Origin of the sequence: Rhodococcus sp. Q, assembly GCF_005503035.1 — a bacterium.
GTDB lineage: Bacteria > Actinomycetota > Actinomycetes > Mycobacteriales > Mycobacteriaceae > Rhodococcus_G.
The window spans coordinates 57,388-113,310 of sequence record NZ_SCOY01000013.1 but is presented as its reverse complement, the minus strand read 5'-3'; the positions used below and the strand labels follow the sequence as shown (position 1 = coordinate 113,310).

At 68.5% G+C, this 55,923-nt stretch carries 59 protein-coding genes and 2 riboswitches (2 of these 61 cut by a window edge); of the genes, 18 read left to right on the top strand and 41 right to left on the bottom strand.

All coding sequences use genetic code 11. The annotated features are described in order from the left end of the window. The 7 genes in view from FFS72_RS14830 to FFS72_RS27055 are tightly spaced (at most 14 nt apart) and all read right to left on the bottom strand, a layout consistent with a single transcriptional unit that may run on beyond the window. Positions 1–620, bottom strand: partial view of an NtaA/DmoA family FMN-dependent monooxygenase gene (locus tag FFS72_RS14830; RefSeq protein ID WP_137874648.1) — the 5' end (the start) only. Its footprint begins 769 nt before the window's first position; 620 of the gene's 1,389 nt are visible here — the first part of the coding sequence; the start codon lies at positions 618–620; its stop codon lies off the left edge, out of view. Positions 621–634: 14 nt separating this feature from the next. Beyond that, on the bottom strand, positions 635–1,738 hold the full coding sequence (locus FFS72_RS14825; protein WP_137874647.1) for an LLM class flavin-dependent oxidoreductase: 1,104 nt from the start codon (positions 1,736–1,738) through the stop codon (positions 635–637). Continuing rightward, entirely contained in the window at positions 1,728–3,359 is a 1,632-nt protein-coding gene (locus FFS72_RS14820) for a dipeptide ABC transporter ATP-binding protein (RefSeq protein ID WP_137874646.1), read from the bottom strand. The genes FFS72_RS14825 and FFS72_RS14820 overlap by 11 nt, the downstream gene beginning before the upstream one ends. Continuing rightward, a complete protein-coding gene (locus FFS72_RS14815) occupies positions 3,356–4,255 on the bottom strand; it encodes an ABC transporter permease (protein ID WP_137874645.1) in 900 nt (299 codons plus the stop codon). The genes FFS72_RS14820 and FFS72_RS14815 overlap by 4 nt, the downstream gene beginning before the upstream one ends. Continuing rightward, positions 4,248–5,246, bottom strand: a complete 999-nt coding sequence (locus FFS72_RS14810; RefSeq protein ID WP_137874644.1) for an ABC transporter permease — start codon at positions 5,244–5,246, stop codon at positions 4,248–4,250. Before FFS72_RS14810 ends, FFS72_RS14815 begins: the two co-directional genes overlap by 8 nt. 3 nt (positions 5,247–5,249) lie before the next feature. Next, positions 5,250–6,890 (bottom strand): ABC transporter substrate-binding protein, encoded by a 1,641-nt coding sequence (locus FFS72_RS14805; protein ID WP_137874643.1) that lies wholly within the window; start codon positions 6,888–6,890, stop codon positions 5,250–5,252. After that, the gene (locus FFS72_RS27055; protein ID WP_349303995.1) at positions 6,806–7,006 is read right to left on the bottom strand and encodes a putative leader peptide; all 201 of its coding nucleotides are present in this window, start codon (positions 7,004–7,006) and stop codon (positions 6,806–6,808) included. Before FFS72_RS27055 ends, FFS72_RS14805 begins: the two co-directional genes overlap by 85 nt. A gap of 25 nt (positions 7,007–7,031) precedes the next feature. Next, positions 7,032–7,124, bottom strand: a riboswitch (SAM riboswitch). On the opposite strand from FFS72_RS27055, the gene FFS72_RS14800 reads away from it, so the two are divergent. After that, positions 7,118–7,483, top strand: coding sequence for a hypothetical protein (locus tag FFS72_RS14800; protein ID WP_349303994.1), 366 nt, complete (start codon positions 7,118–7,120; stop codon positions 7,481–7,483). (Overlaps the previous riboswitch by 7 nt.) 177 nt (positions 7,484–7,660) lie before the next feature. Here the strand turns inward: FFS72_RS14800 and FFS72_RS14795 are convergent, their stop codons facing one another. Next, a complete protein-coding gene (locus FFS72_RS14795; RefSeq protein ID WP_137874642.1) occupies positions 7,661–8,704 on the bottom strand; it encodes a TY-Chap domain-containing protein in 1,044 nt (347 codons plus the stop codon). Between the two features lie 483 nt (positions 8,705–9,187). Here FFS72_RS14795 and FFS72_RS27125 point away from each other — a divergent pair, with 483 nt between their 5' ends. After that, positions 9,188–9,409 (top strand): transposase, encoded by a 222-nt coding sequence (locus tag FFS72_RS27125; RefSeq protein WP_137874641.1) that lies wholly within the window; start codon positions 9,188–9,190, stop codon positions 9,407–9,409. Here FFS72_RS27125 and FFS72_RS14785 read toward each other — a convergent pair. From FFS72_RS14785 to FFS72_RS14750, 8 genes are read right to left on the bottom strand one after another with little or no spacing between them, the layout of a single operon-like run. Further along, positions 9,406–10,764 (bottom strand): NtaA/DmoA family FMN-dependent monooxygenase, encoded by a 1,359-nt coding sequence (locus tag FFS72_RS14785; RefSeq protein WP_137874640.1) that lies wholly within the window; start codon positions 10,762–10,764, stop codon positions 9,406–9,408. The two genes, FFS72_RS27125 and FFS72_RS14785, sit on opposite strands and share 4 nt — an antisense overlap. Positions 10,765–10,779: 15 nt before the next feature. Continuing rightward, a complete protein-coding gene (locus tag FFS72_RS14780) occupies positions 10,780–11,994 on the bottom strand; it encodes an LLM class flavin-dependent oxidoreductase (RefSeq protein ID WP_137874639.1) in 1,215 nt (404 codons plus the stop codon). Continuing rightward, the gene (locus FFS72_RS14775; protein ID WP_137874638.1) at positions 11,991–13,037 is read right to left on the bottom strand and encodes an LLM class flavin-dependent oxidoreductase; all 1,047 of its coding nucleotides are present in this window, start codon (positions 13,035–13,037) and stop codon (positions 11,991–11,993) included. The genes FFS72_RS14780 and FFS72_RS14775 overlap by 4 nt, the downstream gene beginning before the upstream one ends. After that, positions 13,034–13,543: a GNAT family N-acetyltransferase gene (locus tag FFS72_RS14770; protein ID WP_137874637.1), complete on the bottom strand. Its 510-nt coding sequence runs from the start codon at positions 13,541–13,543 to the stop codon at positions 13,034–13,036. Before FFS72_RS14770 ends, FFS72_RS14775 begins: the two co-directional genes overlap by 4 nt. Then, on the bottom strand, positions 13,540–14,670 hold the full coding sequence (locus FFS72_RS14765; RefSeq protein WP_137874636.1) for an FAD-dependent oxidoreductase: 1,131 nt from the start codon (positions 14,668–14,670) through the stop codon (positions 13,540–13,542). The genes FFS72_RS14770 and FFS72_RS14765 overlap by 4 nt, the downstream gene beginning before the upstream one ends. Before the next feature lie 4 nt (positions 14,671–14,674). Next, positions 14,675–15,643 carry an ABC transporter substrate-binding protein gene (locus FFS72_RS14760; RefSeq protein WP_137874635.1) on the bottom strand — a complete coding sequence of 323 codons (969 nt, stop codon included), beginning with the start codon at positions 15,641–15,643 and terminating at the stop codon, positions 14,675–14,677. A 33-nt stretch (positions 15,644–15,676) separates the two neighbouring features. After that, on the bottom strand, positions 15,677–16,459 hold the full coding sequence (locus FFS72_RS14755; RefSeq protein WP_137874634.1) for an amino acid ABC transporter ATP-binding protein: 783 nt from the start codon (positions 16,457–16,459) through the stop codon (positions 15,677–15,679). Beyond that, positions 16,456–17,424, bottom strand: coding sequence for an amino acid ABC transporter permease (locus FFS72_RS14750; protein ID WP_137874633.1), 969 nt, complete (start codon positions 17,422–17,424; stop codon positions 16,456–16,458). The genes FFS72_RS14755 and FFS72_RS14750 overlap by 4 nt, the downstream gene beginning before the upstream one ends. Positions 17,425–17,497: 73 nt before the next feature. Next, positions 17,498–17,590: riboswitch (SAM riboswitch) on the bottom strand. 111 nt (positions 17,591–17,701) lie between these two features. On the opposite strand from FFS72_RS14750, the gene FFS72_RS14745 reads away from it, so the two are divergent. Then, complete coding sequence (locus tag FFS72_RS14745; protein WP_137874632.1) at positions 17,702–18,508, top strand: HAD-IIA family hydrolase; 807 nt, start codon at positions 17,702–17,704, stop codon at positions 18,506–18,508. Positions 18,509–18,595: 87 nt separating this feature from the next. Here FFS72_RS14745 and FFS72_RS14740 read toward each other — a convergent pair whose 3' ends face one another. The 9 genes from FFS72_RS14740 to FFS72_RS14700 are packed head-to-tail and all read right to left on the bottom strand — an operon-like array spanning position 18,596 to position 27,080. Then, positions 18,596–19,936: a bifunctional adenosylcobinamide kinase/adenosylcobinamide-phosphate guanylyltransferase gene (locus FFS72_RS14740; protein ID WP_137874631.1), complete on the bottom strand. Its 1,341-nt coding sequence runs from the start codon at positions 19,934–19,936 to the stop codon at positions 18,596–18,598. After that, positions 19,936–20,712 carry an ABC transporter ATP-binding protein gene (locus tag FFS72_RS14735; RefSeq protein WP_137874630.1) on the bottom strand — a complete coding sequence of 259 codons (777 nt, stop codon included), beginning with the start codon at positions 20,710–20,712 and terminating at the stop codon, positions 19,936–19,938. Before FFS72_RS14735 ends, FFS72_RS14740 begins: the two co-directional genes overlap by 1 nt. Further along, entirely contained in the window at positions 20,709–21,671 is a 963-nt protein-coding gene (locus FFS72_RS14730) for a FecCD family ABC transporter permease (protein ID WP_249353322.1), read from the bottom strand. The genes FFS72_RS14735 and FFS72_RS14730 overlap by 4 nt, the downstream gene beginning before the upstream one ends. 59 nt (positions 21,672–21,730) lie before the next feature. Continuing rightward, positions 21,731–22,651 carry an ABC transporter substrate-binding protein gene (locus tag FFS72_RS14725; RefSeq protein WP_137874628.1) on the bottom strand — a complete coding sequence of 307 codons (921 nt, stop codon included), beginning with the start codon at positions 22,649–22,651 and terminating at the stop codon, positions 21,731–21,733. Between the two features lie 19 nt (positions 22,652–22,670). Then, positions 22,671–23,894, bottom strand: a complete 1,224-nt coding sequence (locus FFS72_RS14720) for an O-succinylhomoserine sulfhydrylase (RefSeq protein ID WP_171018687.1) — start codon at positions 23,892–23,894, stop codon at positions 22,671–22,673. Beyond that, entirely contained in the window at positions 23,891–24,307 is a 417-nt protein-coding gene (locus FFS72_RS14715) for a rhodanese-like domain-containing protein (RefSeq protein WP_137874627.1), read from the bottom strand. The genes FFS72_RS14720 and FFS72_RS14715 overlap by 4 nt, the downstream gene beginning before the upstream one ends. Before the next feature lie 32 nt (positions 24,308–24,339). Then, positions 24,340–25,113: an ABC transporter ATP-binding protein gene (locus FFS72_RS14710; RefSeq protein ID WP_137874661.1), complete on the bottom strand. Its 774-nt coding sequence runs from the start codon at positions 25,111–25,113 to the stop codon at positions 24,340–24,342. 4 nt (positions 25,114–25,117) lie between these two features. Next, positions 25,118–26,185 carry a taurine ABC transporter substrate-binding protein gene (locus FFS72_RS14705; RefSeq protein WP_137874626.1) on the bottom strand — a complete coding sequence of 356 codons (1,068 nt, stop codon included), beginning with the start codon at positions 26,183–26,185 and terminating at the stop codon, positions 25,118–25,120. Positions 26,186–26,195: 10 nt separating this feature from the next. Continuing rightward, positions 26,196–27,080 carry an ABC transporter permease gene (locus FFS72_RS14700; RefSeq protein WP_137874625.1) on the bottom strand — a complete coding sequence of 295 codons (885 nt, stop codon included), beginning with the start codon at positions 27,078–27,080 and terminating at the stop codon, positions 26,196–26,198. A 291-nt stretch (positions 27,081–27,371) separates the two neighbouring features. Here FFS72_RS14700 and FFS72_RS14695 point away from each other — a divergent pair, with 291 nt between their 5' ends. Together FFS72_RS14695 and FFS72_RS14690 are read left to right on the top strand one after the other, a co-directional pair. Beyond that, the gene (locus tag FFS72_RS14695; protein ID WP_137874624.1) at positions 27,372–28,739 is read left to right on the top strand and encodes an FAD-dependent oxidoreductase; all 1,368 of its coding nucleotides are present in this window, start codon (positions 27,372–27,374) and stop codon (positions 28,737–28,739) included. Between the two features lie 69 nt (positions 28,740–28,808). Then, a complete protein-coding gene (locus FFS72_RS14690) occupies positions 28,809–29,549 on the top strand; it encodes an amidohydrolase family protein (protein ID WP_137874623.1) in 741 nt (246 codons plus the stop codon). 4 nt (positions 29,550–29,553) lie between these two features. Here the strand turns inward: FFS72_RS14690 and FFS72_RS14685 are convergent, their stop codons facing one another. Continuing rightward, on the bottom strand, positions 29,554–30,036 hold the full coding sequence (locus tag FFS72_RS14685; protein ID WP_137874622.1) for a DUF456 domain-containing protein: 483 nt from the start codon (positions 30,034–30,036) through the stop codon (positions 29,554–29,556). Positions 30,037–30,164: 128 nt separating this feature from the next. Next, positions 30,165–30,542, bottom strand: coding sequence for a VOC family protein (locus tag FFS72_RS14680; RefSeq protein WP_137874621.1), 378 nt, complete (start codon positions 30,540–30,542; stop codon positions 30,165–30,167). 147 nt (positions 30,543–30,689) lie between these two features. On the opposite strand from FFS72_RS14680, the gene FFS72_RS14675 reads away from it, so the two are divergent. Both FFS72_RS14675 and FFS72_RS14670 read left to right on the top strand, forming a co-directional pair. Then, on the top strand, positions 30,690–31,793 hold the full coding sequence (locus FFS72_RS14675; protein WP_137874620.1) for a CaiB/BaiF CoA transferase family protein: 1,104 nt from the start codon (positions 30,690–30,692) through the stop codon (positions 31,791–31,793). 273 nt (positions 31,794–32,066) lie between these two features. Further along, positions 32,067–33,692: a flavin-containing monooxygenase gene (locus tag FFS72_RS14670; RefSeq protein ID WP_137874619.1), complete on the top strand. Its 1,626-nt coding sequence runs from the start codon at positions 32,067–32,069 to the stop codon at positions 33,690–33,692. A gap of 115 nt (positions 33,693–33,807) precedes the next feature. Here the strand turns inward: FFS72_RS14670 and FFS72_RS14665 are convergent, their stop codons facing one another. From FFS72_RS14665 to FFS72_RS14655, 3 genes are read right to left on the bottom strand one after another with little or no spacing between them, the layout of a single operon-like run. After that, positions 33,808–34,632, bottom strand: a complete 825-nt coding sequence (locus FFS72_RS14665; protein WP_137874618.1) for an SDR family NAD(P)-dependent oxidoreductase — start codon at positions 34,630–34,632, stop codon at positions 33,808–33,810. 11 nt (positions 34,633–34,643) lie between these two features. Next, positions 34,644–35,477, bottom strand: coding sequence for a mycofactocin-coupled SDR family oxidoreductase (locus tag FFS72_RS14660; protein ID WP_137874617.1), 834 nt, complete (start codon positions 35,475–35,477; stop codon positions 34,644–34,646). Continuing rightward, positions 35,477–36,286, bottom strand: coding sequence for a mycofactocin-coupled SDR family oxidoreductase (locus tag FFS72_RS14655; protein WP_137874616.1), 810 nt, complete (start codon positions 36,284–36,286; stop codon positions 35,477–35,479). The genes FFS72_RS14660 and FFS72_RS14655 overlap by 1 nt, the downstream gene beginning before the upstream one ends. 209 nt (positions 36,287–36,495) lie before the next feature. On the opposite strand from FFS72_RS14655, the gene FFS72_RS14650 reads away from it, so the two are divergent. The 4 genes from FFS72_RS14650 to FFS72_RS14635 all read left to right on the top strand — a co-directional run bounded on the left by FFS72_RS14650 (position 36,496) and on the right by FFS72_RS14635 (position 40,858). Further along, complete coding sequence (locus FFS72_RS14650; protein WP_137874615.1) at positions 36,496–37,671, top strand: 3-ketosteroid-9-alpha-monooxygenase, oxygenase component; 1,176 nt, start codon at positions 36,496–36,498, stop codon at positions 37,669–37,671. A gap of 40 nt (positions 37,672–37,711) precedes the next feature. After that, complete coding sequence (locus FFS72_RS14645; protein WP_137874614.1) at positions 37,712–38,893, top strand: acyl-CoA dehydrogenase family protein; 1,182 nt, start codon at positions 37,712–37,714, stop codon at positions 38,891–38,893. A 45-nt stretch (positions 38,894–38,938) separates the two neighbouring features. After that, positions 38,939–39,871 (top strand): biphenyl-2,3-diol 1,2-dioxygenase, encoded by a 933-nt coding sequence (bphC, locus tag FFS72_RS14640; protein WP_137874613.1) that lies wholly within the window; start codon positions 38,939–38,941, stop codon positions 39,869–39,871. A gap of 195 nt (positions 39,872–40,066) precedes the next feature. After that, on the top strand, positions 40,067–40,858 hold the full coding sequence (locus FFS72_RS14635; RefSeq protein ID WP_137874612.1) for an IclR family transcriptional regulator: 792 nt from the start codon (positions 40,067–40,069) through the stop codon (positions 40,856–40,858). A gap of 30 nt (positions 40,859–40,888) precedes the next feature. On the opposite strand, the gene FFS72_RS14630 is transcribed toward FFS72_RS14635, so the two are convergent. Continuing rightward, positions 40,889–41,797 carry an alpha/beta hydrolase gene (locus FFS72_RS14630; protein ID WP_137874611.1) on the bottom strand — a complete coding sequence of 303 codons (909 nt, stop codon included), beginning with the start codon at positions 41,795–41,797 and terminating at the stop codon, positions 40,889–40,891. Between the two features lie 29 nt (positions 41,798–41,826). Continuing rightward, on the bottom strand, positions 41,827–42,534 hold the full coding sequence (locus FFS72_RS14625; RefSeq protein WP_137874610.1) for a PadR family transcriptional regulator: 708 nt from the start codon (positions 42,532–42,534) through the stop codon (positions 41,827–41,829). 153 nt (positions 42,535–42,687) lie between these two features. On the opposite strand from FFS72_RS14625, the gene FFS72_RS14620 reads away from it, so the two are divergent. Continuing rightward, positions 42,688–42,939 carry a hypothetical protein gene (locus FFS72_RS14620; protein WP_137874609.1) on the top strand — a complete coding sequence of 84 codons (252 nt, stop codon included), beginning with the start codon at positions 42,688–42,690 and terminating at the stop codon, positions 42,937–42,939. 19 nt (positions 42,940–42,958) lie between these two features. Here FFS72_RS14620 and yczR read toward each other — a convergent pair whose 3' ends face one another. Continuing rightward, positions 42,959–44,467 carry a MocR-like transcription factor YczR gene (yczR, locus tag FFS72_RS14615; protein ID WP_137874608.1) on the bottom strand — a complete coding sequence of 503 codons (1,509 nt, stop codon included), beginning with the start codon at positions 44,465–44,467 and terminating at the stop codon, positions 42,959–42,961. Between the two features lie 61 nt (positions 44,468–44,528). Between yczR and FFS72_RS14610 the strand changes: the two genes are divergently transcribed. Further along, the gene (locus tag FFS72_RS14610) at positions 44,529–44,771 is read left to right on the top strand and encodes a hypothetical protein (RefSeq protein WP_137874607.1); all 243 of its coding nucleotides are present in this window, start codon (positions 44,529–44,531) and stop codon (positions 44,769–44,771) included. 63 nt (positions 44,772–44,834) lie between these two features. Beyond that, the gene (locus FFS72_RS14605) at positions 44,835–45,368 is read left to right on the top strand and encodes a methylated-DNA--[protein]-cysteine S-methyltransferase (protein WP_171018688.1); all 534 of its coding nucleotides are present in this window, start codon (positions 44,835–44,837) and stop codon (positions 45,366–45,368) included. Between the two features lie 30 nt (positions 45,369–45,398). Here the strand turns inward: FFS72_RS14605 and FFS72_RS14600 are convergent, their stop codons facing one another. From FFS72_RS14600 to FFS72_RS14575, 6 genes are all read right to left on the bottom strand, one after another. Next, positions 45,399–46,904, bottom strand: coding sequence for an MFS transporter (locus FFS72_RS14600; protein WP_137874660.1), 1,506 nt, complete (start codon positions 46,902–46,904; stop codon positions 45,399–45,401). A 272-nt stretch (positions 46,905–47,176) separates the two neighbouring features. Beyond that, entirely contained in the window at positions 47,177–48,856 is a 1,680-nt protein-coding gene (locus FFS72_RS14595; protein WP_137874605.1) for an FAD-binding protein, read from the bottom strand. Positions 48,857–48,860: 4 nt separating this feature from the next. Then, positions 48,861–49,241, bottom strand: coding sequence for a nuclear transport factor 2 family protein (locus FFS72_RS14590; protein ID WP_137874604.1), 381 nt, complete (start codon positions 49,239–49,241; stop codon positions 48,861–48,863). Positions 49,242–49,514: 273 nt separating this feature from the next. After that, positions 49,515–50,804, bottom strand: a complete 1,290-nt coding sequence (locus tag FFS72_RS14585; protein WP_137874603.1) for an adenylosuccinate synthase — start codon at positions 50,802–50,804, stop codon at positions 49,515–49,517. 128 nt (positions 50,805–50,932) lie between these two features. Beyond that, on the bottom strand, positions 50,933–51,232 hold the full coding sequence (locus tag FFS72_RS14580; protein WP_137874602.1) for a hypothetical protein: 300 nt from the start codon (positions 51,230–51,232) through the stop codon (positions 50,933–50,935). Positions 51,233–51,322: 90 nt separating this feature from the next. Continuing rightward, complete coding sequence (locus FFS72_RS14575; RefSeq protein ID WP_137874601.1) at positions 51,323–51,823, bottom strand: hypothetical protein; 501 nt, start codon at positions 51,821–51,823, stop codon at positions 51,323–51,325. 196 nt (positions 51,824–52,019) lie between these two features. Here FFS72_RS14575 and FFS72_RS14570 point away from each other — a divergent pair, with 196 nt between their 5' ends. Next, the gene (locus tag FFS72_RS14570; RefSeq protein WP_137874600.1) at positions 52,020–52,682 is read left to right on the top strand and encodes a hypothetical protein; all 663 of its coding nucleotides are present in this window, start codon (positions 52,020–52,022) and stop codon (positions 52,680–52,682) included. 36 nt (positions 52,683–52,718) lie between these two features. Then, positions 52,719–53,492, top strand: a complete 774-nt coding sequence (locus FFS72_RS14565) for a site-2 protease family protein (protein ID WP_137874599.1) — start codon at positions 52,719–52,721, stop codon at positions 53,490–53,492. 6 nt (positions 53,493–53,498) lie between these two features. Here FFS72_RS14565 and FFS72_RS14560 read toward each other — a convergent pair whose 3' ends face one another. Together FFS72_RS14560 and FFS72_RS14555 are read right to left on the bottom strand one after the other, a co-directional pair. Next, positions 53,499–54,365 (bottom strand): alpha/beta fold hydrolase, encoded by an 867-nt coding sequence (locus FFS72_RS14560; RefSeq protein ID WP_137874598.1) that lies wholly within the window; start codon positions 54,363–54,365, stop codon positions 53,499–53,501. Between the two features lie 97 nt (positions 54,366–54,462). Beyond that, complete coding sequence (locus FFS72_RS14555) at positions 54,463–55,374, bottom strand: aminotransferase class IV (protein WP_137874597.1); 912 nt, start codon at positions 55,372–55,374, stop codon at positions 54,463–54,465. Positions 55,375–55,515: 141 nt separating this feature from the next. On the opposite strand from FFS72_RS14555, the gene FFS72_RS14550 reads away from it, so the two are divergent. Together FFS72_RS14550 and FFS72_RS14545 are read left to right on the top strand one after the other, a co-directional pair. Next, a complete protein-coding gene (locus FFS72_RS14550) occupies positions 55,516–55,845 on the top strand; it encodes a PadR family transcriptional regulator (RefSeq protein WP_137874596.1) in 330 nt (109 codons plus the stop codon). Positions 55,846–55,847: 2 nt separating this feature from the next. Next, positions 55,848–55,923, top strand: the 5' end (the start) of a protein-coding gene (locus FFS72_RS14545) for a DUF1048 domain-containing protein (RefSeq protein WP_137874595.1). Its footprint extends 287 nt past the window's final position; only the first 76 of its 363 coding nucleotides appear in the window; its start codon is at positions 55,848–55,850; its stop codon lies beyond the right edge, outside the window.

Below are 55,923 nucleotides of genomic sequence, written 5' to 3'. Positions count from 1 at the left end.
TCGAAGCGTCCACGGATGTCGAACTGGGTGGTGTGGATGTCGAACGGGGTGATGTCGCCGTCGGCTGCGAAGACGCCGTTCGCACGGTCGACGACGGGGGCGCCGGGACGCCAACTGTCCCACAACCGCCGGGTGGCGTCGATCAGCTCGTTCGCGCGCACGTACCGCTGCGAGTGGTCGAGATAGCCTCCGCGGCGGAAGTTCTCGCCGGTGAACGCGTCCGACGACGTCACCATGTTCCACGCCGCACGACCGCCGGACAGGTGGTCGAGGGTCGCGAATTGCTTGGCCAGTTCGTACGGCTCGTTGAACGTCGTGTTGATGGTGCCCGCCAGACCCAGGTGCGTGGTCGCACCCGCGAGTGCCTCGAGCACGGTCAGCGTGTCGGGCCTGCCGACGACGTCGAGGTCGTGGATGCGTCCCCGGTGTTCGCGCAGGCGCAGACCCTCGGCGAGGAAGAAGAAGTCGAACAGTCCCCGTTCCGCGGTGCGGGCCAGGTGCAGGAACGAGTCGAAGTCGACCTGGCTCTTCGATTCCGGGTCGGCCCACACGGTCGTGTTGTTGACTCCGGGGAAGTGGGCCGCGAGGTGCACCTGCTTGCGGGCAGTGGTGCGTGGCATCGTGATCGATCCCTTCAGTGGCTGGTGGCGTAGCGGCTGCGCGGACGCGTCAGCCCGAGCAGGTCGCGAACGGTGGTGGCGGGACGCGGGCCGGGCCGAAGCGCGGGGATCACTCGGGCGGTGAGCAGCTCCAGCGTCGACGCGAGCGCGAGGGGCCGAAGCACGACGCCGTCGATGCCGCGGAGTTCTGTCAGGAGATTCACCAGGCTTTCCGGGTCACCGTGGTGCAGCACCGAATTCGACCGGTACTCGGACCCCGACCACTCATCCAGCCGAGCCAGGTCCACCGCCGCGACGGCGTTCTCGGACGCGAGGAGCACGTCGACGTCGAGCAGTACCGCCGGTCGCCGGTCGCCCGCCCTGGTTCGCACCTCGTCGGCGAGGGCCGTCGCGGCGCGCACGTCCGGGGCGGAGATCCGCACGACGTCCGCGCGGGCCGCCGCGAAGGCGAGCGACCGCTCACCGTCCACCGACACCGCGATCGGGGGCCTGCCCTGCGGGGACCGCGGAGTGATGGACGGTCCCTTGACGGAGAAGTGCTCGCCGGCGAAGTCGATGTAGTGCAACTTGTCCCGGTCGATGAACCGGCCCGTCGCGACGTCGCGGATCTCCGCATCGTCCTCCCAGCTGTCCCACAACCGCAGGGCCACCTCGGTGGCCTCGTCGGCCTCGGACCACAGCGACGACTCGTCCTGGGCGGCCTTGCGACCGAACAACTCTTCCTGTTCCGGCCCACCGGACACCGCCACCTGCCATCCCGCCCGGCCGCGGGTGGTGTGGTCGAGGGATTGGATCGCCTTGGCCACGTGGAACGGCTCGGTGTGCGTGACGGTCGCCGTGGGGATCAATCCGATCCGCGAGGTGACAGCGGACAGTCGGGCCGCGACGCCGACCGCTTCGAGCCTGCCGCGGACGGCGCCCTGCGCGGCAGTCACGCCGAAGGTGTCGGGCAGGAAGGCCAGGTCTGCACCCGCTCGGTCCGCGGCGCCGACGAGGTCGGCCCAGTATCCGCCGGTGAAGATCTCCTCGGCGCGGGAGTCGTCGCGCCGCCACGAAGCAGGGTGCGCGCCGGCGCCTGCGAATTCGATGCCGACCAGGAGTTCGGGGCTATCGGACATGTGTTGCCTTTCCCGGGATCGCGTCGAGCAGCGACCTCGTGTACTCGTGCTGGGGGTGATCGAAAATGTCTGTGGTGGTGCCGAATTCGACGATCTCACCGGAACGCATCACGGCGACGTCGTCGCTGACCTGCCGAACCACCGCCAGGTCGTGGGAGATGAACAGGTAGCCGAGGCCCAGGTCGGTCTGCAGGTTCCCGAGCAGGTTCAGAATCTGCGCCTGCACGGACACGTCGAGCGCGGAGACCGGTTCGTCGAGGACCAGCAGTTCGGGCTGCAGAGCCAGCGCCCGCGCGATCGCGACCCGCTGCCGTTGGCCACCGGACAGCTCGGCGGGTTTACGGTCGAGGTGCGTCGCGGACAGCGCGACGTGATCGAGGAGTTCCTCGACCCGCCTCGCCCGTTCGCTCCGCGTGCCGACATGGAACGCCGCGAGCGGCTCGGCGACGATCTCGCGGACCGGCAGCTTGGGATTCAGCGACGCGTACGGGTTCTGGTGCACGATCTGCGCCCGACGCCGCAGCGCCCGCAGTTCCCCACCGCGCAGCCCGGTGATGTCCCGTCCGTCGAACAGCACCGTGCCCGACGTCGCGTTCTCCAGCCGAATCGCGATCCGTGCGGTCGTCGACTTCCCCGACCCCGACTCGCCCACCAGCGAGAGTGTCCGCCCCCTCGACACCTCGAAGGACACTCCACGCACTGCGTCGAGGGAGGTGCGGCGGTCGATTCGGAACGTCTTCGACACGTTCGACACCGTGAGGAGCGGCTCGGCGTCGGCGCGGCGGTCGGGTCGGACGGGAGCGTCCGCCAGGCTGGGCGCCGCCGCGAGCAGTGCCCGCGTGTACTCGTGCCGCGGATCACCCAGAACCTGTCCGGTGGGACCGGTTTCGACGACCCGCCCGTTCTGCATGACGACGATGCGGTCGGAGCGGTCCGCGGCCACCCCGAGGTCGTGAGTGATGAACAGGACGGCGGTGCCGGTCTCGGCGATCCGCGCCTGCAGATGGTCGAGGATGCGCCGCTGCACGGTGACGTCGAGTGCGCTGGTCGGTTCGTCCGCGATGACCAGATCCGGATTGCACGCCAGCGCGATCCCGATGAGCACCCGCTGACGCTGGCCGCCCGACAGGTCCTGCGGATACTGCCTGGCCCGCAGTTCCGGATCGTCGAGACCGGCCTCGCCGAGAATGCGCAGAGCCTCGATCTTCGCGGTCCGGCGGTCCGCCAGGCCGTGTATCCGCAGGACCTCGGCGACCTGGTCACCGATCCGGATCACCGGGTTCAGCGAGGTCGTCGGATCCTGCGGGACCAGGCCGATGCGGGCGCCGCGCAGCCTCTCGAAGGCTCGCTCCGACAGTGTGTCGAGGCGCACGCCGTCGAAGGTGACGGTGCCGCCGGTGACCCGGCCGGTCCCGGAGAGCAGCCCGAGAACGGCGTGCGCGGTGCTCGACTTGCCGGAACCGGATTCACCGACCACGGCGACGACCTCGCCGCGGGAGACCGTGAATCCGACACCGTCCACGGCGTGCACCGGGTCGTCGTGGCTGCCGTAGGCGACACGGAGTCCGTCGACGGCGAGCAACGGCCCGGTGGGGGTAGGGGCGGACAGGTATGGGGTCATCTCTGGCTCCGATGCTCGATGGCGTGGCCGATACGGTGCGCGGCGAGGACGACGGCGACGATGACGAGGCCGGGCAGCGTCGTCATCCACCACGCGGTGGCCAGGTAGTTGCGCCCCTCCGAGATCAGCGATCCCCACTCCGGCGTCGGTGGGACGGCACCGAATCCGAGGAAACTCAGTGACGACACCGCCAGCACGGCCATGCCGAATTCGACTGCCGCCAAGGCGACCACGGGGGCGTAGGCGTTGCGCAGGACATGCCTGCCCAGGACGGTGTGCCAGCGGACCCCGGACGCGTACGCCGCCTCCACGTACGGTGCCCGCCGTACCCGCAGTACCTCCGAGCGCATGACGCGGGCGAAGTTGGCGACGAGCCCGATGCCGACCGCGATCGCGACGTTGAGCGTCCCGAATCCGAGCGCCGTCACCAGCGCGAGTGACAGCAGCAGCGCCGGAATCGACAGGAGCACGTCGACGATGCGCATGAGCACCGCGTCGACCGCACCTCCGACCGCACCCGACAGGAGACCGACGAGTGAGCCGACCACCAAGGCGATCCCGACCGCGAGCAGCGTTGCGGTGAGGGAGAGCGCGGCGCCGTGCACGACGCGGGTGTACACGTCGCGCCCGATGTTGTCGGTACCGAACCAGTGCGTGACGCTCGGACCCTGCAACTTGTCGGCCGGGACGCCCTGCAGCGGGTCGCCGGACGCGAAGAACGACGGGAACAACGCGAATCCGACGGCAACGACCAGGACCGCCGCGGACAGTGCGATCGCCCAGTTGCGGCGGACGGCCGCGAAGAGTGCACGAACAGTCGGGGTGCCGCCGCGCGGAGCGGGCGTTGCGGACTGGACCGCGACGGCGACGTCTTCCCGGACCAATGTGTCAGACATGGGCTTTCACCTCATCCTTCGCGGCGACGGTCGCGGGGGCACCGGCGCGGCGGCCGGCGCCGACGATCCGTGGATCGATGAGCGGGTACAGCAGGTCGACCGCGAGGTTGACGAGCACGAACACCAGCGAGCTGAACACGACAACGCCCTGCACCACCGGAATGTCCTGGGCCATGACCGACGTCTGGGTCAGCCGGCCGAGACCCGCCCGCGAGAACACCGTCTCCACGACCACAGACCCGGCAAGGAGGGTGCCCACCAGCACACCGGCGATGGTGAAGGCCGGAATACTGGAGAGCCGCAACGCGTGCCGTGTCTGGATTCGCCATCGGGACGCACCCTTCGCCCGCGCGGACTCGACGAACGGCTGCCGCAAGGTCGACTGCAGGCTGGTGGCGAGCACCTGCGCGATGACCGCGCCGATCGGAAGCGCGAGGGTGATCGCGGGCAGCAGCAGGTGATCGAACCCACCCTCCCCGAAAGCGGGGAACAGCCTGAGCCGGAACGAGAAGATCTGCAGCAGGATCAGACCCACCCAGAATGTCGGGACGGCGACACCGAGCGGCGGCAGCGAGAACAGCGCGTTACGCAGCCACCCGATCCGCGTGTAGGTGGCGAGGAACGCGACCGCCGTACCGAACACGACCGCGAGGACCAGAGCGAACGAGGCCAGGGCCAGGGTGCTCGGCAGCGCCGCGGTGATCGCCTCCGTCACCGGTTGCCCCGTCGCGATGGAGATGCCGAAGTCGCCCCGGATCGCGGCCGTCAGCGCATTCCAGTACTGCGCCAGCACCGGCTGATCCAGTCCGTACCGGGCCTGCAACGCGGCGACCGCGTCCGCGTCGATCGCGGCGCCACTGGTGGCGGCGGAATCCACCGCCATGCTCACCGGATCCGACGGCAGCAGGTACAACACCACGAAAGACACCGTGAACGCCGCCCACAGCACTCCGATCGCCTGCAGGACACGAGATCCGAGGTAACGAGTCATCGGTTACTCGCTGAGCCAGGCGTCGAAGAACTGCAGCCGCGCCGATGCCTCGAACTTCAGGTCCTGCACGGTACCGACGGCGCCGATGGCCTGGGACAACTCGACGGTGGGCAGCCACAGGCCGTTGTCGAGGATCAGCTGCTGGGCCCGTTCGATCAGCTCGCCGCGCTGCTGCGGATCGGTCGTCCGCAGTTGAGCGGCCAGCACCTCGTCCAACTCGGGGATCGGTCCGCGCGCGTTGAGGTTCCGTCCCTCGATACCGAAGGCGGTCCGCAGGATGTCACCGTCGGCACGGGTGCTGTTGTAGTAGGTGGAGTCGTAGTCCTTGGTTCCCTGCCGGGCGGTCTGCTCGGCGGTCGACACCAGGTCGAGACGCAGGTCGACACCGACCTGGCGCAGCTGCTGCTGCACGAGCTCGAGAATCGCCTGGTTTCCGGCGAACACGGAACTGAACGTCACCGAGAAGCTCAGCGGTGTGCCGTCCTTGGCGCGAATCCCGTCCGGTCCGGGCACCCAGCCCGCATCGGCCAGGATCTTCTTCGCGGCGTCCGGGTCGTAGGTGACGTCGTCGAGGGCGACGTAGTCGGGTGTGCGGGACGCGAGAGTGCTCGTCGCGGGCGTGAAGTCGGGCCCGAGGACCGTGTCGACAAGCTCCTGCCGATTGATCGCCGGTACGAGCGCGGCCCGAACAGCCGGGTCGGCGAGGACTCCGCGGGTCACGTTGGGCTGGAAACCGAAGGGAATGCCGGGGTTCGAGGTGGTGAGGATGCGTCCACCCGCGCCCTCGATCTGCGGCACGTCCTGCGGAAGCGCGTCGGAGACCGCATCGAGCTGGCCCGACGCGAGCGAGCCGCTGCGTACCCCGGACTCGGGGACGATGGTGAACTCGATCTTGTCGAGGTACGCCTCGCCCTCGTGCGCGAACACGTCGGAGCCCCACGCATATCCGGTGCGCTTGGCGAGGGTCGCCGACTTGTCCTGGACGTAGCTCTCGTACACGAACGGTCCGGTGCCGGACAGGTCGCCCGCGCAGCGCTGCTCGGCGGACTTCGCGATGTCCTTGTCGGACAGGAACCCGAGCTGCACTGTCGACGTGGCCTGCAGGAACTGGGCGTTCGGTGCCGCGAAGTTCACCTGCACGGTGCGCGGGTCGACGACAGTGGAGCCGGTGTACCCCGACAGGTAGCTCGCGCCGAGCGCCGCCTTCGCCGGCGTCAGAGTGCCGAGAATCGCGTCGAAGTTCTTCTTCACGGAGTCCGCGGTGAACGGTGTCCCGTCGCTGAACGTCACCCCGTCACGAAGGTGGAAGGTGAAGGACGTCGCGTCACCGCTCACGTCCCAACTCTCGGCGAGCCACGGCGTCAGTGCACCGGTCTCGGGATCCTGGTCGGTGAGCGAGTCCACAACCTGCCGTGCCACATAGATGGTCTGGTTCGAACCGGACTGGGCGGGGTCCGCACACGTCGGCGCGCCCGAGAGGCCGTAACGCAGGGTCCCGCCCGCCTGCGGGGCACCGGCACCGGCCGACGAGTCGGTCGTATCGGCCGACCCGCACGCTGTCAGTCCGGCGGTGAGCGCAGCCGATGCGACGACTGCGAGCGCTGCGCGACGTCGCGCAGCCGAGGAAGTGAACGAGAAGGACACCGAGGCTCCATGATCTGAGGAAGGGGAAGGCTGTTCGAACCCAGAGAGGTCGACGAGTGACAGAAGTCCGCCGAGACCCGGCACAGGTCGATGTGCAGCCGCGACCATGCGGTCACCAGGCCCTCACCGATCACGCCACTTCCTCCATCGTTCCCGGCAGTAGCACCCTCACCTGTCCACAGGGGGTTGCTGCGACGTCGTCGATCCGGGTCTCTCGGTCGCTCTGGATGGTCGTTTCACACGCTAGCGATCACGGCGTACGGGGCGAACCCTTTGCGTCATCACGATCGCAACTCTTCTCACGGACACGACAGGGCTGTTCGAGGCCGCAAGCGATCCTGGTCAGCCTCGCCGGGTACTTCTTCGACCTCACGCGCCGGGTATCGGGCAGCAACGCGCTGAACTCGGTCCTGCACGGACTCTTCGACTTCGCGCTGATCAGCGGTTCGATGATCCTGCTCGATCAGCAGTCCTACCTGGGCGTGTTCGCACCGATCCTGGTCTGTCCGGTGCTCGCCATCGTTCTGCTCGTCAAACGCCGCGACATCGAGTCGCACAACGCCGACGAAAGCCCCGTCACACCAACGGCGTGACGGGCCCGCCGAGGCGGTCGACCTAGAGCACGTCTCCTGATTCGCGAGGCACTTGAGCCAGGTGCACACCGCCGAGAGGCGGTGCCCCACTGTGGGTCGGATTCCTACGTCTTCGGCCGTCAGGTAGATGTGCCGATTGCAGTCCCGCGGCTATTGGTGAAGATGGCTACCTGGTCCTCAGGCCGGGGCGATACCGAGTTCCGCACCCACGTACGACATGTCGTCGACGCCCTGGAAATTCGAGAATGCCTTGAAAGCAAGCTCGTTGGGGTGAGCCACTCCAGCGACGTCGCGCAAGGTCACCATTGTTCGAACGGCCAGTTCGTGCATGGTGGGATATGTGGTGTCCCTTCCGGTCGGCGGGCCCAGCCAGATCGGCGCGTCGACAGCCCCGAGATGATCAGGCGCCCACCGCCACCCGAGAACGCCCATCAACCGGTCGATTTCCTTCAGATCCGATCCTGCCCGATCCCAGAACATACACTCGCTGTCGATGTCACCACCGGAGTTGTGGAACTGCACGAACTGATTGCCCGGTCCTTGTCGAGGAACATCCAGGATGACAACGCCCAGCCACGGCAAAGTCGCCAGAACCCACTCGAACCGCGTGACGAACTCGTCCCACCCTGCGCACCGTGCCGGAAGGCCGGACAACGTCGGACGGTCGGAAGCGACCTCGCCCACAGCCTGTGTGTCGGTGGGGCCGAAGTTGTCGTAAGAGCTGACACGGAGCCGGTCAGGAGTCGTACCCAATCCGTCATGCAACACCGCGACGATTGCACCGGCGATCACGTGTCGTTGGTCGTCGGCGGTGTGGCGCCATCCCGTTCTCCACTCCCGCGGATACTCCTCGACACGCCGGCCCCCGTGATCGACGTCGTGATCGCGGCCGATACTGATGTCGACAGGCGTCCACAACGGCTCGTCGAGTGGCACCATACGACCGGACTCACGGTCACGGACCATGGAAAACAACGTGGTCCGCTGCGACTGGATCACCGCCCGCAATCGGGCAGCCGTCACCGGTTCCTCGGGCACCGTCACCCTGATGTCAAGTCCTTTGTCATCCTCCCTGAACAGGATCCGCTGCCCGGTCAACGTGTCGCGCAACTGAAGGCTGTCGCCATTCGTCGGCGAAATCAGCGTCTCGTTGTTATCCCAGTCCGGGTACAGCACCAGTTGGATGTCCTCAAACAGACTGGTCCAAACGTCATCAGCCACAACCACTCCCCGTTTCCGAAACCTCCCGACAACCTCCCGACAAACCTACCGACACGCCCCGACACGTACGTTTCCGCCGCCGACAAACCATCCGCCTCGGCAGCAGGGCGACAATCTCCAGACTGTCGAACGCACTACATTGCCGCATACCGATCGTTCGGTAACGATTGCGGTCTGGTGACGAGAATCGGAGCGCTACAACGTCACCGCCGTTACGCCGGTGACGGCACCTGAGGCGAAATCCTGACGGTCCTGCCGGCGCAGCCCGACGCGGCCGGTGACATCGACTGGACGGTGTCGGTGGACTCGGCCGTTCACGCGGCGACCTGGGAACGAAGATCCACCAGCTTTCCGATGGGAACGGGCGACCGCTGGTGGTGCTCGTCGGGCCAGGTCGGGCAGGCGCCTCGCCGGTGTTCGCGTATCTGATGGACTGCCTGTCGTCCCGCGGATCGGTAGCGGGCCGGCCTCGAACCCGGTCCGATGCGGTACTCGGCGACAAGGCTCACTCCTCGAGATTCAACCGGGCCTGCGGAAAAATACAAGGGCCGCAATGTCGTCGAGCGCTCCTTCGCTGCTCTCAAGCAGTGGCGTGGGTTGGCCGCGCGCTATGACAAGCTCGCCCTCACCCACCGAGCTGGCGTGCTCCTGTCGGCGGTGTGCACTTGGCTCAAGCGACCTCGCCGATCAGGAGACACTCTCTAGCCGACGGGGACGGGGTTCGCCGGAATCGGCAAGCCCAGATTGTCGCGGAGCGTCGAGCCACTGTATTCGGTACGCAGGGCCCCTCGGTCCTGGAGCAGTGGCACGACCTGGTCCACGAACCCGTCGAGACCCGTTGGCACGAGATGTGATCCGATGATGAACCCATCCGAGCCGTTGCTCTGGACGAACGTGTCGATCTGTTCGGCGATCTGCGCTGCGGTACCCACGATCGGGCCGCGTTCGAACTGGTCTGCGACGGTCTCCCGCAGTGTGAGCTTCTTCGCCTCCGACACGGCACGCAGCTTCGCGACGGTGTCGAACCGGTCCTGGTGGATGAACGCGCGACCCTGGATGATCGGCGGCGCCTCCGGATCGGGGTCGATGTCCGGGATCGGCCCGTCCGGGTCGTATGCCGACAGGTCTCTGTTCCACAGCTGTTCGAGCAGGATCAGTGCCGTCTGCCCGGTGACCTGTTGGTCACGGATGTCGAGGTACTTCTCTCGGGCGTCGGCTTCGCTGTCACCGATCACGAAACTCGCCGACGGCAGGATCTTGAGGTCGTCGGGACTGCGACCCGCGGCGACCGCGCGCCCCTTGACGTCCCGGTAGTACTCCGACGCCTCGGGCAGGCTTCCGTATGGCGAGAAGATCGCGTCGGCGTTGGCGGCGGCGAAGTCGCGCCCCTGCGGCGACACTCCCGCCTGGAGGAGTACCGGCCGGCCCTGCGGGCTGCGGGGCACCGTGAAGCGCCCGCCGATGTCGAACTGGCTGCCGCGGAACTCGAAGGCGCCTGCATCAGGACGGCTCAGGAACCGGCCGGTCACCGGGTCGGCCACGATGTCGTCGTCCCGCCACGAATCCCACAGCTTCCGCACTGCTTCGACTGCCTCGTCCGCGCGGACGTACCGCTGCGAGTGCGGCAGGAATCCGCCGCGCCGGAAGTTCTGGCCGGTGAACGCGTCGAAGGAGGTGACGACGTTCCATGCGGCGCGGCCGCCGGACAACCGGTCCAGGGTGGCGAACTGCCGTGCCAGCTCATAGGGCTCGTTGAAGGTGGCGTTGATGGTGCCCGCGAGGCCCAGGTGCTCGGTGACCGCGGCGAGCGACGCGAGGACCGTCAAGGTGTCGGGACGCCCGATGACGTCCTGGTCGAAGACCTCACCGGCACGTTCTCGCAACGCGAGACCTTCGGCGAGAAAGAAGAAGTCGAACTTTCCGCGCTCGGCAGTCAGGGCGGTGTGTTCGAAGGAGTCGAAAGCAATCTGACTGCCTGCATCCGGATGCCACCAGGCGGTGTGGTGGTTGACGCCGCCCAGATATGCGCCGAGGATGACCTGCTTCTTGGCTGTGCTCATGGGTCTCTCCTGAGTTCAGGCTGCGGGGGCGCCGTAGCGGTTGGGTACGGCGGTCGGCAGTGCGAGCAGTCCGCGCAGCGACGTGTCGGGGTACTCGGTGCGGAACAGTCCGCGCCGCTGCAGTTCCGGAATCAGCGTCGTGGTCACTGCATCGAGGTCGTCCACCGCGACGCCGGGACGAATCCGGAACCCGTCGAAGCCGTGCCAGGACTCGAGCAGATCCGCGAGTTCGTCTGCGCTGCCTGCGAACACCGTCGCGTCGCTGACGAATTCGTTGCCCGCGACGTCGTCGAGTCGGCGCAACCGGTCCGAACCGGACGCTCGATCGGTGTCGAGGAAGACGAGCACGTCCGCGTACACGCGGAGCGGCTCACCGCCGCGGCCCACGCTCTCCGCGGCCGCTGCGACATCGGCCAGCACCTGCGGGCCGTTGGTCTCGGTCGGTGTCGTGAACACCAGATCGGCTGCACGCGCGGCCAGTTCGTAGGCGACGTCCCGGTGGGCGAGCGCGGTGACAACTGGCTGCCCTTGAGGCGGTCGCGGCGTGATCGACGGTCCGCGCACGCTGAAGAACCGCCCCTCGAAGTCGATGTGATGCAGTTTGTCGCGGTCGATGAATCGCCTGGTCGGAACGTCGCGGATCTCCGCGTCGTCCTCCCAGCTGTCCCAGAGTCGGCGCACCACCTCGGCGACATCGGCGGCCTCGTCGAACAGGTCGGCCACGAACCCGGGAAGTTCCCCGTTCACCAAGGCCTCCCGGTCGCTTTTGTCGAGACCGGGAACGTCACGACGCCCGAAATGCGCGGCCTCCTGCGCCGACGACGACACCTTCACCTGCCATCCCGCGCGACCACGCGACGTGTAGTCCAGCGTCGCCAGGGCCTTCGACACGTGGAACGGCTCGGTGTGGGTGGTGGTGATCGTCGGTATCAGGCCGAGGTGCCGCGTCGTCGGGGCGATGCGTGCGGCAACGAGATGCGCGTCCAAACGCGCCCGCACCTGATCGACCGCGTCCGGGTCCTGGGCGACGTACGGGTTGCCCGGCACCGACAGGCTGTCCTCGATGGTGAGGAAGTCGAGCAGCCCGCGCTGTGCGGTCGCGGCGAGGTCGGTCCAGTAGTGGCCCGAGAACAGTTCGTGGGGACGCGAATTCGGCTCGCGCCAGGCCGCGGGATGCCAGCCGGCGCCGTCGAGCGCGACACCGAGATGGAGTGGGTGACGTCGGGTCATGCGAATGATCTCCTCAGGGTCGGGACGGTCGCTCTCAGTGCGGGGGCCACCTCGGCCTGGAACAGTTCGAGGCTCGCGCGTTGCTCCGCGGTCGTCAGCCCGCCGCGATCCGCGGTCAGGTGCATGACCTCGTGCCCGAGACGGTCGTGGTAGCGCAACACCTTGTCGACGACCTGCTGCGGACTGCCGATCAGTGCGGAACTGCGGTCGACGAAGTCCTCGATCGACTCGAACACCACCGGCAGCCCGGTTTCCCGCGCGAACTGCAGTCGCTGCTCGAACAGCGGTCGGTAGCGTTCGACGGCCTCCTGCGACGTGCGGGCCACGTACAGCCCTGCGGTGCCTGCGCCGACACGGGCGTCCGCCGGGTCGTGTCCGTAGGCGATCCAGCGCTGCCGGTAGTGGTCGATCAGGTCGGCGTACGGCTCGATGGGATTGGTGACGTTCGCCGAGAACACCGGGTCGCCGTACTTCGCGGCGAGGTCGACGGAGTCGCGGCTGGTCGCGCTGCCGTGCCAGATCGTCAGGCGCGGCTGCAACGGCCGCGGCACCGTGACCGCGTCGGTCAGTGGCGGCCGGAACTTCGCATCCCAGGTGACGCTCTCGTTCTCCCACAACGCCCGGAACAGTTCGTACCCTTCATGATTGCGCTCCCACTGGTCGTCGGGTGTCACGTGAAACAAGTCGGCCTGGGCAGTGCCGTTGCCCTTCCCGATCATGAGCTGGAGCCGTCCGCCCGAGAGATTGTCCAGAGTGGAGTAGTCCTCGAAGGCGCGGACCGGGTCGAGCAGGCTCAGCGTCGTCACTCCGGTCCACAGTTCGAGAGTGGAGGTCCGAGCGGCGATGTTGCTGAGGACCACCGGCGGCGCCGACGCGAGGAACGGCCGCTCGTGGCGCTCCCCGACGGCGAACCCCTCGAAGCCCAACTGCTCCGCGAGGACAGCGGTGTCGACGACCTCCTTCAGCCGGGCCGCGGGGTCGAGCCACTCACCCGGCACGGGGTCGGGTTGGTGGGTGATCAAGCTGAGGAGCAGGAATTTCACGCGGAGTGTGCCTTTCGGATCAGGTGCTTCTCGAACGGATGCGGACCGATCTCCTCCGACGGCCGCGTCGGATCGAACAGCGCGGTGTAGTCGGCCGCCAGGTACAGCGCGACGGCCTCGGGCTGACGCCACCCCGTCGTCAGGTAGATGCGGGTGTAGCCGCGCATCATCGCCTCCACCTCGAGTTCCGCGAGAACGATTCGGCCGAGTCCGCGGCGCCGATGCCCCGCCGACGTCCAGATGCGTTTCAGTTCCGCCGTCGTCTCGTCGTAGCGACGGAATGCGCCTCCCGCCACCGGCTCCCCGTCCTCGACGAGGATCAGCAACGCCCCGTCCGGCGGCGCGAACTCCTCGCCCGGGTGAGTGGTCAGCGCCTCGAACTGTTCCTCGAAGGGACGCTCGTACCGGGTGCTGTACTCGTACGCCAGTTCCTCGAGAAGGGGCGCGGCGAGCGGATCGTCCTGCATTACCGTGCGCACCTCGAGTCGACGAGAACCGGCCGTCATGCGACCACCGCCGCCCGCGGTCCGAACCGGAACGGCTCCGGGGACCTGACGTCCCCTGCGGCGAGCCCGGCGACCAGGTCGCCCACCGCGGGCGCGAACTTGAAGCCGTGTCCGGAGAACCCGGCAGCGACCGTGACGTCGCCGAGTCGGTCCACCACGAAGCGACTGTCCGGAGTGCTGGTGTACAGACAGGTGTCGGCCGCAGCGGTGGACGCGTCCACTCCGGGCAACCACGCCGAGGCGTAGTCGGCAAGGCGCTGCACACCGTCCGGGTCGGCCCGGAAGTCACGCGTGTCCGGATGCACCACCGGGCCGGTGCCGTGCTCACCGATCTTGATGCCGGACTCCGAGCCGAGTCCGTAGATTCCCTCGCCGGCCAGCTCCGCTCCGGGGTGATGGACGAAACTCGGCCACTCCGCATCGATCACCGGGACGAAGTGAGCAGGCTGCTCCTGGGTGGTCCGCAGTGGCGGTAGCACGGGCGTCGGCCGGATGCTCGTACTCGCGAGCAGACTCCTCGTCCAGGCACCCGCGGCGAGCACCGCATGGCGGGCCCGGATCACACCGGTGTCGGTGACCACCTCGACCCCGGTTGCCGCGCCGTGGATCTCGCGTACCGCGGCCCGATGCCGCACCTCGGCGCCTGCGCGCTGCGCTGCGTCCTTCAAAACCTGTACCGACCGGTCCGCGTGCAGACGACCCGCCGCCGGATGGAACAGCACCGAGGTGTCGAATCGCATTCCGGGCCAGCGCTTCTCCGCCTCCGCCGGGTCGAGGACCTCGTGTGCGATCCCCAGCGTTGCGAGGGTCTTTGCGCGGGTCAGTGTGCAGGCGGGGTGCCCGTGGTCCACCGCACCGGTCAACGTCAGTACCCGGGTACCGGCGATCTCCTCTGCTGCACGCCACAGCGGCAACGCGCGACCGGCGAGGGTGGTGTGGAAATCATCCTCGTACGCCTGCCGATATATCCGGGACGTGCCGTGCGAGGCGCCGCGCCGGTGGCCCGGTCCGAACTGCTCCAGCAACACCACCGACCGCCCGCGCGCCGCCAACCGCCACGCCGCGGCCGACCCGATCACACCACCTCCGACGACCACGACGTCGACCGGTCCGTTCACCTGCACCATGTCGCTACTGCTTCTTCGGCAGGCCGGGCGGGTTGATCTCGGACACGTCGAGCGCTTCGGTCTGGATTCCCCACCGCTCCAGCACCTGTGCGTACGTACCGTTCTCGATGAGGTGATCGATCGCCTCGTGGATCGCACCGACGAGCCCGTTGTCCTTCTTCGTCAAGACGGCGATCTCACCCTGGAGGTCGAGGCCCGCACCCGAGAAGGTCCCTACGACTTCGGTTTCACCGGTCTGCAGAGCGTGGAACGAGGACGACGGATTCGGGCCGACGTAGGCGTCGATCCGGCCGGAGCCGAGCGCCAGGTAGTAGTCGGTGGCCTGCTGGTAGTACAGGATCTCGGCGGGCTCGAGTCCGGCCGCCACGTTCTGCTCGTTCCACTCGACCAGCAGGGCTTCCTGGTTGGTTCCGGAGCCGACGCCGATCTTCAGGCCTGCGATGTCCTTCGGTCCCGAGAAGGTGATGCCGCTGCCCTTCTTGACCTCGACGGCCAGGCTGTCGAGGCGGTAGGTGGCGAAGTCGTACTTCTCCTTACGCTCCTCGGTGACGGTGACGTTCGAGATGAACGTGTCCGCTTCGCCGGAGTCGATGCGGACGAAGTTCTGCGCCCAGTCGGCAGCGGTCAGTTCGATGTCGAGGCCGAGGACGTCGCCGATGAGATACGCGATGTCCGTTTCGGATCCGATGATCGTCTTGTCGTCGTCCGCGTAGAAGCGCAGCGGCGGCGCCGTGCCGGCCGACCCCGTGACGATCAGCGTCCCTCGGTCCCGGATCGCTTGCGGCACCTTCGCGGCGATGTCCGGTACTTCGTCCGTGGTGATGCGGTTCTGCTCGGCCGTCAGGTTGTATCCGGCTGCGGTCGCGGCGTCAGGTTCGGCGGCCTCGCCCGAACTGCACGCGGCACCCGCCAACAGGGCGACGGCGGTCAGAGCCGAGGCGAACAACCTCGTGCGGCGGATGGTGGCGGACATCGTTTCCTTCCTGGATCTTTCGTTGAGAGACGTTCAGAGCACGCGCGACAGGAAGGCGCGAGTGCGGTCGTGGGTCGGGTGGTCGAGCACCTGTCGCGGCGGGCCCTGCTCGACGATCACCCCGTCGTCCATGAACACGACGGTGTCCGCGACCTCCCGGGCGAACCCGATCTCGTGAGTGACGATGACGAGGGTCGCGCCCGCGCCCGCGAGGTCTCGGATGACGTCGAGGACCTCGCCGACGAGTTCGGGGTCGAGGGCCGAGGTGGGCTCGTCGAACAGGATGACGTTGGGGCGCAACGCCAGCGCGCGGGCGATGGCCACCCGCTGCTGCTGACCGCCCGACAACTGCTTCGGATAGTGGTCGGCCTTGTCGGCGACGCCCACCCGGTCCAGCAGCTGCCTGGCCTCGGCTGTCACCTCGGTGCGGTCGCGGCGCTGCGCGGACACCGGCGCCTCCGTGACGTTCTCGAGAACCGTGAGATGCGGGAACAGGTTGAAGTTCTGGAAGACGAACCCGATCTTCGAGCGCTGACGCAGGATCTCCCGGTCCCGCAGCTCGCGCAGGACGTTGCCGCGGCGGCGGTACCCGACGAGTTCACCGTCGATGCGGATGGTGCCGCGGTCTACCTTCTCCAGGTGGTTCAGCGTGCGCAGCAGCGTCGACTTCCCCGAACCGGAGGGGCCGAGGATCACCGTCACCTCACCCTGCCGGACGGTCAGGTCGACACCCTTGAGAACCTCCAAGGCGCCGAAGGATTTGTGCACCCCGCGCACGTCGACGGCATGCACTGCCTGCACCTCGGGGCCCGTCACCGTGTCGCTCCCCTCGGTGCGCCGTGACTGGTGTCGCGGATCTCGCGATACTTCGCGACCACTCTCTGCCACGGCGTCAGCGGCAAGGCGCGAGCCGATCCGCGGGCGTAGTGCCGTTCGATGTAGTACTGCGCGATGGACAGCAACGTGGTCAGGACGATGTACCAGACGGTCGCGACCATCAACAGCGGAACCACGCGGCCGTTGCGGCCGAAGATCACCTGTACCTGGTAGAAGAGTTCCGCGATCGCCATCGTCGACACGATCGAGGTGCCCTTGAACAGGCTGATGACCTCGTTGGCGGCGTTCGGCAGGATCGAGCGCATCGCCTGCGGCAGAACGATCTTCACGAACTGTCGGCCGCGCGGGATGCCCAGCGCGTTCGCCGCCTCGATCTGCCCGTGGTCGACGGAGATGATGCCTGCCCGGACGATCTCCGCGGAGTACGCGGCCTGGTGCAGGGCGAGACCGACGACCGCCGCGGTGAACCCGGAGATCACGCCGGTGACGTTGAACTCGAGGAACCCAGGCCCGAACGGAATTCCCAGCGTCAGCGTCTGATAGAGGTAGGCGATGTTGAACCAGAACAGCAGCTGCACGATCAGCGGGATCGACCGGAACGCCCAAACGTAGGTCCACGAGATCACCTGCAGCACCGGATTGTTCGACAGTCGAGCCACTGCGAGCAGGACACCGAGGCCGAATCCGAGGACGGTGCCCCACAGCGTGAGCTCGATCGTCGTCCACAGCGCGGACAGCACCGACGGGGCGGTGAAGTACTGCGCGAACGTCGCCCAGTCCCAGCCGGGGTTCACGACCAGGCCGTGCACGAACTGCGCGACCAGTACCAGTGCGGCGGCCGCGACGACCCAGCGCCACGGGTGCCGGGTGGGGACGACACGCAGGTCGGCCTCGTCGGCGACATCGGTGACAGCCGGCGGCGCACTGACAGCCGGCGCGCTCACAAGCGGATCTCTGACACGGTCACGGGCGACCTTTCGCGGTTGGGACGGGGCGGCCGATGCCGTCCCGTCGCGCCGACCATCGCTCCCGGCGGTAGCACCCACACCCACTGGCGGGGGGTTGCTGCGACGTCGCTGAGCCGGGTCTCTCGGTCGCTCTCGATGGTCAACTCTCGCGATGAAATGTCCCCCAACCCGCCTGCACGGTCACCCTTTGCGTTCGAGGTGATTCGAAATACACGGCCCGACGGGTCACGCCGTGAGCGAGCACAATGGGTCCATGGCGAACACCGAGCAGACCCCCGGGTGGACCTACCTGATGGACATGGACGGGGTCCTCGTGCACGAGGAACACCTCGTACCGGGCGCCGACAAGTTCCTCGCCGAACTACAGGAAGCCGGCACCCCGTTCGTGGTGCTGACCAACAACTCGATCCGAACGCCCCGCGACCTGCGCGCCCGCCTGCTGCGGACGGGTCTCGACATCCCCGAGCAGTCGATCTGGACGTCCGCGCTGGCCACCGCCACCTTCCTGCACAATCAGCGCCCCGACGGCAGCGCGTACGTCGTCGGCGAATCGGGTCTGACGACGGCCCTGCACGACATCGGGTACGTCCTCACCGACAGCGACCCCGACTACGTGGTGCTCGGCGAGACCCGCACGTACTCGTTCGAGGCGATCACCACCGCGATCCGGCTCGTCGAACGCGGCGCCCGGTTCATCGCCACCAACCCCGACGCCACCGGCCCGTCCCGTGACGGCTCACTACCTGCGACCGGCTCGGTCGCCGCGCTCATCACCCGCGCGACCGGCCGCGAGCCGTACTACGTCGGCAAGCCGAATCCGCTGATGATGCGGTCCGCGCTGCGGGCCATCGGCTCGCACTCCGAACACACCCTCATGATCGGCGACCGGATGGACACGGACGTCGTCTCGGGACTCGAAGCGGGGCTGCAGACCATCCTCGTCCTCACCGGCATCTCCAGCCGCTCGACCGTCGAGGCGTACCCCTACCGCCCGACGCTGGTCCTCGACTCGGTCGCCGACCTCGTCGGTCGCACCCACGACCCGTTCGCCGCCGCCTGACCCTCCCCCTTTCTTCCTGAATGGCCCATCCATTCAGTCAGACTTCCTGAATGCGCCATTCAGGAAGGGCGGCGGGCATAGGGCGGGTCAGCGCAGGGGCAGTGGTCGGCCGGCGACGACGAGGACCACCGACTCGCACTCGGCTGCGACGGCGGTGTTGAGCCTGCCGAGCGCGTCCCGGAAGCGGCGGCCGGAGGCGGTGGCGGGGACGACGCCGCTGCCGACCTCGTTGCTGACCACCACGACGGGCACCCGCACCCGGCGCAGCGCGGACACCAGGCCGTCGACGTCGGATTGCACTGCAGCCCAAGATTGTTCGTCGTCCCAGGCGCCGTGGGTGTCGATGCGTCGGGTGAGCCAGGCGCCGAGGCAGTCGACGAGCAGCGGGCCGGTCGCCGAATGCAGGACGCCCACCAGGTCGTCGGTCTCGACGGTGCGCCAGGTGTCGGGTCGCGACGCGCGGTGGCCGGCGATGCGAGCGGCCCACTCGGCGTCACCGCGTGCGGGAGCACCGGTCGCGACATAGGTGACGTCGTCGCGGTCCGACAGCAGTCGCTGCGCGTGGGTCGACTTTCCTGCTCGGGCGCCGCCGAGGACCAGGGTCCGGCGCGGCGCCGACGACCCGAGGGCACCGTCTCCCACCGTCACCACCGTCCCGTCCGGGACGATGCGAACACCCCACGGCCGCAACCGGTCCGGCAGGTCGACAGGATTGTGGTGTCCGAGGTGGACGGCGATCACGTCGGTGCCGTCGACGACCGCTCCGACGCCGCGCAGGGCCGCGAGGGCACGGGGGAAGCTGACCAGGTCGAGGTGGTCGGGCTCGTGCTCCGCGAGATCACCGAACGTTTCCTCCAGGAAGACGGTGTCGTATCGCGCATCGCGCACCGAGCCCAGCTGTACCGCGTCGAGCGGTCCGGTGTCCGTGGCCCACAGCATTTTCCGGCCACCTGCCGCGACCTCGTAGAGGACAGAGTCGCCGTCTCGGTGCACCCGGTGGGCAGCGGGCAGCACCCGGACGCCGTACTCGCCGACCGTCAGTGCGTCGCCGGGCGCAACCGGAATCCACCGGACCGGGTCGTCGGGTCCGACCCAGTCACGGCACAGGTCCAGCGCTTCCGGCGGGCCGATCACGTCCAGCGGCTGCTCGCGCGCCACCCACGACCGCATCAGCAACGCGAGAGGTCCGACGTGGTCGGGGTGGGCGTGGGTGAGCAGGAGGTGCCGCACCCCGGACAGTGTCCGCCCCGCGTGCATCGCGGCCCGCGGCACCTCGGGTCCGCAGTCCAGCAGCAGGACGTCGTCGACGAGGCCTGCCGTCTGGGAGCGAATCTCGCCGCGCTCCAGCATGATCCGGCACGAGGCGCACGTGCAGAACGGGTTGGGCCAGCCGTCGGCGGCGCCGGTGCCGAGGAGCACCACCTCCATCACCGGGCACCGCCGCGCGCGACCGGCAGGACGACGGGACCTCCGGGCCGGGCCAGAACTTCGACGCGCGCACCGTAGACCTCGGCGATGCGCTCGACGGTCAGCACCTCCGTCGGGGTTCCGTCCGCGACGACGGCGCCCCCGTCGAGCATCACGATCCGTCGCCCGTACTGGCCGGCGAGGGTGAGGTCGTGCATAGCCGCGACCACCGTCAACCCCTCCGAAACTCGAAGCTCCTGGACGAGGTCGAGCACCTGCTGCTGGTGTCCGATGTCGAGGGCGCTGGTGGGTTCGTCGAGCAGCAGCACCCTCGGCTGCTGGGCGAGGGACCGGGCCAGGACCACCCGCTGCAGTTCGCCACCGGACAGATCGGTGGCGGGCCGGGACACCAACGCTCGCAAGCCGAGTCGATCGACGAGGTCGTCGACGACGGCACGGTCGTCGGAGCTCTCGCTGCCGAACCGGGGCAGATGCGGGGTGCGTCCGAGGGTGATGAGGTCGCGCACGGTGACGCCGTCGGGGACGACGGGCCGCTGCGGCATCAGTGCCACCGACCGCGACATGACGCGCCGCGACGCACGCCCCGGAGCGTGGCCGTCGACGAGTACCTCGCCCGTGGCGGGCACCAGCCCGGCGAGGGCGTGCAGCAGCGTCGTCTTGCCCGCACCGTTGGGCCCGACCACCGCCACCCATTCGCCGTCGTCGACGTGCAGGTCCACCCCGCCCAGGACGGCGACCGTTCCTCGTTCGACGCGCAGACCGGTGCACGAAATCACGCGCTCACCCGCCCGCGCCGCAGGACGAGAAGGAAGAACGGTGCTCCGATGGCGGCGGTGACGACGCCGATCGGCAGCTCCGCCGGGGACATCACGGTGCGGGCCACGACGTCGGCGAGGACGAGGAACGCGGCGCCGACCATCAGAGACAGCGGCAGCAGCAGCCGATGTCCGGGCCCGACGAGGAGCCGGACCGCGTGGGGCACGACGATGCCGACGAACCCGATGAGGCCACTCACCGAGACGACGGCGGCGGTGCCGAGGGTCGCGACGCCGATCAGGACGAGCCGTACCCGGTCGGGGTTGATGCCGAGGCTCCCGGCCTCGACGTCCCCGACGGCCATGACGTCGAGGGTGCGTCCGTGCAGCAGGACGACGGCGACGGACACCACGACGTACGGCAACACGGTGAGCACGTCGGACCAGCCGTCGGTGGACAGCCGCCCGAGCAGCCAGGAGTACACCTGGCGGAGGGTGTCGTCATTGCGCTGCATGAAGAACGTCTGGATGGCATTGGCGAACGCGGCGACGGCGACGCCTGCGAGGATGATGACGACCTCGGTGCGTCCGCTGCCGACGGTCCGTCCGAGCGCGTAGGTGGCGCCGACGGCGAGCATGCCGCCCGCGAACGCGGCGATCGGGACGCCCGCGAACCCGGCTGCCCCGCCGACGGCGATGGCGAGGGTCGCGCCGAGCCCGGCGCCACTGGACACGCCGAGCAGGTACGGGTCGGCGAGCGGGTTTCGGAACACGCCCTGGTAGGCGGCGCCCGCGATGGCGAGGGTCGCGCCGACGAGCGCGCCGAGGACCACGCGGGGAATGCGGATGTTCCACAGGATCGACTGTTGCCGGGCGGTCAGTCCGGAGTCGACGTCGATGAACGGCAGCCTGTCGATCACGTCGAGGATCACCCCGGACGGCGTGAGCCCGGCGGGTCCGACGAGGATGCCGAGCAGCATCGCTGCGAGCAGCACGAGCGCCGAACCGGCCAGCACGAGTGCGCGTCTGCGGGACACGGTTACCCGGTGGGTTGGACGGTGACGGCAGTGACGGCGCCGCCGTCGGCGGGGACTGTGCTCACGATGCCTGCGACCTCGCGCATGAAGTCGACGACGCGCGGTCCCCACCGTGACGCGAGGTCCTCGTCGACGACGTGGACGTTGCCGCCGCGGACCGCTGTCAGGTCGGCCCACCCGGCGCGCTTCGCGACGGTGTCGGGGGTGACGCCGCAACACTGGCCGTCCGCGAGGAAGATCAGGTCCGGGTCCTGTTCCACGATGAACTCGGCCGACAGTTGCGGATACCCGTCGCCTCCGGTCGCGATGGAGGTGAGCCCGAGCATCCCGTAGATCTCACCGATGTAGGTGTCGTCGGTGACGGAGTACAGGGTGTCGTCGAGCTCGTGGTAGTACCGCAGCGGCGTCGCGCGCGCGGGCACACCCGCGACGATCGCGTCGATGTCCGTCTTCATCCGCGCGACGAGTTCGGCGGCGTCCCCGACGTGTCCGGTGGCCGCACCGATCTGCTCGATCTGCGCGTACGTGTCGTCGAGGGTGCTCGCCGCCGGGAGGATCAGCACCTCGACGCCCGCGTTCTCCAGACCGGCGACGAGGTCGCCGGTGTCGGCGTTCGCGACGACCAGGTCCGGCTCGTACCCGAGGATCGCCTCGACGTTCGGCGTGTACCCCGAGAGGTCGGTGACGGGGACGCCTTCCGGGTAGTCGGACCGGTCGTCGACGGCGACGACCTGATCACCCGCACCGACGGCATACAGCATCTCGGTGCTGGTGGGGCTGAGCGAGACGATCGCCTGCGGGACGCCGGGCGCCGCCGTCCCGGTCGACGGGCCGTCGCCGCTCTCGTCGTTGCCACAGCCCGCGGCCAGGAGTACGAGAGCGGCGATGCCGGCGGTCACCAACCGGCGCGGGGTCAGGTGCACAGCAATCCCTTCGGACGCGTCAGGCCAACGCTTGCGCGAAGTCCTCGAGCAGGTCGTCGGTGTCCTCGAGGCCGACGGACAGCCGGACCACCCCGTCGGAGAGTCCGATCGCGGCGCGTCCCTCGGGACCCATCGCGCGGTGCGTCGTGGTCGCGGGGTGGGTGATGAGGGACTTCGAGTCGCCGAGGTTGTTGGAGATGTCGACGACGCGCAGCTTGTTCAGCAGCTCGAACGCCTTCTTCTTCCCCTCGCCCTCGGCTGCCGCCAGCTCGAAGGTGACGACGGTGCCGCCGCCACTCATCTGCGACGTCGCCAGGTCGTACTGGGGATGCGACTCGAGGAACGGATACTTCACCCAGCTGACGGCGTCGTCCGCTTCGAGGAAGCGGGCGATCCGCAGTGCGCTGTCGGTGGAGTGCCGCACGCGCAGCGGCATCGTCTCGAGGCCCTTGAGCAGGGTGTGCGCGTTGAACGGGCTGAGCGCCGGTCCGGTGTGGCGGATCAGTTGCTGCACGGGTCCGTCGATGTAGTCCTGCGGGCCGAGGATCGCGCCGCCGAGGACGCGGCCCTGACCGTCGATGTGCTTGGTGCCGGAGTACACAATGACGTCGGCGCCGAGGTCGAGGCTGCGCTGCAGCAGCGGGGTGGCGAAGACGTTGTCCAGCACCACCTTCGCGCCCGCGGCGTGCGCCATCTCGGACACCCTGCGGACGTCGACGAGGGTCTGCATCGGGTTCGAGGGGGTCTCGAAGAACACGGCCGTGGTCGGCACCGACAGCGCCTGCTCCCACTGGTCGAGGTCCTCGCCGTCGACGAACACCGTCTCCACGCCCCAGCGCGGGAGGATCTCGTTGCAGACCACGAAGCAGGATCCGAAGAGGCTGCGTGCGGCGACGAGGCGGTCGCCCTTGCCGAGCAGTGCACCGAGCGCGGTGAACACCGCGGACATGCCGGACGCGGTGGCGTAGCAGCCTTCCGCGCCGTCGAGCAGACGCATCCGCTCCTCGAACATCTTCACCGTCGGGTTGCCGTACCGGGAGTACACGAAGTGGTCGATCTCGCCGGTGAACGCCTGCTCCGCCGCTTCAGCGGACTCGTAGACGAATCCGGAGTTGAGGAAGATCGCCTCCGACGTCTCCTCGAAACCGGAGCGGATCGTCCCGCCGCGGACGCCGAGCGTCGCGGGGCGGATGGTGTCGGGGAGCGGCTTGGAGAACGAACCGCCGCGGGGAATCGCGCTCACGACTGCCTCCACGCGAGTCCGACCGAACGCCAGCCCGCACCGCCGCGGTGACCGTCGTCGTCCAGCCCGCCTTCGAACCCGTCGAGAATGTTGTAGGCCGGGGCAATGCCCGCGGCGGTCGCGGCCTCGGCGGCACCGATCGAACGCTGACCCGAACGGCACAGGAAAATGACCTCGGCGTCGTCGCCGCCCGTCACGCCCGCAGCCTGGAGCTGGTCGACGAACGACGTGTTGCGGTCACCCGTGAACGACACCCACTCGATCGTCAGGGGCTCGCGGCCCAGCGCGGTGAGGTCGGGGACGCCGACGAATCGCCACTCGGCTTCGGTGCGGACATCGACCAGGACGGCCCCGGGATGCTCGCGCAGCAGGTCCCATGCCTGCTGAGGGGTCAGGTCACCTGCGTAGGTCATGGGCATAGCTTTTCACAATCCCTTCCGGCGCCTCACGCCGCCGCCGCTTCCTTCACCGCGTGCCCGACCTGGGCGCGCAGCGCGGCGAACCGCGCGGAGCCGCGCAGATCGTCCGCGTCGACGCCCCCGCGGGGCAGGTCGACGGTCAGGTCGAGTGCGACCCGGCCCGGCTGACGTCCCAGGACGACGATGCGCGACCCCAGGAACACGGCCTCGTCGGCGCTGTGCGTGACGAACACCGTGGTCCGAGTACTCCCCGAGTCGGCCCGCAGGTCTTCCTGCAGGCGCTCACGGGTGAGGGCGTCGAGTGCGGCGAACGGCTCGTCGAGCAGCAGCAGCGACGTGGGTACCGCCAACGCGCGGGCGATCGCCACCCGCTGCTGCTGCCCACCGGAGACCTGCCAGATCCTCCGCTCGGCCAGCCCCTCCAGCCCGACGCGCCCCAGCAGGTCGGCGCGACGCTCCTCCCGCTGCGCCCGCGGCACCCCGGCGTAGTCCAGGGCAAGGTCGACGTTGCCGCCGACGGTGCGCCACGGCAGCAGCCGCGGCTGCTGGAACACCACTCCAGCCGTCGCACCGGGGACCGGGGCGCGGCCCGCCACCCTGACCTCACCGTGCGTCGGCTCCTCGAATCCGGCGATCAGCCGCAGCAGTGTGCTCTTGCCGCAGCCCGAGGCACCGACGAGGACGAGGAACTCGCCGTCGGGCACCTCCAGCGACACCGGCCCGACTGCGGTGACCGACCCGTAGTCGTGCCGGACGTCGGTCAGCCTGATGCGCGGCCCCGCGTTGGTGCCGGGCGACACCGCGCTACTGCTCGACGGCACCGGGCAGACCGGTCACGTAGAGCGCGTCCTGGAAGTCCGCGAGGTCGGGGGCGGACGGGATCTGCTTCTGGTCGGCGAGGAACTGTGCCGCGCTGTGCAGGTTGTTCGCGAGGGCACCGGGGGCGGCGTCGACGCCGAGCCACTGCGCCGACGCGACCTGATCGGGGCTCAGGAACACGGCCTGCTTCAACTGGGACCTCGCCTCATCGGGCGTGATTCCCGCCTCGGCGGCAACGGCTTTCGCTGCCGCATCAGGATCGTCCGCGATCGTGGTCAGCGCGCGGGCCTGCGCGCGGCGCCACACGTCCACGACGTCGGGGTGGTCGGCGGCGAATCCGCCCGCGACGACCGCGAGGTCGAGCGTCGGCTTCCCCGCATCGGCGAGCTCTCGACTCGTGATCAACGTGGTTCCGTTCGCGCGGACCTCGTCGAGCGTCGGCAGCCAGGTGTAGACGGCGTCGATGTCGCCGCGCTGCCACGCGGCTAGGGATGCCTGCGGCTGCAGGTCGATCAGCTGGACGTCGGCGGCGGAGAGTCCGGCCCGGTCGAGGGCGGCGAGCAGGCTGTAGTGCGCGGTGGACGCGAACGCGGTGGCGACCTTCTTGCCTCGCAGGTCCTCGACCTTGGCGATACCGGTGCCGTTGCGGGCGACGAGGGCCTCGTTGTCCCCGGCGACGTCGAGGATCCACGCCACCTTGTAGTCGATGCGCAGTGGATCGGACAGGCCCCGCGCGACGGGGCTCGACCCGAGTGCACCGAAGTCGAGTTCGCCGGCGACGAACGCGGTGTTGACGTCGGCGCCGGAGTCGAACTTCGTCCACTTGATCGTGTAGTCGGGCAACTCGTCCTCGAGCCATCCACTGTTCTTGACGATGAGGTCGCCGCTCGGGAACGTCTGGTAGCCGACCCGGATGACGGGCTTGTCGCCGCCGGAATCGCTGCCGCCGTCCACCGAGCAGGACGCCACGGTCAGCACGGCGAGTGTCGCGGCAGCCGCCGCGACGAGGGCGCGGCTCAACGATCGTGGGCCGCGCCCGGGGGACTTGTTCATCTCGTGCCTCTCAATGGGTGCCCCGCCAGGGGACCGCTCGTCGTTCGACGAGGCGGAGCAGGGCATCGATGGTGAGTCCGGACAGCCCGATCGCGAAGATTCCGACGAGGACGACCGGGGTGTTGTTGTAGTTCGAGGCGTCCTTGACCATGCCGCCAACGCCGGGGATGCCGTTGAACAGTTCGGCGGCGACCACCGACGAGTACGCGATGCCGACCGCGAGCCGGATGCCGGTGAGTGTTTCGGGGAGTGCAGCGGGCAGGACGACGTCGCGGATCACCTGGTACCGGTTCGCGCCGACCGCCCGCGCCGCCTCGATCAGCCCGATCGGCGCGCCGAGCACCGCCGTCGTGGTGGCGACCGCTGTCGGCGGCAGGGCGGCGAGCGCGAGCAGCGCGATCTTGGGTGCCTCGTCGATGCCGAGCCAGATGACGAGCAGGAACAGGTACGCGAGCGGCGGGAGTGCGCGCAGGAACGTCAGCCAGGGTTCGAGGATGCGGCGAATCCAGCCGACGGTGCCCATCGCGAGGCCGAGCGCGACGCCGCCGACGATGCCGATCACGACGCCTGCCGCGACCCGCCGCAGTGTCATGTAGACGTGTTCCCACAGCAGGTAGCCCTGGTAGCCGCGGACGCCGTCGTGGGTGGTGGAGGCGTCGACGGCGGCGGACCAGACCGTCGAGGGGCGGGGGACGAAGACCTCACTCCAGATGCCGCTGGACGCGGCCAACTGCCAGAGCCCGAGGAAGACGAGGAGCGAGAGCAGGGGCAACCCGAGGGTGGTGGCCCATCGCCGCCTCCCGAGCCGCCGGAGTCGGGCCTTCGCCCCGAGGCGGGTGTGGGTGGGTACGGATTGCGCGCGGGCCGCGGCGCCCCGATCGAGCGTCGCGGACATGACGATCATCGAACCGCGTGTGACGAACCCGACCCAGTGTTGCGATCGGTGTGATCACAACACTGGTCACGGCGTCCACACTGGCGAATCATCCCCCTCACAAACACCGCTTGTGCCCCCTCAACGAAGGGTGCCCTAGCGGAGTTTCGCTCGGGAGTGGAGGATCGAGGCAGGGTCCGGCCTCAGGCCGCTCCGCGCAAGTTAGGTACGGCTCAGTAAACTGAGGACGGGCCGACACGGCCTGTGCACCCGAACCGTCCGTCCGCTAGCCGAAAAGGTAGTTCGCTCGAGATGACTGATCAGAATCGCCCGCTGCGGGTGGCCATCGTCGGCGCAGGCCCGGCCGGCATCTACGCCGCCGACGCGCTCATGAAGTCCGACACCGCCTCCGATCGCGGCGTGAGCATCGACCTCTTCGAACGCATGCCCGCCCCGTTCGGCCTGATCCGCTACGGCGTCGCGCCCGACCACCCGCGCATCAAGGGCATCATCACCGCCCTGCACAAGGTCCTCGACAAGCCGCAGGTCCGCCTGCTCGGCAACCTCGACTACGGCACCGACATCACCCTCGACGACCTGCGCACCTTCTACGACGCGGTCATCTTCTCCACCGGCGCCAACGCCGACCGCGCCCTGAGCATCCCCGGCATCGACCTCGACGGTTCCTACGGCGCCGCCGACTTCGTCTCCTGGTACGACGGCCACCCGGACGTCCCGCGCGAATGGCCCCTGGAGGCCGAGAAGGTCGCCGTCCTCGGTGTCGGCAACGTCGCCCTCGACATCGCACGCGTCCTCGCGAAGACCGGTGATGAGCTGCTGCCGACGGAGATCCCCGCCAACGTCTACGAGGGCCTCAAGGGCAACAAGGCCGTCGAGGTGCACGTCTTCGGCCGTCGCGGTCCCGCGCAGGCCAAGTTCACGCCGCTCGAGCTGCGCGAGCTGGACCACTCCCCGACCATCGAGGTCATCGTCGACCCCGAGGACATCGACTACGACGAGGGCTCCGAGGCTGCGCGCCGCGGCTCCAAGCAGGTCGACATGGTCGCGAACACCCTGCAGGACTGGGCCATCCGCGACGCAGGCGACCGCCCGCACAAGCTGTTCCTGCACTTCTTCGAGTCGCCCACCGAGGTTCTCGGTGAGGACGGCAAGGTCGTCGGCCTGCGCACCGAGCGCACCGAACTCGACGGCACCGGAAACGTCCGCGGCACCGGCAAGTTCAACGACTGGGACGTCCAGGCCGTGTACCGCGCCGTCGGCTACCTGTCGCAGAACATCGCCAAGCTGCCGTTCGACGATCAGGCGGGCACCGTTCCCAACGAGGCCGGACGCGTCCTCGACGAGGACGGCAAGCACATCGACGCCACCTACGTCACCGGCTGGATCAAGCGCGGCCCCGTCGGCCTCATCGGCCACACCAAGGGCGACGCCAACGAGACCATCGCGTGCCTGCTCGCGGACGCCCCGAACTTCGCGGGCGCCCCGAATCCCGACGAGAACGCGATCATCGAGTTCCTCGAGGGCAAGAAGCTGCCCTACACCACGTGGGACGGCTGGTACCGACTCGACGCCCACGAGCGCAGCCTCGGTGAGCCGGAAGGCCGCGAGCGCATCAAGGTCGTCGAGCGCGACGACATGCTGCGCGCATCGCAGCAGTAGTCCACTTGTTCACGAGCGTGGCGCCCGGATATCCGGGCGCCACGCTCGTGTGATCGACAGGGCAGCACAGTGTTCGACGCACACGTCCACATCATCGACCCGCGGTTTCCGCTGGTCGCCAATCACGGCTACCTGCCCGAGCCGTTCACGATCGCCGACTACCGGGACCGGGTCGCCGAGCTGGGACTGAGCGTGCACGGTGGCGCCGTGGTCACGGCGTCGTATCAGGGCACCGGCCAGGACTACCTGGTGACGGCGCTGCGCGAACTCGGGCCGGGCTGGGTGGGCGTGACACAACTGGATCCGGATGTCACGGACGAGGACATCGTCGCCCTCGATCAGGCGGGAGTGCGGGCCGTTCGTTTCAACCTCAGGCGCAGCGCCACCGACATGAAACTGCTGACGACACAGGCACTCCGGGCCTACGAGCTCGTCGGATGGCACGCCGAATTCTACGTGGACGCATCACTGCTGCTGTCCCTCGAACCGGTGTTCAAGAAGCTGCCAGCGGTGAGCATCGACCACCTGGGCATGTCGACGCGAGGCCTGCCCTACCTCCTCAACCTCGTCGACCGCGGAGCGCGGGTGAAGGCCACCGGGTTCGGCCGCGCCACCATCGACGACGTCGGTGACGCGCTGCGTCGCATTCACGCCGTCAATCCGACGGCGTTGATGTTCGGCACCGACCTCCCCGGCACCCGCGCCCGCCGCGCCTTCGAACTCACCGACCTCGAGACGATCACCGACGCCGTCGGCGACGACCTGGCAGCGGTGCTCGGCGGCAACGCGCGATCGTTCTACCGCATCTGACGCGTCAGGTCGCCAGCACCGCCGCGAGCCAGACGCCCGCCGCGAGCAGCGCTCCCAGCAATTCCACGAGAATCGACAGGCCGACGGCCTTGGTGGCGTGCACCGTCGCACGCCAGGCACCCGAGTGGGTGCGGTGCCGCTGCGCCTCCGACAGATAGGTGCCGAGCAGGAACCCGAGCACCAGTCCGATCACCGGGATCACGAAGAACCCGACGATGCCGAGCAGGCCGCCGATCACCAGCGACCGGTTCGGCACCCCGGCGTCGCGGAGTCGCTGCCCGGGCCACGTGTACTTGACCACTCCGGAGATCACGAGAAGCACTGCGGCGACACCGAACACGGCCCACGCCGCCCCGGTGCCCTCCACGATCGCCCACACCGCGATCGCCCCGAGGATGAGCAGCGATCCCGGCAGGATCGGTAGGACGATGCCCACCAATCCCACCAGGATCGCCAGTCCGACGAGTATCTCTGCGCCCACGCTCACGGGCGCCACTGTGCCAGACCCTCCGCCTTCGTCGTGACGGTGACGCTCCCACAACCACCTGCTGCGCCGCTCTCCGCACGAGGACGTGCGGATATCACTGCACCACAGGACGGTTCAGGACCACTACCTCACGGCGCCTGATGCAGGGAGAGCACGTTCCCGTGCGGGTCGCGGAACCATGCGACGCGGGTACCGTCGGGTGCCGTCCAGGCGGCGTGCTCGTCCTGGTCCATGCCCTGGTAGTCGACGAACTCGATGCCGCGGGCGCGGAGGTCGTCCACGGTGGCGTCGAGGTCGGCACACTTCCAGCCGAGGACCGTGTACCCGGCGCCGGGGACGGCCTGCACGAGCGTGACGCGCAGCGGGACCCCACTGCCCCCGTCGACGACGAGCGCGAAGGGTGTACGTTCCCGAAGCGTCAGACCGAGCGTGTCGACGTAGAACATCGCCGAGACGTCCAGGTCGGTGCTGGGCACGAAGGCCACGAGTTCACCGGGAAATGTCATGGATCCACTGTGCGCGGACTCCTCGGCGGGGGCAACCGCTGCCTCATTCGTGACCCGCGGCACACCCGCGACCAGCAAGGCGTTAACTTAGCGGGTGTTAAGTGACCGCGGGTGTTGAGTGGATACCCCGACGAATCGAGGAGAACCGTGTCCGCAGAGAACCACACCAGCAAGGGCGGCCCGCTCGCCGGAATCCGCGTCGTCGAGCTGGCCGGTCTCGGTCCGGCTCCGCACGCCGCGACCCTGCTGGCCGACCTCGGTGCCGACGTCGTCCGCGTTCAGCGCGCCGGACAGCTCCCCTCCCCCGACCGTCCGCGTGACCAGATCCTGCGTGGCCGCCGGATCGCCGAGGCGAACCTGAAGGATCCCGCGGACATCGAGAAGGTCCTCGGTTTGATCGAGCGCGCCGACGTCCTCATCGAGGGATTCCGCCCCGGCGTCACCGAGCGGATGGGTCTCGGCCCCGATGCGGCGCTCGCCCGCAACCCGCGGCTCGTGTACGGCCGGATGACCGGCTGGGGCCAGGATGGTCCGCTTGCGCAGGCCGCGGGCCACGACATCAACTACATCTCCCTGACGGGTGTGCTGCACGCGATCGGCCGCGAAGGTGAGCGCCCGGTTCCGCCGCTGAACATGGTCGGCGACTTCGGCGGTGGCTCGATGTTCCTGATCTTCGGCATCCTCGCCGCGCTCGTGGAGCGTCAGACATCCGGCAAGGGCCAGGTCGTCGACGCGGCGATGGTCGACGGCACCGCTGCCCTCTCGCACATGATGTGGGCGTTCCGCGGCGCCGGAGTGTGGTCGGACGAGCGTGGCACCAACATGCTCGACACCGGAGCCCCCTACTACGACACCTACGAGACGTCCGACGGCAAGTACATGGCGGTCGGGGCGATCGAGCCGCAGTTCTACGCCGAGCTGCTGCGTCTGCTCGAACTGGATCCGGCGTCGCTGCCCGGCCAGAACGACAAGAGCGCGTGGCCGGAGCTGCGCAAGGTGTTCACGGAGACGTTCCTGTCGAAGACCCGCGACGAGTGGTCCGCGATCTTCCTCGGCACCGACGCCTGCGTGTCTCCGGTCCTGACGTTCGCCGAGGCCCCGGACAACGAGCACCTCGCGGCCCGCGGCACGCTCGTCGAGCTCGACGGCGTCGTCCAGCACCGTCCCGCGCCGCGGTTCTCCCGCACCAACCCGGACCTGCCGTCCGCGCCCGCGACCGAGAACACGGACCTCGGCACCCTCTGGCGCTGATCGAGCCGGTGCGCTTGCGGATGCCTGGCATCCGCAAGCGCACCCGCCTCCTCCACCGCGCCGTCCCTCGTGGTGGGAGACCCACACCACCGACGTCCTCGTCGTCTCCACTGGACAAATCCACGGTCGCAGTCCGCGACCACGCGCAGCGCCCGCTGGGCGGGACGCACCGATGCCCTCGTGGTCGGCCCCGCCCTAGCGTGGTTTCACGCTTGAGCCGCGACACCCGGAAGATTCCGGGCCGGAATATCGCGCTCGTGGAAGGACATCCAAGTGAACGAACAGGATTCGGCGCCCACCGTCACCGCCGAGTACGACGTCGTCGTGGTCGGTGCGGGCATCGCGGGCGTGTACGCGGTCCACCGATTCCGTCAGCAGGGACTCACGGTGCGCGCCTTCGAGGCGGCGAGCGGGGTCGGCGGCGTCTGGTACTGGAACCGCTATCCCGGTGCCCGCTGCGACGTCGAGTCCGTCGACTACTCCTACTCCTTCTCCCCCGAGCTCGAACAGGAGTGGGACTGGAGCGAGAAGTACGCCACCCAGCCCGAGATCCTCCGCTACATCAACCACGTCGCCGACCGCTTCGACCTGCGACGCGACATCCAGTTCGACACCCGGGTCACCTCCGCGACACTCGACGAGGACACGCTGCGGTGGACCGTGCGAACCGACCGCGGTGACGTCGTGTCCGCCCGCTTCTTCGTCGTCGCCGCCGGGCCGCTGTCCAACGCGAACACCCCCGACTTCGCCGGCCTCGACACCTTCACCGGCGACGTCCTCCACACCGCGCAGTGGCCGCACGAGAGTGTCGACTTCACCGGCAAGCGCGTCGGCGTGATCGGCACCGGCTCGTCGGGTATCCAGTCGATCCCCCACATCGCCGAGCAGGCCGACAGGCTGTTCGTCTTCCAGCGGTCCGCTAACTACAGCGTCCCCGCAGGCAACGCCGAACTCGACGACGCGGCCCGCGCCGAGCAGAAGGCCGGCTACGCCGAACGACGCCGCCTGTCCTGGGAATCCGGTGGCGGCTCCCCGCACCGCACGCACCCCAAGCTGACGCTCGAGGCGTCCGAGGACGAACGCCGTGCCGCCTACGACGAGCGCTGGAAGCTCGGCGGCGTCCTCTACTCCAAGACCTTCGCCGACCAGCTCACCAACCAGGCCGCGAACGACACCGCCCGCGAGTTCTGGGAGGAGAGGGTCCGCGCCGTCATCGACGACCCCGCGACCGCGGAGCTGCTGATCCCCAACGATCACGCGATCGGCGCCAAACGCATCGTCACCGACAGCGGCTACTACGAGACCTACAACCGCGACAACGTCGAACTGGTCAACCTCAAGGCCGCGCCGATCGTCGGCATGGACGCCGGCGGCATCACCACCACCGCCGCGCATTACGACCTGGACGTGATCGTCCTCGCCACCGGATTCGACGCCATGACCGGTTCGCTCGACAAGCTGGAGATCGTCGGCCGGGGTGGACGCACCCTCAAGGAGAAGTGGGCCGCCGGCCCCGAGACCTACCTCGGACTCGGCATCGACGGCTTTCCCAACTTCTTCAACCTCACGGGCCCCGGCAGCCCGTCGGTGCTGGCGAACATGGTGCTGCATTCGGAACTGCACGTCGACTGGGTCGCCGACGCCATCGCCCACCTCGACGACCGCGGCGCCGCCGCCATCGAGGGCACGCCGGAGGCCGTCACCGGCTGGATCGAGGAGTGCCGCACGCGGGCCGAGGCGTCACTGCTGAACACCGCGAACTCGTGGTATCTCGGTGCCAACATCCCCGGCCGACCGCGGGTGTTCATGCCGTTCCTCGGCGGCTTCTCCGCCTATCGCGAGATCATCACCGAAGTGGCCGAATCCGGGTACAAGGGTTTCGACATCCTCGAGAACTGATACCGCCGAGGCGATCTGAAACGGCAGCGATCCACAGCAGCACTGGGCCGGACCCGAAAGGGTCCGGCCCAGTGCTGTGTTCGGCCCAGTGCCGTGTTCGGTTCCGCCCCGTCGGTCAGTGCTGCTCGTCGAGCGCCGCGTCCGGACGCAGCTTCCCGCTCAGTACCCGAGCACGCCGGGACGCGAGCCGCTCGAACGAGCCGGGGTGGGTGAGGATCCAGAAGTCGTCGCGCGCGATGCCCTCGAACAGCACCTCGGCGGCGGTGTCCGGGCTCATCCCCTCCCGGATCTGGTCGCGCCAGAATTCGGCGTCCACGGCGGTCTCCCCGCGGTCCGGGGCGTCCTCGAAGATGCGGGTGGCGACCTGGCCGGGACTGAACACCGACACCGCGATCTGTGGATGGACTTCGGCGCACTCGAGGTAGAGGCATTCGGTGAGTGCCTGCACGCCGTGCTTCGATGCGGCGTAGGCGGTCATCCGGGGTGTGATGGCTATGCCGCCCACCGAACACGTGTTGACGATGTGCGACGGGCGCGGATCTGCACCCATCCGCGGCACGAACGACCGGATGCCGTGGAAGACGCCCAGCAGGTTGACGTCGATGACGCGCCGCCACTCGTCGGCGGGGACCTCCCACGTGACGCCGAGCGACTCCAGTCCGGCGTTGTTGAGCAGCACCGTGACCGAACCGAACTCGCGGTAGGCGGCGTCGGCGAGTGCATCGACGGCGGCGGCGTCACGAACGTCGGTGGGCACCGCGAGGGCGGCGTGACCGTCCGCGCGCAGATCGGCCGCCACCGCGTCCACCCGCGGAGCCGAGATGTCGGCGAGCACGACGTTCATGCCCAGTTCGGCCGCGCGTCGGGCCGCACTCTCCCCAATTCCGCTGCCCGCCCCGGTCACGACAGCGGTTCGGCCCCGCAGGTCCTCGTATCGCACGGTGCCCCCTCCTATTTGACGCAGTGACCGGCGTCGACGGGCAGGGTCACGCCGGTGATGTACCGGGACTCGTCGGACGCGAGGAACAGGCACGCGGCGGCGATGTCCTCGGGTTCGATCATCGGAACGGGCAGCAGGTGCATGGATTGCGTCGCCGCCTCGAACCGCTCCTGCGTCGGCTTGTCGTCACCGGGGCAGAACGTCCGCATCGTGGCCGGGTTCTGGATCATCGGTGTGCGGGTGTTCGCGGGATGAACGGTGTTGACCCGGACACTGTGCGGTGCGAGCTCGTTGGCCAGGGACTTCATCAGGCCGACCACACCGTGCTTGGCCGCGGTGTAGTGGCCGACGCTCACCAGACCCCGCAGGCCCGCGATGGAGCTGATCAGCACGATCGAGCCGCCGCGTCCGCCGTCCAGGATGTGCGGGATGCCTGCCCTGCAGGTGCGCCACACACCGGTGAGGTTGACGTCGAGCATGGTCTGCCAGCGGTCGGCTCCCATCTCGACGGCGCGACCGGACGAGCTGATCCCGGCTGTCGCGCAGATGACGTCGAGGCGACCGAGGGCGTCGACGCCCTGCGCCACCGCGGCGTCGAGCGACTGCTGGTCGCGGACGTCGGCGACGAACGCGCGGATCGAGCGGCCGTGCGACTGCACGAGTCGCACCGTCTCCGCGAGATCACCCGGCGACGCGCCGGGGTTGGTCGAGTGTTCGACGGGCGCACACACGTCCACGGCGATGACGTCCGCGCCCTCCTGCGCGAACCGCACCGCCTGCGCGCGGCCCATGCCCCGCGCGGCGCCGGTCACCAGTGCAACCTTGCCTTCGAGCCGTCCGCTCATCACGCCACCTTCTGGGTCTGACCGGCGTCGACGACCAGTTGCAGGCCTGTGACGTACCGGGATTCGTCCGATGCCAGGAACAGCACCGCGTTGCTCACGTCGATCGGCTCCACCCACGGCACCGGCAGCAGCATCCGCCTTGCCAGGACCTCGGCCACGTCCTCCTCCGTGGGGTTCTCCAGGTCCGGTCGCAGGCGGGCGAAGGTGGCGGGGTTGATCGTCATCGGTGTGGCCACCGCACCGGGATGGACCGTGTTGACCCGGATGGACTGCGCACCCAACTCGTTCGCGAGCGTCTTCACGAGGCCGGTGATCGCGTGCTTGGCGGCCGAGTAGTGGGATGCCCCCGGCACTGCCTTGATCGCGGCGGTGGAGCCGACGACGACGATCGAGCCGCCGGACGGATTCATCTCGGCGACGCCTGCCTTGATCGTGTGCCACGTTCCGGTGACGTTGACGTCGATCGACCGGTCCCAGACGTCGTCGTCGATCGTCCACGACGGCCCGGGGTTGTCGCAGACGCCCGCGTTGGCGACGATCGTGTCGAGCGGGCCGAGTTCGCGTACACCCGCCTGCACGGCCGCGGTGACCGCCGCGAAGTCTCGGGTGTCGGCGGTGCCCGCGACCGCACGGCGCCCCAGTTCCCGCACGAGGCGGACGGTCTCCGCCAGGTCGGCCTCCGACTCCTGCCCCGGCAGGTCGATCGCGAGGACGTCCGCGCCCTCCTCCGCGAGGCGAACCGCGTGTGCGCGCCCCATCCCCCTGCTCGCGCCCGTGATGAGCACGTTCTTGCCCGCCATCCGTGTCATGGTTCGTTCCTTTCGCCGGCGTCGGGACGCTAACGGCCGAATCGGGCGCGGCGGCAGCTGTTCTCCCGCGTGATGGGAGGCATGGGCCCGGTTTTCCCTCGTCGGGTCGGCACCGTTCCATTGAGCGGGAAGACCCCTTACCCGCCGGACGAACCGCCAGTTCCATGATCCGCATCACAGGACAGCCCCCTGATGGCACGGAGGAACACATGTCGCTCGCCAGCACATCCACGACCAACTCAGCCGACGACGGCGACATCCGCGAGATCGAGGCCGCTGCCGCGCCCGTGCGGTTCGCCCGCGGATGGCACTGCATCGGCCTGCTCCGGGACTTCCGGGACGGTGAGCCGCACGCGGTCGAGGCGTTCGGCACCAAACTCGTCGTCTTCGCCGACAGCAACGGCAAGCTCAACGTCCTCGACGGCTACTGCCGCCACATGGGCGGCGATCTGACCCAGGGCACCGTCAAGGGCGATTCGATCGCGTGCCCGTTCCACGACTGGCGCTGGGGCGGCAACGGCAAGTGCACGAACATCCCGTACGCCCGCCGCGTGCCCCCGCTCGCCAGGACCCGTGCCTGGACGACGCTGGAGCGCAACGGCCAGCTCTACGTGTGGAACGACCCGCAGGGAAATCCCCCTCCCGCCGACGTGACCATCCCGGAGATCGCAGGCTACGGCACCGACGAGTGGACGGACTGGAGCTGGAAGACGCTGCGGATCAAGGGTTCGCACTGCCGCGAGATCGTGGACAACGTCGTCGACATGGCCCACTTCTTCTACATCCACTACTCGTTCCCGCGCTACTTCAAGAACGTCTTCGAGGGCCACACCGCGACGCAGTACATGCAGTCGACGGGCCGTGAGGACGTCATCTCCGGCACCAACTACGACGACCCGAACGCCGAGCTCCGCTCGGAGGCAACGTACTTCGGTCCGTCGTACATGATCGACTGGCTCGAGTCGGACGCGAACGGGCAGACCATCGAAACCGTTCTGATCAACTGCCACTACCCGGTCAGCAACAACGAGTTCGTCCTGCAGTACGGCGCGATCGTCAAGAAGCTCCCGGGCCTGTCGGACGAGATCTCGGAGGGCATGGCGGCCCAGTTCGCGGAGGGTGTCGAGACGGGCTTCGAACAGGACGTCGCCATCTGGAAGAACAAGGCACCCATCGACAACCCGCTGCTGTCCGAGGAGGACGGCCCCGTCTACCAGCTGCGCCGCTGGTACCAGCAGTTCTACGTGGACGTCGAGGACATCACCGAGGACATGACGACGCGTTTCGAGTTCGAGATCGACACCACCCGGGCCGTCGCGAGCTGGCAGCAGGAGGTCGACGAGAACGTCGCGAAGCAGGCAGAGGGTTCCGCCGCGAACTCCTGACCACCAGCCGTCGAACCACATGATCAGAAGGATTCACACCATGAGTTACGAAGTTCTCGCCCGTATCGAGGCGGCCTCGGAAGACATCTTCCTCGAGGGCATCGAGGCCGAGCGGATCGGCAAGGTCGCGGACGCGACCGCGAAGCGGATGAAGGAGGCCGGTTCGATCCGGATGCTCCAGCCGAAGGAGCACGGCGGACTCGAGGTCCACCCGCGCGAGTTCGCGGAAACCGTCATGCGGATGGCGTCGCTGAACCCGTCGGCAGGCTGGGTGCACGGCATCGTGGGCGTCCACCCGTGGCAGCTGGCGTTCGCCGATCCCAAGGTCCAGCAGGAGGTCTGGGGCCAGGACCAGGACACCTGGCTCGCGTCGCCGTACATGCCCGCCGGCCTGTGCGTGCCGGTGGATGGCGGGTACAAGTTCTCCGGCAAGTGGTCGTTCTCGTCGGGAACCGACCACTGCGACTGGGCATTCCTTGGGGCGATGGCCTGCAACCCGGACGGCAGCATCGAGATGCCGCCCCGCATGCTGCACGTCATCATCCCCCGCACCGACTACGAGATCATCGAGGACTCGTGGGACGTGATGGGCCTGCGCGGAACCGGATCCAAGGACCTCGTCGTCAAGGACGCGTTCGTGCCTGCCTACCGGGTCATGGACGGCGACGCGGTCATCGACGGCACCGCGGTGCGCGAGTACGGCCGCACCGAAACGCTGTACCTGATGCCGTGGTCCACGATGTTCCCGCTCGGCATCACGTCGGCGACGATCGGCATCTGCGAGGGCCTGCTGCATCACGCGAACGACTACCAGCGTGAGCGCATCAACCCGCAGGGCACCGCAGTCAAGGACGACCCGTACTCGATGTTCGCGATCGGCGAGGCCACCGCGAAGTTGCAGTCCGCCCGGGATTCTCTGCTCGCCAACGTCGATCGGATGTGGGATCTGGTGGACGCCGGGAAGACCCCGACGTTCGCGCAGCGCGCCGCCGGCCGCGAGACCCAGGTGAACGCGGCCTGGCAGGCCGTCACCGCGATCGATCAGGTCTACGCACGCTGCGGCGGCAACGCCCTGCGGATGGACAAGCCGATGCAGCGCTTCTGGCGTGACGCGCACGCGGGCCTGCACCACGCGATCCACGTACCCGGCACCGTGTACCACGCCGCGACGCTGAGCGGACTGGGCGTCGACCCGCAGGGCCCGCTCCGCGCGATGATCTGATCCGCCGAATCCACACCACTCGAATCGACAACGGAGACAAACACAATGACGAACCCTGATCTCGGCGGATTCGGCACCGACATCCGCGGCCTGGGATACGTGAAGATCCAGACCAACGACATCGAACGCTGGCGGACGTTCGCGTTCGACGTGCTCGGCTTCGCCGAGGGCACCGGTCCGGACGAGAACGCCCTGTACCTGCGCATGGACGAGCGCGCAGCCCGCATCGTCGTCGTGCCCGGTGAGACCGACGAGGTCGTCACCGTCGGTTGGGAGGTTCGCGACCACGCCGCACTGGTCCGGGTCACCGAGGCCGTCGAGCGCGCGGGCATCGCGGTCAAGCCGCTCTCGCTCGAGGAGGCGGACGCCCGCCGTGTCGAGGAGGTCGTGACCTTCCAGGATCCGGCCGGAACCACCCTCGAGGTCTTCCACGGCGCGGTCCTCGACCACAGCCCCGTCGTCACGCCGTTCGGCGCCAAGTTCGTCACCGGCGCACAGGGTCTCGGCCACGTCGTGCTGCCGACGATGGACCCGAACGGCACGTTCGACTTCTACACCGAGGTGCTCGGCTTCCTGCCCCGCGGCGCCTTCCGGATTCCGGCTCCGCCGGAGTTCGGCCCGATGCGTGTGCGCTTCCTCGGCGTCAACCAGCGCCACCACAGCCTCGCGCTGTGCCCCTCCCCGCACGGCGGCGCGCCCGGCCTGGTGCACATCATGGTCGAGGTCGACACGCTCGACGCCGTCGGCCAGGCACTCGACCGCGTCGTGAAGGACGGTTTCTCCGTCTCGTCGACGCTGGGCCGCCACACGAACGACAAGATGGTGTCCTTCTACGTCCGCGCACCCGGCGGCTGGGACATCGAGTTCGGCACCGAGGGCATGAAGGTCGACGAGGCCCACTACTCGGCCGAGGAGATCACCGCGGACAGCTACTGGGGTCACGACTGGTCCGGCAGCGAGCCCCTCGCGGCGATGTAGCGCCTCGCCCGCACCGCGCGAACCCTGTTCCAGATGAAGGGGCGCGACGTCTCGACAGACGTCGCGCCCCTCCTTCGCATCAAGATCTTTCGTGACCCACTTCACAATCTCCTGATTCTGTGCCACTATTCCTAATCGAAACACCCATGCCAGATGGGTCTCGCGGCAGAGAGCGCCAGAACCTAGGAGACAGTGATGACTGCAGCAGCAACCGCAGAATCCACCCCGACCGCGGTACTCGACCGGGTGTCGCTCGTCCTGAACACCTTCGACGGCCCCGGCCGGCTCACCCTCTCGCAGGTCGTCGAGCGCACCGGACTGCCGCGGTCCTCCGTGCACCGGATGCTCGAGCGCTTCGTCACGATGCGCTGGCTGCGCCGCGACGGCCGCGCGTACGAGCTCGGCACCGGGCTGATGGAACTCGGGTCGATCGCCCTGCATCAGAACCGCCTCCACGGCGCCGCCGCACCGATCCTGCAGGAACTGCACCGGGTCACCGGCTACGTCGTCCACCTCGGCGTCCTCGACGGCTCCGACGTGCTGTACCTCGACAAGGTCGGCGGACGACTCGCCGCCGAACTCCCCACCCGCGTCGGGAGCCGCTACCCGGCGCGTAACTCCGCGATCGGCAAGGCGCTGCTGGCCTACACCCCGGGCCGCACCGACGACCTCGTCGGATTCACCCCCGAACTGCACAAGGTTCGCGAGTTGGGGGTCGCGTACGAGGTCAGCCAGATCTCCGGAGGAATCGGCATCATCGCCGTCCCGATCGGCCCCGTCGGCGGTGTCCACGCCGCACTGTCGATCTGCGGACCGACCACCCACCTCAAGTTCGACCACCGTCACTCGTCGCCCGTTCGCATGGCCGCGAACGCGATTCAACACGCCCTCGCCGGCCACGCCGCGGGTGCGGGACCGATCGCGCACCGCAACCGGCTCCAGAGCCTGCCCACCGCGGTGTCCGGACTGCGCGCCCAGTCCGCCTGACCGCGGTACACCCGGCCGTCGGTCCTGCGCTCAGCCGAACCGACGGTCGAGCCAGGCACGAAGGTCGTCGTTCGCCGCATCGGCCATGGCCGTCCGGTGCCCGGTGAAGCCATGCGGCGCGGCGGGGTAGACACGCAGGTCGACGGCGACGCCTGCCGCGGACAGGTGCGCGGCCATGGCGAGGTTGTCGCGCAGCAGGACGTCCTCCTCTCCGACGACGATCAGCACCGGGGGCAGGCCCGTCAGGTCGGCGTAGACCGGCGAGAAGTCCGGATCGGTCCGGTCACGTGCCGCACCCGCATACGCCTCGATGAAGTACTCGTCGGCGATCAGGCGTCCGCTCGGTGTCTGCCCGCTGAGGTCATAGGTGCCGAACTGCAACACGGCGGCGTCGAACGCGGACATGCCGCGGTCCCGGAGACGAACGAGCGTCGTCATCGCGAGCGTCGCGCCCGCCGAGAACCCTCCGATGCAGAGTCGACTCGTTCCGAACCGACCGACCGCGTGTTCCGCGAGCCACAACGCCGCGGTCTCACAGTCGCGAGGGGCGGCCGGCCACGGATTCTCCGGCGCGAGAAGGTAGTCCACGCTGACGACCACGATGCCGAGAGCGTCCGCCAGCTCGCGGTTGCGGACATCGTCCGCTGCCGCCGACCCCCCGTAGAACCCGCCGCCGTGAATGTCGAGAAGCACGCCCTGAGGGGAGATCGACACCGGGGAGTGAACTCGGACCGGGACCGCGCGGTCACCGTGCCTGGCCGTCTCCACCTCCGCGGGAGGATCCGACCGCTCGGGAGTCCTCGCCCCACGCCGGATCGACTGCAGCTCGTCCCGATTGCGCGGCCCCCGACCCGTGCCGCGGTGCTCGTAGAACTCGCGGGTCGAGTCCACCAGAGGAAGCAGACGCGGGTCGATCAGCTGGGACAGGCCGAGTTTCACGCGCCCAGGCTATCCAGCCGGCGAGCCCCTCAGGGTTCGAGACCCTCCACGAAGTCCTCGACAGCACGCCAGGAGCCCGTCACCTCGGGAAGTGGGTTACCCAGTTCGTCCCGCTTCCGAACGTGAGAGAACTCGGCAGCCGCGGCGTCGATGTCGTCGAGCATCTGCCGGGCGAGATCGACCTCCGCCTGAAAGTAGCGCTCCGCCCAGACCAGGCTCATCTGCGAGAAGGCCCACGAGGGCTCACGCGTCGCATGTTCGGCGTGCAGTGTCGCCCTGCCGCGCATCGTCTCCATGTTCTCGATGTGCGACCGGACCAACGCCTTCAGCTGCTCCGGCTCGTTGAGGTGACCCATCCACAGCCGCAACATCAAACCGTGCTTGAGAACGGGCTGCTCCACCGGCGCATCGCGGGACCAGTTCCGGACCGCGCGCGTTCCCTCCGCTGTGATGCGGTAGACCCGCCGACCCCGCTCACCGGGCTCCGACACCACTTCCGACTCGACCAGCCCAGCCTTCTCGAGCCGCTTGAGCTCGGCGTAGATCTGGCTGATCGACGGGCTCCAGTAGAAGAATCCGATGCTCCAGTCGGCCCACTTCTTGAGGTCGTATCCCGTGAGTCCCTCACCGAGAGTGAGCATCCCGAGAACGGCCCAGCTGGTCGCGGGCAGAGACGGGTACTGGTCGTCTGCGGCCGCGGCTGGGTAACCGTCAGCAACGGACTCGGTGTCGGACATGAGCGAAGACTAACAGCCCAGGTAGGCGCCGTTCACGACCCGAGCGGCGTCGAACCGATCAGCGGACTTCCCCTCCCGCTCCACGGGAGGACGACATCCGGAGCACCCGAACCACAACTACCGTCGCGAAGGACACCAGGGAGGTCCGACATCATGGAAAGCGTCCGCTGCACCACCTGCAGCACCCGAGTCCTCGTCGAGAAGTACAGCGAGGCGCACACCAGCATCCAGTGGCTGGGGGACGTCGACAGTGCATGCCCCCGATTCGCCGAGACGCATCCCCGTGACGGCCGCGCCCGGGTCGCGACATGCCACAACCTGCAGGAGAGCATCGACGGGCTGACGCTGTCCGGGCAGATCGGCATGTCCCTGCGCAGTTATCCGATTCCGGGCCGGCTCGAATAGCGCATCACACGACCTGCGCTCACACCACAACCGGAACGCTTGCGCCCAGGCGCGCGTCACCCGCGAGCCCGCGATAGGCACCTGCAAGCCCCCGAACGGCCGCGCGCAGTTCGTCCTCGCTTCGGGCGTAGGGCAGGCGGAGGTACCGCTCGAACGCACCGTCGAGGCCGAACCGCGGACCCGCCGCCACCTGCACGCCGTGGCCGGGTGCGGTCGCGGCGATGGCCGTCGACAGCGGCGCAGGCAGGTGCACCCACAGCGCCATTCCTCCGGAACCGGGGTCGCACTGCCACTCGGGCAGTGCGACCGCCAGCTCGTCGAGGAGAGCCGCGCGTTGGGCCCGCAGCCGATCGCGTCGCGCGGGCAGCACCGAATCGGGGTCCGAGAGGAGCTCGGCCGCGACGACCTGTTCGAGGACCGCCGAACCGAGGTCCAGCGCCGAGCGGATCGCGAGCAGGGCGTTGATCGTCGACACGTCGGCGCGAATCCAGCCGATCCGCAGTCCGGACCAGTACGCCTTCGACATCGATCCGACGGTGATCACGTCGGCGCGGGCACCGACCGCGAACCGCGCGACGGGCGTCGGCGTCGGCGCGTCGAGACCGAGGTCCGTCATCGTCTCGTCGACCACGAGTGTCATATGGGTGTCGCCCGCGATCCGCACCATCTCGGCGCGGCCCACGTCGTCGAGGCAGAAGCCGGTGGGGTTGTGGAAGTCCGGGACGACGTAGGCGATCTTGGCGGCGGTCTGCCGGGCGGCGTTACGCATCGCGTCGAGGTCCCAGCCCTTCGACTCCAGTCGCAGTGGGACCGGAACCGGCCGCGCCCCAGTACGTTTGATCGCTTCGATGGCATTGGTGTAAGTGGGGTGATCGATCAGGATCCGCTCGCCTGGCGACGCCAGGAGCGAGAGCACCAGCACCAGTGCCTGCTGAGCGCCCGTCGTGACCATGATCTGGTCGGCGGTCGTCGGGACGCCGCGATCGCGGTAACGCTGCGCGACGGCTTCGCGCAGCACCGGCAGTCCGAGCGACTCCAGCCCCGGGGTGTGCAGATACGCGGGCAGATCGAGCAGCGCACTGGCGTAGGCATCGCGGATGCGCTCGGCGGGCGCGGACATCGCCGCGCACGTGAGATCGATGACCGGCTGCCGAGAGACCTGCGCCTCCCCCGTGACCGCGCCGCGGGCCCGGCCGGGCGGTACCGCGGCGGGCATCGTCACCGTGCTCCGCGACCCCTGCCTGCTGGTGAGGAAGCCGTCCTCCCGCAGCACCGCGTATGCGGACGTGATGGTGGTGCGACTGAGTTCGAGCACGACGGCCAGATCCCGTTCGCTCGGCAGCGAGACCCCGATCGGGATACGTCCGTCGGCGATGAGCAACCGGATGCCGTCCGCGAGGGCGCGGTAGCCGGGACGGCGGCCAGCCCCTCGGGTAGCTCGGGCTGTCGTCGCCGCGCCGCGGGCGTCGTCGGGCTGCCAGTGGCCGAGGTCGCGGGCGAGAGTGGAAGCTCCGATCACACGTGACATGCAGGCCAGTATTCCGAAAGTGGCCATTTCCTACAAGGCCAGTTGTCCGCACGATGGAGGCATGGCCCCCTTCCTGACCTTCCTCGCAGTCCTCGCCGCCCTCACGGCAGTCGCTCTCGTCCGCCGTGACCGCGGCACGCCACTCTTCCGCCTCGACCAGTTCCGACCTGCCGCTCCGCTGGCCGGGCGCCTACCGGAGACCCATGACGCCGACCGCGCCTACCGCGACCTCCAGGCCGTGGCATCGCGCTCCGAGCCGGGAATCGCCACCGGTCGCACCCTCGTCGACAATCAGTCCAGTTGACCCCAACTGGACTGGTCAATTCGGCCGGGTGTCGGTGCCGGCGGCCATACTGGTGGCGTGACGATGCTGAACTACTCGCTCTTCGACACCGATCTCGGCCGGTGCGGCCTGGTCTGGGGTGAGCACGGCATCGTCGGCTTCCAGCTACCCGAGGGCTCCGACGACCGCACCATCGGCCGCCTGCGTCAGTGCTTCCCCGAGGCGGTCGAGAGCGCACTCGACCCCGCAGTTCGCCCGGTCGCCGACCGCGTCGCCTCCCTGCTCGCCGGCACCACCGACGACCTCACCGACGTCGACCTCGACCTGACCGGTCTCCCCGATTTCGACCGCCGCGTCTATGCCGTCACCCGCGCCATCGCGCCCGGGCACACGCTCACGTACGGCGAGGTGGCCGCGGCGATCGGCAGCCCCGGCGCGGCACAGGCCGTCGGACAGGCCTTGGGCCGCAACCCGATTCCCGTTCTGGTCCCGTGCCACCGGGTCCTTGCCGCTGACGGTGCCGTCGGCGGGTTCTCCGCCGCCGGCGGCACCGTCACCAAACGTGCCCTGCTCGCCGCCGAGCACACACCCGGGTTCGGCGAACCGACCCTGTTCTGAACCCGGGACCGGGTGCGCCGGTTCGGGGCGTCAGTCGGCCACGAGGACCGGTGCGGACGACCGGTCGTCGACACCGGAGACCACGACCTGCTCGATGCGGCGCGGCAGGGCGAACGCGACCACCGCGCCGAGGACGGCTGCGACCGCACCGATGAGGAACGCGACCTGGAACCCCGCATCGGTGTAGAAGACGACGCCCTGCGTCATCTCCAGCGGGATCGGTGCGATGTACGAGTTGTTCAGCACCGTGAACGCGATGACGGGAAGCACCGCCGGGAACACCGACTGGAACACTCCCACGATGCTCGCGGTGCTCGCCTGCAACTGCGGCGGGACGGCCTCGATGAGCAGGTTCGGAATCGACGCGTACGCCATACCCATCCCGGTCCCGAACAGTCCTGCGAACGCGATGAGCAGGGGCTTGCTGTCGTGGGACAGCGCCACACAGGTGAAGCCCGCCGCCATGCCGAGCATGCCGATCGCCATCAGCGGCCGCGGTCGTGCACCCCGCCCGACGAGCATGCCGACGATCACGCCGCCGACGACCACCATGCCGCCGATCGGTGCCTGGAAGATGGCGAATCCTTCTGCGCTCACACCGAATCCGTAGCCGAGTCCGAGGATCGCCGGCGTCATCGCGAGCATCGGCAGCAGGATCGTGAACAGACCGCTGGCGCCGTAGCAGAATCCGGCTCCCACGGCCGTCAGCAGCACCGGCCGGCGTCCGAGGACCTTGAGGTCGATCAGTGGTTCGCGGACGAACCGCGCCGAGACCAGCCAGGCGGCGATCAATGCGACACCGCCGACCAGGTACGCCAGGGTCGATCCGCTCGCCCATCCCCAGGTGGGACCGAAGCTCACCGCGATCAGGACGCCCGCGATACCTGCCCCGAGGAGGACCGCACCGATCAGGTCGACGCTCGAGCGCAGGCGGACAGGAGACTCGTCGGTGGTGACGAGGATCAGGGCACCCAGGACGACGAGCCCGATGACGAAGAACCAGAAGATGCTGCGGAACCCGTGGTTGTCGATGAGCCAGCCGGTGAGGAACGGGGCGGGGATCGCGATAAGACCCATGCCACTGGTCGCGATGCTCACCGCGAGCGCGATCGTCTTCGGCGGGAACACGTCCCGGATGAGCGAGTAGCTCAGGAAGAGGCACGGCACGAGCAGGCCCGACAGGGCGCGGCCCGCGATCAGCACCGCGTAGCTGTCCGCAACCGCGGAGACGAGCGACCCGGCTGCGGCGACGCCCACGCACGCGATCAGCAGCTTGCGTTTGCCGTACATGTCGGCGAGCTTGCCGATGAGCGGCGCGGTGACGGCACCGACCAGGAGGAACGATGTCAGCAGCCAGGCGCCCTGCGTGGTCTGGTAGTGCCCGGAGATGGCGGGCAGCGCCATGCTGATCATCATGTAGCTGACCGCGAGCATCTCCAGGAGAAGCACGATCGAGGCGAGCGAGAAGATCAGCCGCGGCGTCCAGCGCTGGGCCGACCCGCTCGCGTCGGGAACCGCGGGAGTTCCGTTGACCATGGTGTTCCTTCCGTTCGACATCCCGAGCTCCCGCGCGCATTGAAGGTGCGGGACGAGATGCGTTGTTGACGAGGCACATTCACTGATCCGAGTGGATCGTGTAACCCACATCACACTGGCGGCACGGTGTGTCGTGCCAGACACTGTTCCGCCCAACGGGAGGAGTGCCGACCGGACAAACAAAAAAAGTTCCCCGACTCCGCGCCTCGCTCAGCGTGAGTGAGCGGTTGCGGAATCGGGGAACAGTCAGAGCGTGTCGGTCGGGGCGCGCGTCAGTCGGCCGGAGCGCTCGCGGCGTGCCGGGCACCGATGTACCCGAAAACCATTGCAGGGCCGATGGTTGCTCCGGCGCCCGCATAGTCGTTGCCCATGACGGCGGCCGAGGTGTTGCCGGTCGCGTACAGGCCGTCGATCACCGACCCGTCCTCGCGCAGTGCCCGGGCGTGCTGGTCGTAGACGATGCCACCCTTCGTGCCGAGGTCACCCGCGGCCATCCGGACCGCGTAGAACGGTCCGCTGTCGAGGGCGTCCAGCGCCGGCGCGGGAAGAGTGGGATCGCCGTAGTAGTTGTCGTAGGCGCTTTCACCGCGACCGAAGTCCTCGTCGCGGCCCGCGCGGGCGAATCCGTTGAAACGCGCGACCGTCTCCGACAGTTGCGAGGACGGAAGCCCGATGGCCGACGCGAGCTCCTCGACGGAATCCGCGCGGTGCATCAGCCCGGTCGAGTACCACGACTCCGGGAACTTCTGGCCCGGCATCACACCGCCGAACTGGTAGCGGTTCTTCGCCTTTCCGTCGAAGATGAACCAGATCGGGTCGTGCCGCCCGGCGAGCTGTTCGTGTACGAACGTCACGTAGGGCGCCGCCTCGTTGGTGAATCGACGCCCCGACTGGTCGACGATGATCGACCGGGGAATCGATCGCTCCGACACCAGCACGTGCATGATGCCGTCGGGCCGACGGAACGACGGCATCCACCAGGCGTCGTCCATCAGGTCCAGTGCGGCCCCGACCTTTTCGCCGGCGAGGATACCGTCACCGGTGTTGTCGACGGATCCCGCGCTGAAGTTGTCCTTGCCGCCGTCGCGCAGGTACTTCTTCCGCAGCTGGTCGCCCTGCTCGAAGCCGCCACTTGCGAGCAGGACGCCCTTGCGGGCCCGGATCCGCAGGTCCGCGCCGCCGCGGCGCACCACCAGTCCGCGCACCGCGCCGGAGGAGTCGGTGACCAGTTCCCGCATCGGGCTGCCCAGCCACAGCGGAATTCCCGCCTCCTTGACCGCCAGTCGGAGCCGTCCGATCAGCGCCTGACCGAGGGTCTCCATGTGACGTCGCAGCAGAATGCTGGTCATCGCACGCCATCCGGTGGCCAGTGCGGCCCGGCGGCCAGCCCAGGTCCGCATCACCATGTTCAGCTTCACGAACTCCTTGGACGTGATGTACAGACCCGCGGGTGTCGCCAATGCACCGGGGCGCAGCAGCTTCTCGTCCTCGCCGAGCTGCTTCAAGTCGAACGGCAGCGGCTCGATCGTGCGGCCGCGGGGCCTGCCGCCGTCCTTCTCCGGGTGGTAGTCGGAGTAGCCCGTGCACCACTGGAAGCGCAGGTGCGGGCTCGTCTTCTCGAGGAACTCCATCGTGGCCGGACCCTCGTCGATGAAGGCGTCGAGGTTCGCCGTGGGGACCTGGTCACCGACGACGGCATCGAGGTAGCGCCGGACGTCCTCCCTGGTGTCGGAGAGCCCCTCGCGACGCAGGGTCGGGTTGTTCGGGATCCAGATGTTGCCACCGGAGAGCGCGGTGGTGCCGCCGTAGACCGACGCCTTCTCCACAATCAGCGTGTCCAGGCCGCCGTCCCGGGCGGCGAGAGCACCGGTGAGTCCACCGCAGCCACTACCGACGACGACGAAATCGACCTCGTGGTCCCACTTCTCGTTCTCGTTCTCGTTCGCGTTCATGTCACTACTTCCCGTCGGTGACCGTAAGGTCCGCCGGCGACCAGACCGCGCGCATGCTGGTGATGCGGGCCTGCTCGTCGAAGGTCATGACGTCGATCGGCTCCACCGTGATCGTCTGGTCGCCGGTCTCGGTCACGACCCGGAAGTGGAACGCGGCAGTGGTGCCCGCGACCTTGACCGCGAGCAGCTCGGTGCGACGCGTGACGGCGTCGAGTGCCGAGTAGAACTTCTCGATCGCGTCCCGCCCGACCTTGGGTTCGCTCCCGACCGGATCCTCGAGGGTCGCGTCGTCGGCGTACAGGGCCGCGATGTCGGCGGACGTGCCGCTCGCGACCGCGTCCAGGTACGTGGCGACCGCAGCGCGGACGTCGTCTTCGTAGGCCATTGATGACTCCAATGTGTCGGGAGGGAACTGCGACGTGACGGTAGCGACGATCCGGCCGATGCGACCCCCCGCCCTCCCACCGAGCGGGAAGTCCATTAGCCCTGGTCCGGGATCACGCCACGCGGTCGCAGATGGCGGCCCACCCCTGCTTCCCAGCCTGCTCGGCAAGGCCGAGGGGCCTGTCACGCTCCACTCACTGTCGTCCTCGCACACGAAAAACCCCGGACCGAATCGATCGGTCCGGGGTCGTCCCGTGAATGAAGGCGCCTGAGGTCAGGCCAGGATGTCGCGGCGGACGATCGTCTCGTCACGGCCGGGTCCGACACCGATGCAGGAGATGTACGCGCCGGACAGCTCCTCGAGCCGCAGCACGTAGTTCTGCGCGTTGACGGGCAACTCCTCGAAGGTGCGGCAGTGCGAGATGTCCTCCCACCAGCCCGGCATCTCCTCGTAGATCGGCTTCGCGTGGTGGATGTCGGTCTGCGTCATCGGCATCTCGTCGGAGCGGACCCCGTCGACCTCGTACGCGACGCAGATCGGGATCGTGTCCAGGCTCGAGAGCACGTCCAGCTTCGTGAGGAAGTAGTCGGTGATGCCGTTGACCCGGGTCGCGTAGCGGGCGATGACGGCGTCGAACCAGCCGGTGCGGCGGGCGCGGCCGGTGGTCACACCGACCTCACCGCCCTGCTTCGCGAGGTACTCACCGTGGTTGTCGAACAGTTCGGTCGGGAACGGGCCCGAGCCGACGCGGGTCGTGTACGCCTTGAGGATGCCGAGCACGGTGGTGATGCGGGTCGGGCCGATACCGGAGCCGACGGCCGCGCCACCCGACGTCGGGTTCGACGACGTCACGTACGGGTACGTGCCGTGGTCGACGTCGAGCAGCGTGCCCTGCGAGCCTTCGAGGAGGACGGTCTCGCCACGCTCCAGCGCGAGGTTCAGCTCGAGGCGGGTGTCGGTGATGCGGTGCTTGAACCCCTCCGCCTGCTCGAGCACCTCCTCGACGACCTGCTGCGCATCGAGGGCCTTGCGGTTGTAGATCTTCGCCAGCACCTGGTTCTTGAACTCCAGTGCGGCCTCGACCTTCTGGGTGAGGATCTTCTCGTCGAGAACGTCCGCGGCACGCACGCCGACACGGGCGATCTTGTCCTGGTAGCAAGGCCCGATACCGCGTCCCGTGGTGCCGATCTTCTTGGCACCGAGGAACCGTTCGGTGACCTTGTCGATGGCCACGTGGTACGGCATGATCAGGTGCGCATCGGCCGAGAGCAGCAGTGCGGAGGTGTCGACACCCCGATCCTCCAGGCCGGCGAGCTCGGTGAGCAGAACGCCCGGGTCGACGACGACGCCGTTGCCGATCACGTTCTTCACACCCGGCGTGAGGATGCCGGACGGGATGAGATGCAGGGCGAACTTGTCGCCGTTGGGGAGAACGACGGTGTGACCGGCATTGTTGCCACCCTGGTACCGCACCACCCACTGCAGGCGGCCGCCCAGTAGATCGGTAGCTTTGCCCTTACCCTCGTCGCCCCACTGGGCTCCGATGAGGACGATTGCCGGCATGACGTCTCCTAGAGTCGACAGACTTCTGCGCATCTCAGCGCAGAGGCCAGCCGTCCGTGGACAGTGGCCGGGACGACAGTTTAGTCCAGTGCAGTCGGAACCCTCACAGGTACATCACGGAACAGGTCTCAGGCAGCCGAGTGATCGTGCAGCCACGGCGCGGGACTGACCTGGACCGCGACCGCCTCCCCGACCGTCGCGGATCGGATCACACACGTCGGCGGGGCCCACACGGAACCGTTCTCCTGCAGGTAGACGGCCCGGTCCGGGTCACCGCCCACCAGGTAGGCGACACCATGCCCGTCCATGCCGAAGCGGCCGGTCGCGTGCGCCGCTATTCGACGCGGGATCTCGGGCGGGTAGTCGCTGGTGTCGAGGATCAGGTCCTCGTTCGTGGTGTTGACCATGGTGACGCTCACGGTTGTCATCGAACTCACCTCGACTCCAACTCACTTCGACTTGTCCTGGCCACACTCTGTTCAACAATTCCCCGGGGCCCACAAGTCCCGTTCACGCCCTCATTCGGCAACGAGCGCGAACCCGGGACTACCACCGTCGCCGGGGACGATTCCGGCGACGACTACTCCGTGGCCCGCCCGCATCCTCCCCTCGGCCCGGTACGTGCCGTCCTCGACTCGGGTCGGCTCGACCGTCGCGGTTCCCCCGACCAACGTCGACATGTTGAACCACACGACGCGGACCGGACCTGGAGCGGTGTCGTCCGGGAGGTCCGCATGCAGCAGCACGACGTCGGGATCGGTCAGCGACCGCTCGACGTCGGCGTGCAGCACATGCGCCCCGATCACCGGCTGAACCTGGAACGGGTGGCTCAGCGCCGACGTCGGAGTCGACATCTGGCCGATGCCGAGTTCGAGGAGGTCCTTCGCCGCGAGGAGGTCGGCCGACGTCTCGGCGATGCCCTCCTTGCGTAACTCGCTCACCACGGAGGTGAGACCCGACCGGCAGAAGCGGGTCACTCGGGTGGACGGGCGGTGTGACGACGTGGCAGCGGTCAGCATCGAATGCTCCGGTGGTCGACGCGCGGGCGGTCGGATCGGCCGGTCGCGCGTGCGTGTCGGCGGTTCCTGCAACTATCCAGCCTAGAACCGTAAAGTCTCGATCAGACCGCCAATTCCGTAAGCATCGGGCCACCGGTTTCCGGCCGTCGGGTGCGCGTTCGTATCGTCGACCACGACGACCGCGGACCGACCGGAGCTGATCTTGACCATTCACGTACTCGTGTGCGGCGACGCCGCACTGCCGGAGTCCCTGTCGACCCTTCCCTGCACTTCTGTGCCCGCGGTGCCCGCGAAACCCGACTTCGACGCACTGCTCCCCGCGCTCGACGACACCGACGCGCGTCTCGTCGTGGTCGGCGACGACGGCGCCCTCGCCGCGACGGTGACCCGGCTGATGCGCGGCGAACGACTGCACGTCGAGGTCGCGTACGTCGCGGCCGAGCGGACACCGGTCACGCGGCTGTACGGACTGCCGGTCGGCGAGCGGGCGGCACACCTGGCCGTCACCGGGGCCGTATCGCCGCTGCCACTGATCCGCGACGACTCGGGCACCGCGCTCGTCGGAGAGGCAACGATCACCGGACCCGACGGCGGACCGCTCGTCGGGGAGGCGTACGCCGACTCCGAACGCGTCTTCTCCGGCGAGATCCCGGCGCTGCGGGTCGCGCCGACCCCCGCGCTGCCGGGGGTGCGGGCGAGTGCGGGCAGGCGACTGCTGCGCACGCACTGGCTGCCGGCGCGGGCCGTTCAACTCGGGGCGGTCGGCGCGGTCGTGACCCGCGACGGCGTCACCACTCCCCGTGCCCTCAAGCGCTGCAGCTTCTATCGCGACGATCGGTCGTGGCTCCTGGTCCGCTGATCACCGCGCAGCGAACGCGGCGGTGATACTGGATTCATGACGTCCCCCGACACCCGCCGCTCGGCGGTCCGGCCGAGCCCGGTCTTCCTCGCGGTGCTGGCCGTCGCCATCGCAGGCGGCGCGATGGCGTGGCAGGCGGCGCCGAAGTCGACGACCGCGAGTGTCGGGGTTTTCGTCCTCGTGGTCGCGGGCTGGGTGGTCACCGTCTGCCTCCACGAGTTCGCGCATGCGTACACCGCGTGGCGGTACGGCGACCGTGACGTCGCGGCCCGCGGCTACCTGACGTTGAATCCGCTCAAGTACAGCCACCCGCTGCTCTCGATCGGATTGCCGGTGCTGTTCATCGCGCTCGGAGGAATCGGCCTGCCTGGCGGCGCCGTGTATCTGCGCACCGACCTGCTCTCGCCGCGAGCCGCCCGACGGATCTCACTGGCGGGGCCGATGGTCAACGCCCTCGCCGCGGTGGTGCTGCTGACGGTGATCCGGTTGTTCGCGGACACCGAGTCCCACCCGGTGTTCTGGTGGGGACTCAGCTTCCTCGCCTTCCTGCAGGTGATGGCGACCGTCCTGAATCTGATTCCGATCCCCGGCCTGGACGGCTACGCCGCGCTGGAGCCGTCGCTGTCGCCGAAGACCCGCCGCGCCCTCGATCAGTACAAGGGCGTTGGCCTGCTGGCGCTGATCGCGTTGCTGTTCGTCCCGTCGATCAACCGGCTGTTCTTCGACGCGATCTACGGACTGTTCGAACTGTCCGGCGTGCCGAGTGTCTGGGCCCAGTACGGCAACTACCTGATGCGCTTCTGGTTGTGAACCAGATCAGGACCAGGCGTCGAGGACGATCCGCGCGGCGGTGACCACCGCGATCGGTTGATCGAACACGGGGTGGTGTCCGGCCGCGGGCAGCTCCACGACCAGCGCGTCCGGCCCGAACATCGGCCGCATCCGGTCGAGCAGCTCGGGCGTGACGATGCCGTTCTCACTGCGGAAGTACGCGACGCGGCACCCGGCGACAGTCCCGTCGAGGCTGCTACGTCCGCCCTTTCCGATGCGGCTCAGGTCGAACTTCCAGCTGTAGCCGCCGTCGACCTCCTTCAGCGAAGCCCGCGCGATGTAGTCGAAGACGTACGGCTCGGCCGTGTCCTGCGGCGGCACGAGCCGGAACCGTTCCACCGCGGCGTCGACGCTCGGGTAGACCTTCGTGGTCGACGACTTCCGCTGGTCGCGCATCTCGCGTTCCTCGGGCGTGAGGTCGCGGATCGGCGAGTCGAGAATCATCACGCCGTCGAGGCGGTCCCCGTACAGGGTCGACGCCAGGTAGGAGACGATGCCGCCCATGCTGTGCCCGATCAGCGTCGGGCGCCCGGTGATGCCGCCCGCGGGCGCGACCGCGAGCACTTCCTCGACCCACTGTTCGAGGGTGTAGTCCTCGCGGTGTGCGCTGTCGCCGTGCCCGGAGAGGTCGAGCGCGACGACGCGTCGTCCCACCGCGAGCTGCGGTGCTACGTGGTCCCACCAGCGCGAATGGGCCATGCCGCCGTGCACGAGCACGACGCCGGGCTGGTCGGGCTCACCCCAGGCGCGGTACGCGATGGATGTGCCGTCGACGGTGACCCGTCCCGTCTCGACCGGCGCGGCGATCGCGTCGACGAACCACTTCGGCGCCGACTCGTTGACGTTGCTCATGAATCGAAGCTACTTCACGGCAATGCGGGCGGCTGCGTCGCCCGTGCGCGAGTTCGGTAGTCAGAGCTACCGAACTCGCACACATGCGGCGGGGCGACTACAGCTCGGTCACCCAGCCGTGCAGGGTGTCCGACCGCAGGGCCGCCGCGTGGCGTTTGCGCAGCGCCTCGGAGATCGGCCCCTGACGTCCGCTGCCGACGACGCGGCCGTCGACTTCCAGGACGGGCGCGACGCCTGCGGAGGTGCCGGTCACGAACACCTCGTCCGCGATGTACAGCTCGGTGAGGTCGACGGTCCGCTCCACGACCGGGACGCCGTCCTCGGCGGCGAGGGTGAGCAGGGTACGGCGGTTGATGCCGTCGAGGATGTCGCACGACACGTCGGGGGTGATCAGGGTGCCGCCACGCACGAGGAAGATGTTCGCGGCGCTGACCTCGCAGACGTGACCGTTGCCGTCGAGGAACACCGCGTCGTCGTAGCCGGCGTCGATGGCGTCCTGCTTCGCGAGGACCGAGTTCACATACGCGCCGTTGACCTTTGCACGCGACGGGATCGCGGCGTCCGGTATGCGGCGCCACTGACTTGTCTTCAGGCGCATGCCGTCTTGCGGGACGATCGGGACGGCGTCGTAGACGAACATGCTGACGGTGGTGTGGCAGCCGCGGACGCGGGTGCCGGGGATGGACTCGTCGACGTGCACGCTCGCCCGGACGAACACGTCCGACGTCGGAGCGTTCTCTGCGACGAGTTCGGTTGCCGCCGAGACGAACCGGTCGTAGTCCCATTCCGCCGCGAACCCGTCCATCCCGATGATCCGGCAGGACTCGACCATCCGCCGGAAGTGGTCGGCGAGGCGGAACGCGGTGCGGCGGTCACCGTCGACATGGACAGGGAAGACCGTGTACACGCTGAGCCCGTAGAGCATCGCCGATGTCGCGACGCCGAGGGTCGCCTCGGCCGCGTCGACGATCCGGTCACCGAAGTACACGCGGGGGTGTGGGTTGGCCATGGCGGGCAATGCTAGTGCCGGCCCCCGGTTCGCTTCCTTCCCTTTTCTCGAAATCCATCGCTATTCGCTCTTGCTAAGTACCGGTACTCAGTGTTACTTTCTAGCGGTAGTCAGCGACACAGACTAGATCGAAGGTGGGCAATGGCCAATCAGATGACGGAGATGCTCAAGGGCACTCTCGAGGGCATCGTCCTGGCGATCCTCGCCAGGCAATCCGCGTACGGCTACGAGATCACCGCACTGCTTCGCGAGCAGGGATTCACGGATCTCGCGGAGGGCACCGTCTACGCCCTGCTCGTCCGAGTCGAACAGCGGGGCTTCGTGGACGTCGAGAAGGTCCCTTCGGAGAAGGGGCCGCCGCGAAAGGTGTTCTCGATCAACGCACAAGGGCGCGACCAGCTCGACGAATTCTGGAGAACATGGACGTTCCTCTCGGAACGTATCGAACAGCTTCACGAGGGAGAGAAGTGATCATGACCAACTGGGTCGAGAGCGTCACCGGATCGTTCGGAGAGAAGAAGCAGTACAAGCAGAACAAGGCACGTATCG

Coding starts and splice junctions, on each gene's coding strand:
- FFS72_RS14770 (WP_137874637.1), bottom strand. CDS start 13,543: ATGACGGCCGGTTCTCGTCGACTCGAGGTGCGCACGGTAATGCAGGAC.
- FFS72_RS14715 (WP_137874627.1), bottom strand. CDS start 24,307: ATGACCTACGCAGGTGACCTGACCCCTCAGCAGGCATGGGACCTGCTG.
- FFS72_RS14645 (WP_137874614.1), top strand. CDS start 37,712: ATGAGTTACGAAGTTCTCGCCCGTATCGAGGCGGCCTCGGAAGACATC.
- FFS72_RS14575 (WP_137874601.1), bottom strand. CDS start 51,823: ATGCTGACCGCTGCCACGTCGTCACACCGCCCGTCCACCCGAGTGACC.
- FFS72_RS14785 (WP_137874640.1), bottom strand. CDS start 10,764: ATGAGCACAGCCAAGAAGCAGGTCATCCTCGGCGCATATCTGGGCGGC.
- FFS72_RS14635 (WP_137874612.1), top strand. CDS start 40,067: ATGACTGCAGCAGCAACCGCAGAATCCACCCCGACCGCGGTACTCGAC.
- FFS72_RS14705 (WP_137874626.1), bottom strand. CDS start 26,185: ATGAACAAGTCCCCCGGGCGCGGCCCACGATCGTTGAGCCGCGCCCTC.
- FFS72_RS14625 (WP_137874610.1), bottom strand. CDS start 42,534: ATGTCCGACACCGAGTCCGTTGCTGACGGTTACCCAGCCGCGGCCGCA.
- FFS72_RS14595 (WP_137874605.1), bottom strand. CDS start 48,856: ATGAACGCGAACGAGAACGAGAACGAGAAGTGGGACCACGAGGTCGAT.
- FFS72_RS14700 (WP_137874625.1), bottom strand. CDS start 27,080: ATGTCCGCGACGCTCGATCGGGGCGCCGCGGCCCGCGCGCAATCCGTA.
- FFS72_RS14780 (WP_137874639.1), bottom strand. CDS start 11,994: ATGACCCGACGTCACCCACTCCATCTCGGTGTCGCGCTCGACGGCGCC.
- FFS72_RS14695 (WP_137874624.1), top strand. CDS start 27,372: ATGACTGATCAGAATCGCCCGCTGCGGGTGGCCATCGTCGGCGCAGGC.
- FFS72_RS14740 (WP_137874631.1), bottom strand. CDS start 19,936: ATGGAGGTGGTGCTCCTCGGCACCGGCGCCGCCGACGGCTGGCCCAAC.
- FFS72_RS14815 (WP_137874645.1), bottom strand. CDS start 4,255: ATGTCTGACACATTGGTCCGGGAAGACGTCGCCGTCGCGGTCCAGTCC.
- FFS72_RS14745 (WP_137874632.1), top strand. CDS start 17,702: ATGGCGAACACCGAGCAGACCCCCGGGTGGACCTACCTGATGGACATG.
- FFS72_RS14560 (WP_137874598.1), bottom strand. CDS start 54,365: ATGAGCAACGTCAACGAGTCGGCGCCGAAGTGGTTCGTCGACGCGATC.
- yczR (WP_137874608.1), bottom strand. CDS start 44,467: ATGTCACGTGTGATCGGAGCTTCCACTCTCGCCCGCGACCTCGGCCAC.
- FFS72_RS14650 (WP_137874615.1), top strand. CDS start 36,496: ATGTCGCTCGCCAGCACATCCACGACCAACTCAGCCGACGACGGCGAC.
- bphC (WP_137874613.1), top strand. CDS start 38,939: ATGACGAACCCTGATCTCGGCGGATTCGGCACCGACATCCGCGGCCTG.
- FFS72_RS14680 (WP_137874621.1), bottom strand. CDS start 30,542: ATGACATTTCCCGGTGAACTCGTGGCCTTCGTGCCCAGCACCGACCTG.
- FFS72_RS14580 (WP_137874602.1), bottom strand. CDS start 51,232: ATGACAACCGTGAGCGTCACCATGGTCAACACCACGAACGAGGACCTG.
- FFS72_RS14810 (WP_137874644.1), bottom strand. CDS start 5,246: ATGACTCGTTACCTCGGATCTCGTGTCCTGCAGGCGATCGGAGTGCTG.
- FFS72_RS14605 (WP_171018688.1), top strand. CDS start 44,835: ATGCTGAACTACTCGCTCTTCGACACCGATCTCGGCCGGTGCGGCCTG.
- FFS72_RS14585 (WP_137874603.1), bottom strand. CDS start 50,804: ATGCCGGCAATCGTCCTCATCGGAGCCCAGTGGGGCGACGAGGGTAAG.
- FFS72_RS14730 (WP_249353322.1), bottom strand. CDS start 21,671: ATGCTGCTCGGCATCCTCGTCGGACCCGCCGGGCTCACGCCGTCCGGG.
- FFS72_RS14620 (WP_137874609.1), top strand. CDS start 42,688: ATGGAAAGCGTCCGCTGCACCACCTGCAGCACCCGAGTCCTCGTCGAG.
- FFS72_RS14660 (WP_137874617.1), bottom strand. CDS start 35,477: ATGAGCGGACGGCTCGAAGGCAAGGTTGCACTGGTGACCGGCGCCGCG.
- FFS72_RS14550 (WP_137874596.1), top strand. CDS start 55,516: ATGGCCAATCAGATGACGGAGATGCTCAAGGGCACTCTCGAGGGCATC.
- FFS72_RS14765 (WP_137874636.1), bottom strand. CDS start 14,670: ATGGTGCAGGTGAACGGACCGGTCGACGTCGTGGTCGTCGGAGGTGGT.
- FFS72_RS14825 (WP_137874647.1), bottom strand. CDS start 1,738: ATGTCCGATAGCCCCGAACTCCTGGTCGGCATCGAATTCGCAGGCGCC.
- FFS72_RS14760 (WP_137874635.1), bottom strand. CDS start 15,643: ATGTCCGCCACCATCCGCCGCACGAGGTTGTTCGCCTCGGCTCTGACC.
- FFS72_RS14610 (WP_137874607.1), top strand. CDS start 44,529: ATGGCCCCCTTCCTGACCTTCCTCGCAGTCCTCGCCGCCCTCACGGCA.
- FFS72_RS14600 (WP_137874660.1), bottom strand. CDS start 46,904: ATGGTCAACGGAACTCCCGCGGTTCCCGACGCGAGCGGGTCGGCCCAG.
- FFS72_RS14800 (WP_349303994.1), top strand. CDS start 7,118: ATGGTCGTTTCACACGCTAGCGATCACGGCGTACGGGGCGAACCCTTT.
- FFS72_RS14555 (WP_137874597.1), bottom strand. CDS start 55,374: ATGGCCAACCCACACCCCCGCGTGTACTTCGGTGACCGGATCGTCGAC.
- FFS72_RS14565 (WP_137874599.1), top strand. CDS start 52,719: ATGACGTCCCCCGACACCCGCCGCTCGGCGGTCCGGCCGAGCCCGGTC.
- FFS72_RS14820 (WP_137874646.1), bottom strand. CDS start 3,359: ATGACCCCATACCTGTCCGCCCCTACCCCCACCGGGCCGTTGCTCGCC.
- FFS72_RS14590 (WP_137874604.1), bottom strand. CDS start 49,241: ATGGCCTACGAAGACGACGTCCGCGCTGCGGTCGCCACGTACCTGGAC.
- FFS72_RS14655 (WP_137874616.1), bottom strand. CDS start 36,286: ATGACACGGATGGCGGGCAAGAACGTGCTCATCACGGGCGCGAGCAGG.
- FFS72_RS27125 (WP_137874641.1), top strand. CDS start 9,188: ATGCGGTACTCGGCGACAAGGCTCACTCCTCGAGATTCAACCGGGCCT.